Consider the following 57,671-nt stretch of genomic DNA (forward strand, 5'->3'; position numbering starts at 1 on the left):
GTCACGGTGGTCGCGCTAATAGGCGAGCGTGGACGTGAGGTACGTGAATTCATCGAGCGTCACATTGGAGAGGCGCTCGGTCGCACGATCGTTGTCGTTGAGACGTCCGACCGTTCGCCGATGGAGCGCGCGCAATGCGCCCATACGGCGACGGCACTCGCCGAGTATTTTCGTGATCAAGGACTGCGCGTCGTTTTGATGATGGATTCATTGACGCGCTTTAGCCGCGCGATGCGCGAAATCGGGCTTGCCGCGGGCGAACCTCCCACGAGACGCGGCTTTCCTCCCTCGGTATTTGCGCTACTGCCCGGTCTGTTGGAGCGCGCCGGTATGGGCGAGCGCGGCTCGATCACGGCTTTCTATACCGTGCTTGTCGAAGGTGACGGTACAGGCGATCCAATCGCCGAAGAGACGCGCGGTATTCTCGATGGTCATATCATTCTGTCGCGCGCGCTTGCGGCGCGAGAGCATTTTCCCGCCATTGACGTGTTGTCGAGCCGAAGTCGCGTCATGGATGCGGTCGTCTCGGCGCCACATCGCAGGGCGGCATCCCTCTTCCGCGATCTGCTCTCGCGCTACAATGAGGCGGAGTTCCTGATCAAGGTAGGTGAGTACAAGCCGGGTAGCGATCCGCTAACGGACCGGGCAATCGGCTCAATCGAGGAGCTGCGGGCATTCCTGCGCCAGGGCCAACATGAACCGTCCAGTTTTGAGGAGGCCGTCACGTGGATGTCGCGTCTGACCGCCTGAATCTCGTCGAAGCCGCAAAATCGCGGCTCGTGAAGGACATGAGGGAGCGAAGTGCGCTTCGGGAATTGTCCAACATGGAGGGCAAGCGCCGCATCGCCGATGAAAGGGTGAAGCGAGCTTCCGAGACGCTTGCAAGCGCCGAGAAACATCGCGCAAGCGTCGAAGCCGAACTTTATCTGCAGCTGTCATCCATCGAAGCGATGTCCGTCACAGAACTCGATCGTCGCCGCCATCTCGTCATTGAACGGCTCGCAGCCGGCATCGCATCGGCACGTCAGGCGCTTGAGGAGGCCTGCGTCGCTCGAGAGCAGGCCGAGACGGAAGTGGCGGACGCGCGGGCTCTGTGGACCAGGCGTTTGGCAGCGCGCCGTAAATGGGAACAGATTGAATCTGATGTTCACAGTACAACCAATGCTCGTTTGGAGTCCGCCGCCGAAATCGAGGCCGACGACGAGGTTTTGCTTCGCTATCAGTGCGGCTCGTCTGGGCGGGCGGTCGGCGATTCGATCTAATGGCTGATTCACTGATCTCGGCGCGAGCTCGCGGTTCTATACAAATGGGGTCGGCAAATACTCGGGGCGAACCGTTACCATTCGAACCACCGCTAACGCTGACCCACGAGGTCGTCTCGTGGGTCAATGAGGTCGCCGCGCCGCGCGTGGTTCTTCAGAGCCGCCTTGGCGACAATCCCCTGTTCGTGCGCATGAGCCGGCTTGTCTGGCATGCAGAGCCATCGGCCGTCTCGATGCTTGACTGCGTAGTTCGCGTCGGGGACGACATGGCGATCTTGTCTTTGCCGTGTCGGCTTGCCGAGGCACTGATTTCGACGGTGCAGCAAGGCCTTACTCTACCTTCCGACCCAACCCGTTCGCTCCTTCTCGAGCTTGCGCTTGAATCGTGGCTCACGCGACTAGAGGCCTTGTTCGCGCGAGATTTACAACTTGTCCGCATCGACGAAGCACGGACAGAAGGGCCTTATCTAGAATTCGACACTGCCTACGGACCGCTCACTGACAAGGCGCGCCTATTCCTGTTCTCGCCTCTCGATCGTCGGGTTCCCCCTGCATTCGGGATCTTAGCCCAGCTGCTTGGCCAACTGCCGCTGGAAATGCCTAAGCTTTCTCCGGAGTTTCCTGTCACGGTCGCGATAGAAATCGGCTCGCTTCGTGTGAGCATCGCACTCCTTCGTCAAGCACAGGGTGGCGACGCGCTACTGCCGGACATCATTCCCTTCGCTCAGCACATAGTCATCCTCAATGCGGACAAGCTATGGGCTCCGGCTCAGGTGGCCGGTGCCAGACTGGTCCTACAGGGGCCGTTCCGCCTGCCACCCCATCCTCTAGAGTGTGCCCATATGACGCCACGACCTCAAGCGCAGCAGCTGGTTCCGCCATCGGAAGCCGACATCGACAATATTGAGATCACGCTTGTGTTCGAATGCGGTCGCTGGCCTATACCGTTAGGTACGTTGCGAAACGTCAACGAAGGGTATGTGTTCGACCTCGGGCGACCGCTTGATGGTCCGGTCGACATTCTTGCGAACGGTCGATTGATCGGCCGCGGCGACATCGTGCGTGTCGGTGAGGAGCTGGCCGTCAGGTTACGCGACAGGTTGGCGGTCAATGAGTGACATTCAACCAAGCATCGTTGCGCTTCTCGCGGTGACGGTCGGCCTTGGCCTGCTTGCGTTCGCGGTGGTCACAACGACCGCCTTCATCAAGGTTTCCGTTGTTCTCTTCCTGGTCCGTAACGCGCTCGGGACACAGTCGATACCCCCGAACATCGTTCTGTATGGCGCTGCATTGATCCTTACCGTCTTCATTGGCGCTCCAGTATTTGAGCAGACCTACAATCGTCTGACCGAACCGCAACTTCGATATCAAACGTTCGATGATTGGGTGACCGCTGCCAAGGAAGGGAGCGAGCCGCTGCGCGCCCATCTCAAGAAGTCCACCAATGAGGAGCAGCGTTCGTTCTTCCTCTCGTCGACAGAACATGTCTGGTCGGAGGAAATGCGCAGCAACACAACGGCCGATGATTTTGTGATTCTGATACCGTCCTTTCTGATATCGGAACTCAAGCGCGCCTTTGAAATCGGCTTCCTTCTCTATCTTCCATTCATCACGATCGACCTGATCGTAACGACGATCTTGATGGCAATGGGAATGTCGATGGTTTCACCAACGCTGATTTCCGTCCCTTTCAAGCTCTTTCTGTTCGTTACGATCGACGGCTGGTCGCGGCTCATGCACGGATTAGTCTTAAGTTACGCAACGCGGGGAGGTTAAGATGGATGAGGCCAGTATTCTCACTCACCTGAGCCGATCGCTCGTCCTCTTCATGATTTGGGTTCTACCGCCGCTCATTGCGGCTCTCGTCGTCGGATTGGGCATCGGCATCATCCAGGCGGCAACGCAGCTGCAGGATCAAACCTTGCCGCTTACCGTCAAACTCCTTGTTGTTGTCGCCGTGCTTGTTTTGTTTTCTCCGGTGCTGAGCGCGCCACTTATCGAACAAGCCCAGCAGATCTTCGCGGAGTTCCCAACTCTCACGAGGTATTAAAAAGTGGAACGAAAGAGTGAGTGTCCGGCACAGGGCCGCCATCGCCATCGCTCGTGTGAATCACGAGGAGATTGTCCGTCAGCTTATCGAAAGCGAGCCTCAGTAGCATGAGCAGAAGACCGCTACTTCGATCGCAAGCGGCCTTAACGATGTCGCCTTCGAAAGAGTGCTGCTCGAGACCGGAAAGCGAGGCGTCAAGATCGATGAAGGCTACGACGGTTGGCAGACGCTCGAACGATGCGTTCGGCGTGAGAGGTCAATAGAGCCTGGTTTGTCGGCCCTGCAGGGCCTGAGGGCGGCTGGTGCTATCCTTGAAACTGGCCATGTCTCGTCGCGGGGGAAGCCATGGGAGGCAGTTGGGGCCGAAGTGATCTGCCTTTCACATCATGGGCGCGTCATCTTGCAGGGTCTGGAGCGAAACGGACGGATTATCTGCGACCTTCTTGAATTCTAACATCATGGCGCGGCGAGCGTGGCTGGTTCGATTGGCCGAGGCGAACGATCAACAGACTTCAAATGCATAATGTGTCCTTCACCGAGACGCAGATTCTGATCCAGACTGGTACCGAGTTCATTATTGCAGCAGGTCTTGGTGCAGCCCGGGCCCTCGGCATTATGTTGGTGCATCCCGTGTTCACGCGGCCGCACATTAGCGGGATGATCCGCGGAAGCTTGACGATCGCGCTTGGGCTGCCATGCTTGGCTCATATCAGGGACAGCCTGCAGATGCTAGATCCGGGCACTCGTATGGTCGCAGTCGCGCTGCTCGGTCTCAAGGAGATATTCATCGGCCTGCTGTTCGGCATCCTGCTCAGTATACCACTATGGAGCATTCAGGCAGTTGGTGACATCATCGACACCCAGCGCGGTATTTCGAGCCAGGTGGACGATCCTGCGACACACAGCCAAGCCTCGGCGACAGGTCTTTTTCTCGGGACTGCTGCAGTTACGATTTTCGTTCTATCTGGAGGTCTGCAGACGATGGTCAGGTGCCTCTACGGCAGCTATCTGATCTGGCCCGTGGATCGGCTACTACCACCCCTCACCCAGCAAGGGGCAATGGAATTCGTAGCGCTTCTCGATCATATCATGCGTACGACCCTGCTGGTCTCGGGGCCTGTGCTGGCTCTGCTGCTCCTGATTGAGGCATCGCTCATGTTGCTCGGGCGCTTTGCCCCGCAAATCAAGCTGAACGACCTTTCCCCGACCATCAAGAACGCCGCGTTTGGCGTCATCATGGTCAGCTACACCGTCTACCTCATCGAATACATGGGAGCGGAGATCACCCAGTTCAACGGTGTGCTGGAGTGGCTCGAGAAGTTCTTGAAATGAACGATTCGAGCGAGGAGAAGAAGCTTCCACCAACTGCCAAGAAGCTACGTGACGCCCGTAAGAAAGGCCAGCTCGCGCGCAGCGGCGACTTCGTGACCGCGCTCAGCATTTGCGCCGGTTTCGGCTGTCTATGCCTCAGAGCGGGCTCGATCAAAGATGGATGGCATGAAGCGGTGCGGCTCGTCGACAAGGTACAGGCGCAGCCCTTCAACGACGCGGTCGCGCAGGCGCTGATCGGATTGATCGAACTCTGTATGGCAGCCGTCGCCCCAATTATTGGGGCGGCCGCGGCCGCAGCCGTTCTGGCCAGTGTCCTGGCCACTGGTGGACCGACATTTTCTGTCGAGCCGCTCAAACCAAGCCTTGAGAAATTGGATCCCATCAAAGGGTTGAAGCGGCTTTTCTCTCAGCGATCGCTTGTAGAGCTTGGTAAGTCGCTGATCAAGGTGCTCAGCCTGGGCGCAATCCTTCTTCTTACTGTGATCGCAAGCTGGAAGGCGTTGGTATACTTGCCTGTCTGCGGAATGGGATGTTTCGGCTTCGTCTTCCAAGAGCTCAAAGTCCTGATCGAGATTGCGGCCGGGGCTTTTCTGATCGGCGGCTTGGCTGATCTGCTCATTCAGCGCTGGCTATTTTTGCGCGACATGCGCATGACGGAGAGCGAAGCGAAGCGCGAATCCAAGGAACAGCAGGGCAATCCGCAGATCAAGGGCGAACACCGCCGGATCCGTCGCGAGGCGGCAAACGAATCCCCGATCGGCATTCGTCGAGCCACATTGATACTGACGGGACCCGCGACGGTGATCGGGCTGCGCTACGTTCGCGGCGAGACCGGAGTGCCAGTGCTGGTGTGCCGCGCTGAGGGCGAACTTGCTTCGCGGCTGCTTGAAGAGGCGCGGGCCCTGCATCTGACTGTTGTCCAGGACCATGTTTTAGCGCGTGAGTTGATCCAAAAGGCGACGATGGGGAGGGCCGTTCCGATTGCGTGTTTTGAGCGGGTCGCAAAGGCAGTCTTTGCTGCCGGCCTGGTGTAACTTCGCGTAAGGTTGATGCGCTGTATCCTGGTCAAATACACAATTTGATCGAAAAGCGGCGTAGTAATCACAGAAGTGGCTGGTCCCTATCGCGAACCTAGCGACCAGAACATGAGCCGACACTGCATGTCATGCTACGAGTATGGGCTCGTGATCCGCTCATGGGGATTCCGGTGAAGCCCTGTCATGAGTTCCACCTTCCGATCTGCTGCCGCTGTCCGGTGTGGAGATCTCACGAGCGGTAAGGGGGCGCACCGCACGATCACCACGCGTTGGCATGACGGCACTATTCCCCAGCAAGTCGCCAGGATCGTTGATCATGACTCCGAGATTATTCCGGACCGAGCAGCCCAGCGTCGGGTCAAAGGAATTATCGTCAGTTGAGGGGCCGACGATCGAAATCGGCCGGCAAACGGGAGGCCGTGCTTCGTAGATAATTGCCTCGATCCGTACACCGAAATGGGCGGGTAAATCGACGGGTGAGGCAGCCAAGCGAATATTATAAGGGGCAACGCCCATTGCGCGGGCCTCATGCGCCACTTGAGCAATGAGCCGGGGTGAGCCAGTGACGTCGAGATGGAGGGCATCCCGCCGACCGCGACTTGCCTTCGCAATGAAATCCCGCAGGCGATACCTCTCGGCACGACGCAGGCTGCCTAGGGACAAGACGCTGGTCTTCTGCTCCACTTCGATCGCTTGTTCGGGTGGCCCGAAAGAGCTCGGACCACTATTTGTGCATCCGCCTACCGCTACGCCAATAGCCAACAAACAGCACAGCTGACGTAAGATCATTGTCGGTCCTCATTCGATGATGAAGCCCGCACCGCCGGCCGTGCCCGGTGCTGCCATGGGGGGAGGGGTGCGGCCTCGCGGCGAACTTGCCAATGTGTTTGTTAAAGTGCGGCCGGCGTCCGAGGGCGGTCCGATACGGCCGGTGGGAGCGCTTATCTTGCCCGGATTCGAAGCTGGCCGCACGATATAGGGCGTGACAACTATGACCAGCTCCGTCTCCTGCTTCTGAAATGACGATGAGCGAAACAGCGCGCCTAAGATCGGTACATCGCCTAACCAAGGAAAAGCACCAATGTCGGTGTTGAAATTGCGCCTGATGAGCCCTCCAATTGCAAAGCTTTGACCACTGGCAAGCTCGACGACGGTACTGGCACGCCGCGTGGAGAGACCAGGCACAGAGATTCCGTTGACGCTGACCTCACCTTCTTTCGACAATTCGCTCACTTCAGGCTTCACGTGGATATTGATCTGATTGTTGCTGAGAACGGTCGGAACGAACTCCAGGCTGATGCCAAATTGACGGAATTGGACTGAGACCTGCCGATTGTCCTGCATGACCGGAATGGGAAATTCGCCACCTGCCAGGAAACTTGCTGACTCTCCGGACATGGCGGTAAGATTAGGTTCGGCAAGTACCGAAGCGAGGTGTTCGCTGGCGAGCGCGTCAAGAACAGCGCTGATATTCGCGCCGCCGACGCCGAATCCGATATTTGCCGTGCCGCCGCCGCGTGCCGCGGCGGTACTGCTAGGTCCACCGCGGCTAAAGCCAAAAACGAACGTGCCGTTTTGACCTGAGACGGAGAGGTTAACGCCGAGCTCCTTCATGGCGCTGCGCGAGACTTCGGCGATGCGCACGCTCAAATTGACCTGTAATGAGCCGGCAACCTGAACCTTATTCACGACCAGTGCGCCCGCACCGAGAAATTGCTCCGTCACCTTCTTGGCGGCATCAACAACATCGGCGTTTGGTGCCGTCCCACTCAGAATCGCGCCGCGTGGGGTATAGCTGACTTGGATTGGATAGTCCCCGAGTTCGGCCTTGAGCGCGGCACGGAGATCCTCGACGGGTTGCCTGACAACAACACGAAGCTCGGCTAAAGCTTCTCCATTGTCGTTCAAAGCAAACAAGCTGGTTCGCCCCGACTTTTTTCCGAACACGAAGATGGTCGTGTTCGACGGCGCCTGATAGTCGGCAATCGCCGGGTCGGCAACAAAGATGCTCGCCGCCGGCGCAGGAAGATGGATAGTCTTACCTTGAGAGGAGGCAAGATCGAGGGTTCCGTTGAGGCTATCAGCAGTGGCGCGCGCCGCCCTCTGAACGCCATCGCGTTGTGTCTGAGCTGCAGCGCACAATGGAAACAGTAGCGCAGCCGCGCACGAGATGTACGGCACGGCGATCATCCGGCGTCCAGCGTCACGACGAGAGAAGGCCTTCAAGGCTGTCTTTGCTTTCATGTTCGAGCGAGCTACGCCGCTGACGCGGCATTACTCAGCGCAAGGGAGTAACCGACGCCGCGCGCGGTCTTGATGGTTAGCGTCGCACCTGATTCGCTCAAAATGCAGCGCAAGCGGTAGATTCCGACCTCAAGCGCGTTGGTCGAGACATGGTCGTCGAAGGCATATAGGCTGTCTTCCAGTGAGGATCGCGGTACGGTACGGCCAGCGCGACTGAGCAAATGCTCAAGTATACACACTTCTCGGCGCGCAATTCTCAAGATGCGGTCTCCAACCGAGACTTGTCTGGCGACTGGATCGAAATTGAGATTGCCGAACGTAACGAGCGGGGCTGTCATTTGGGTTGCCCGTCGCAAAAGAGCGCGCATGCGAGCGATGAGTTCGTCGGTCGACACGGGCTTTGGCAGGAAATCGTCAGCGCCAGCGTTGAAAACGGCAATCCGCCTGCCGAGCTCATTCAGGCTGCTCATCATCATGGCCGGCGTCGAACATCCCTCGCGCCGCAAATGTTTCAGCCAGCTCAAGCCGTCTCCGTCTGGAAGAACCAACTCCAGCAGGAGAACGTCGTAGCTAGCGCAATCGAGCGCGGCTGCCGCCTCGTCCAGGGTGCGCGTCAGATCGACCGCAAAACCGTGGTTCAATAGCGCTTCCTTCACTCCGCGCGCAAAATCCGTATGGTCGTCGACCAGGAGAATTCGCATTTGATTGCCTTTCGTCCATCACCTCCAAGCTGAGCGCGTCACGATTGACCACGATCTCGGGCGAATCTGAACAACGGCTGCTTCGGCACGAGCGTTGACGAGTGGCGACCACGAGGACTGGCATAGTGAGCCGAGATCAATCTCACCCGATCCATTACCGGCCGATAACTGACCGCGTGCCCGTGACCGCACGCGTCGTCGGCGATGCTCAAAGTGCATCTATTGCCTGCAAGCCTGACGAAATTATTCACTGCATCATGCGCCTTGATGAACCGCTCGCGCTTCTGCGCGCCAGTGGCAGCAGTGCTTCCGGTCATCGATCTGTTGGGAGAAGTGTCCTTGGCGCAAATGCGCGCGGTCGAAACCAATGTAAAGAGAATGTTCGGGGTTGAAGTTGAACAGAGACAAGAAGTTGGCATTTGGAGCTCCCAAGTTGCCTTAGTCCGAAGTCGGCCTTGCTATGCCGTTGACCTTGTGGCCTCTCTAAGTCACGGCAAATGCAAGTATCGCATTTGAAGGCAGGTGACGTGTCGCAGCTGGCCCATGTGTCGGAAGCCGCTAGACGAAACGACCGATGCGCGTTCGAGCTAAAGACAAGTTCTCTCGATAGCCGGCAATCCGGCCTGGCGAACGCGAGCGGTGCAGGCATCCGATCGCCTACAACATCGCCGGTGCTGCAGCCCGTCGAACACGGTTGTTGCGCGACGAGTGCGATCCCAGGTCTGCAACGTCACGCACCTAGTTAGGCGGTGTCGCCGGCCGGATGTCGTCTCTCGCCACGAACAGCGACGGATTGATCGCATCTCAAAATTGGGGCGGGGTTGCGCGCGGCGAGGGCGAGCAGAGGGTTGCGCGTCCTGATCTCGATCGGTACGCGGCGTTCCGGCTGCAACGAACCCACCGACAGTTCCTGCCCTCTGTGCATCGGTGACACCGACAGGGCGTCTTCGGGAGGAGTGCTCGACAAGCGTGGCCGAGCCGGCCGGCGCGACCTTGAGACATTGAGACATTCGCAATTCTTGCTACCTGCCAGAAATGTTGGCGCGACACAGAACGTCGCGACTTGTCAGAAAACTTACAATCTGACGTTACGTGCGGTTCAAGCCCATTCGAGCGGTGATTACGTCAATACCTACGAACTTGTAGGCCTCCTGACGCAGCGATGATCCTCACTCTGAGGCGTACAATCGATCTGCGCGTGGGCAAGTCGAGCGCGCCTTGAATTGGCAGGCATTTTGTCGATCGAGGCGTCGCGCGGCCGACGTATGGCCGCAGCAAGTGGTGCGCATGAAAGGCAATCTTTCTTGAGTGTGTTCGGCGACGCACGCGGTGAATCGATCCGCGTTGCCGCTGCCGCCAGCAGCCAGGTTGCTGTTGAACCGCATGTCACGATCTGAACAAAGGAAGGTCGCGTTCCGGACGCAAGCATGGGTTCGCGAAGATCACATTCGCCGGCAACTGGTCTGAAGGGAGAATCGATTGTCACACGGCGCTCCTGAACGCTGCTGCGAATGGACGCGTGACTATGGGCCCTTCGGGCAAGATTGGAAAAATCGATTGTTTCGATGGAACACATCCAAGTGACGAATGGACAATGAGGCGATACCCCCGAGCTCCCGGGCGCGTCCTCGACAGGCAGCAGGGCAGGCCGGACACAAGCTGACCTTCAACGAGGTTGCGAGCCTGATCATTACGAGCGCTGCGTGGGGAAATAACCTTCTAATGTCGGCAATAAAGGTCCGTAGCGAAGGATCGCATGGGACCGCTGTTCGCTCGAAGAGGTGCGCGTTGGCGAGGCAAGCGCGGCTGAACTAGGGCGTGTGAGCCGTGTCAGCCCGCGGGTCGCGCTACGCGGGCCGGGGACCTGTGATCGACGTGTAGCGGAACGTGCGCAGGCGCATCTGGCGGCGCCGCGATGCGTGCCTTGAGCGTATCGCAGCGTCAGCGCGTCAAGCTGAGCTGCTGACACGTGCTGGGCCACAGTGGGCCGCCGGGATGAAGCGAGCCCATTTGCAGTCGGAGGCCCCCCTTCTTCGGACGGGCCTATTTGAAGTCTCGTGGCTTGGATAGCAGGCGCTGCCTGCTATGCGACAAGAGGCCGGAGCCGGCTCGAATGCGTATCCGCGCCTTGCATGAGGCGCACGCCGTGGGCAATCCAGAATCGCTACTTAGGCTATCTTTTGCGTGACGACAGTCGATATAACGAGCCCATTGGGGTTCCTGTAACGTTCAGCGAGACTTTTGAACAAGTCACCTATCTGGCCTGATCGGACGGTAAATTCTCCATAGTTAGGATCAAAGAGAGTGGTCATTCCATTCGAGGTCGACGTTGTGATTGTGTGTGCGTCGCCGCCGGCGAAACGCAGGCTGAGCAAATAGATCGAACCGTTTTCAGTGACTTCGTTTACGAGCTGCGCGTTGCGCGAGGACGCGCTAAATCTATGTCTCGTCTGTTGTCCTGATGGTTCCAGGCCTGCTTCCCGCAACGTCGTGATTTTCGCTTGAAGATTGTGCGAACCTCGTGCCCTGTCGCTTCGCAATTGTGCCTTGAGGTCTTCATAGCGCTGCTGCCGCGTTGCCGCAGAGGCGTGGTTTTCCGAACCCGGTCGCAGCGCACGCATTCGCGATGACGGACTGCTGTGACGATTGCGGAGCCACTCCGCGGCCAAACCGACGCAGATGCCGTTGACATTCGCCTCAGGCAAATCGGCGGTCCTGTAATCGAACAGAGGGCGGATCGGCCTTGCGGGAGAGGATGGACTGGAACTGGAAGAGAGAGAGGATGTGCTGAGGTCGAAGGAGCTTGGGCTGTGAACGTTTGCATCCGAGGTGTTTGGCCTGCTGCAGCAGAGTCCCATTCTGTCGGACAATTCCCCTGGTGAGGAGGCCTCTCGCAGCGCGAGATCGGCAAGTGTTTCCGCAAAGTTACGGCTGTCCGTCGATTGATTCAACTGGTCCGCTTGATTGGCGCGCGTGGATGAGTCGCTGATCCGATGATACATGGCGATTCTCGTGTCCCTTCAGCGTACGGTTCCTCGTGGTAAGCACGAGGCTGCTTAAGCTGTGCTGAACTAGATAATCAAGCAAGCTGACGACGAACTGACGGGCAGCTGTGCGCTGCTTGGAGCGGAGGAGGAAAGCAATCGTCTGGTTGGGGCCGCCCGGCGGAATTCGGGTCCCGGGAGGAGTAAAGTGGGCTGGGGTCTCGATGCTTAGCTCACTTTTCTGCGAACGGCCCGGACATGACCCGCGGTCGTTCGTGATCATGACGTGCATCGCCATGGCGCTCTCGTTCAGCAGTGTCTGCGGTAAGCGCCTGGGTCTTCGCGTTTCGTAGGGCGCCGGACCAGGAGGACAGACGCAGCCTGATCGACAGACTGGCACAGCCGCCGTTGCTCGCCCAAGAGCCGATATCACCGAGATGCCGATGGTCCAAAATGCAACGGAGCGGGCTGGCGGATGTGATGGGCGAACTGACGACCCTCTCCGAGATGCGATAAACTGCTCTCGGCATAACCCGACATGCGCACGACCTCCGCACGCGAAAGGCGATCGACTATTTAGTCAGTGCTCTCAGTCTTGAACGGATTTTCTTGCTTGGCGGTCCGATAGGCCTCCAGATCGCCGCCCAAAAACAAGCGCTCGGTCTCCCGGGTGGGTGTTCTACCCAGGGAGCACATCAGGTCCACATCCGCATCTATGTTCTCGTGATCGTCGACATTCATCCCGAGCGCAATGCTGCTCAAGATCTGGTCAGGGGTCCAGACCGCCGACTTCGGTATAGTGTAGGTGTGCAGCATCGTCGCGTTATTGGCGATTGCTCGGGCCCACGGATCGCGCGACGCGGACAGTTTGGAGGGGTCCTCAATCAAAGACACAAAAGGAGAGTCAACCTTGCCGCGCATATGCCATCCAGCCTGACGCGCCAGAGTCATAGGATATCGTTCCGGATGATCTCCAACGGAGGAGTGTTCGCGCGCCGCGTCACGCACATACGATATTGCGCTGGTCTCGGCTGCTCTGCGCGGCTTGCAATCGCCATCCGCGTTCTGAAACCGTCTCAGCTCTACATACGACGATCCAACAACGTCGTTGAAGATGCGTTCGCGATCGACGCCGCGGTCTGCAGGCCCAGACGCTGATGACCACGGTGCCGATTGCTGCTCGGCAAGTTCAATCTCGTTCCTGAGTGCCGCGAGCGTCGCCCCAGTCAGCGTTGCGGCAAGCTGGGCGCGCGCGCCTACAAACGATGAAGCCGAGCAGCGTTCACTTGGGCGAGGCCCGTTGGTTGCAGTCGAGGATGGTCCAATCCCGGGATTGGCCGATGAGGAAGCGCCGTCTGACGTTCGGTCGACCGGGCGGAAGCGATCGAGCTGCTGCTCAAAATCCACCTGGTCCTCGGACGGGTGCGCCGGCGAGCCGGCTTGAGCGCTCGCATCGCCGGTCTGTTGCCGCTGCGCCTCAAAATCGCGGGCTTTGGCGACTTCTGGGCCGTGCCGTGAGTCGATATTCATTTGCTCTCTCAAGTTACAGGTCCGTTCAAGAGTTTTTTGGTAGAAGCAGCTTTCGAGAAGCTGACGAGTCAGGAAGTGAATGATTATTTCGCTCGTCGGGCAGGCTCTTCTGGTCGGGCGAGGGGCGCGGGCCCCCCTTTTTTGGGTGCATCTTGTGACGCTCGACGTGCATCGCTCGCAGCCGGAGCGAATCCATCGAAAGCCAGTTTCGATACCACTGTTGGCTTCGAGAACTGATGGCCATATTGCCCGTTGCGTGAATGCTGCGCCTCGCTCGTGACTCGGCCCGTCTCGGATCGCGGGCATTGTCCTTTCCATCGAGCGCGAGGGGCCTTGCAGAGAATGCGTCGTCTCCTGCGCCAAGTTGGTAGCATTCGACACGTGCCGGCTGAAACGGCGGAATCGCCACCGAGATCGGGCTTCCGATGGCGATGCTGAGATCATCCGCAAGTACCACTATCGGAAAGCCGCTCGCCGCGATCAGACGACTAACGGAGAGGCGCGCAGCAACCGGCAATCAAACTGCGAGACGACGGGAAAGGCTTGAACCGCACGTGGCGTGAAGTTGTAGGCTTTAAGCACGACCAAGGGCGACCCACGCAGTCATCTCGACTCCGGGCAGGTGCAAAAGGGATAAGTTGATGAAACGGATTGCTCTCGCGACCTTGCTAGTCGCCGCCGGACTTGAGCAGGCAAGAGGTCAAACCCCAGCCGCCGGCGAAATGGTGTTCACGGCCTGCAAGCCTTGCCACCGGGTCGGCGACAGCGCCAGGAACGCCGTCGGCCCAACGTTGAACGGGCTGATTGGGCGGAAGGCAGGATCGGTCGAGGGCTTCAGCTATTCAGAAGCCATGAAGGGCTCAGGCATCACGTGGGACGAGGCAACGTTTGCCGATTACATCAAGGACCCGAAGGCGAAGGTTCCCGGTACCAAGATGGCGTTCCCTGGACTCAAGGACGCCCAGAAAATCGCGGATCTGATCGCTTATCTCCATACCTTCGATAAATCGCCGGTCAAGCTCGAGCGCTAAGACGGTGCCCCGTGGCAATCGCTCGAGGAGCGCTCCTTCCGGCGAGCAGGCGACTCGGCCCGCCGCTCGTTCAGTCAAGATGTGGGCGATGGAACAGAAGAACGCGCCCTGCGGGCAGGTTTTCGGCCGTGTAGGGCTCACCGTTGATCAAGAAACACGTCATTGGTGCATCCCGGTGCGGCAGGAGGCCAAGGGTTTGGAGCATGTCAATGACGGCGGGTGAGGCCTCTCGGGGGCCGTGGTGCCAGTCGAGGCCGACGAACTCGCCGATATCGGCCAGCTTCGGAAGCCGGCGATGACCCGGTTCAGGCTCGGTAGACGGCGGTCGAAAATCCGGCACCGGCGCAGAATGGGCATCGTCCCGCAATTCGAGCGGTGTAGGGGGATTGAGATCAAGCAGAGATTCAAGACCGCCGTAGATATCAGTCGGAGCCCACAGCTTCGTCGCTGGCGCAGCTTCACCCATCGGCCGAAGGCGAGCGTGGTGGATGAGCTGAACGTCATTCAGCCCTCCTGGCCCTAACGCGGCGGCGTAGCGCTCACCGCCAATGTCGTAGCTCATGATCCGCTGATCAGCGTCCGGCAGGAAGCCCAGGCGACGCAGCCTTTCGAGCATCGTATCCGGGGCGGGCTGGGTTCGGTGGGAAAAGTTCCCGGGGACGGCGAAGGAAACATCAAATGTCTCGCCGACGGGCGGCGACCCCAAGGTGAATAAGCTGAACGTCATGGGGACCCGCGGGCCCCAGTACGGCAGTGTAGTGTTCTCCGCGAATGTCATAGTCCTTCATCCGCTGTACCGCGTCTGGCAAGAGCCCAAAGCGGCCCGATTTGGAGAGCATCGTGTCCGGAGCGGGTTGAGTGCCGTGGGCAAAGTCATTGGGAACGACCAGCGAAGCATCGAAAGTCTCGCCGATCGAGGTGGGCGTCGTCTGCGCAGCCCTGTCGGGCGGCGGCCCGGCTTGCTCCATTGCCCGTCCAAAGAATTCTGACGAGGCGGGATAGCGCAGCTGCGAGCTGGACTGTCTCGCCGCGGCATCGAAGGGCCCGACCCGGTCGACACTTTGTGTGCGCCGGTGAGCGGCTGAATCCATTTGCTGCCAAAGCTCCGGCGCATCGAACCCGCTGGCGCATGTCCAGCCGCCCCGATCAGCGGCATCAAACAGCTCGTCCTGGTCGACGCTTTGCACTGGCGAGTAGGCAGCTGAAGCCAAGGCCTGCCACGGTTCCTGCGTATCGATTCCGTCGGCAAGAGTGAGGCCGTTCTGATCCGCAGCAACACTTCGCACGGGCGAGTGGGCGATCGAACTCATTGTCGGCCAAAGCACCGGTGCATCGAAGGTGGTGACCAGAAGCGAGCTCTCTCGATGCGCGACATCGAAAAGCGGTTCGTGGCCGGCATTTTGTACGGGAAAGTGAGCGGCTGAACCCGTTCCCTGCCCAAGCTCCGGCGCGTTGAATCCGTCAGCCGCCAGCTGGCTCCCCCGATCCGCGACACCCTCCAAAGGCTGCTGCCGATCAAAATCTTGCACGGGTGAGCGGCCGGCCGGCTCTGTTGGCTGACGGGAGCTGCTGCGACAATGGTCCTGCACGATGCTGTCGCGGTAGTGGCGGAGCCTGTTCAAGGCATAGATGAGTTTCTTGTCGCCCGGAAACAAAGTGTCGGCATGGCCGAGCAGCGCGGCGTGACCAAGCTTAGAAATTGATAACGGTCGAAGTGCTGCAGCCAACTTCCGAAGATCGCTAGAATAATTTCCGGCGGTTTTCTCGTCGATCTGTCGGCCAAAGCCTGCTTCAGCGGCCTGCCTGATGAGGCGGTCGTCTTCCTTGGACGGACGGTAATGCGTTCGGATGGGCCGCGCGGGGGCGTCAGGCTCGCGGTACTACTAACCATCGACAATGCGGGGACGATGACCTTGTCCTTTGGCAGCAGCTTCTTGGCATAATCGAGCAGACTTTCTTCATCGAACCCAGCCATTGATTGGCCATACTGCTTCAGCGCCTCAGCCAATTTGCGAAGTCGACGATCGTAGATACTGATTGTGGTAGCGCCCGGCGGTGGTCCCCGCTCGAGGGCGGCGCCAGAGGCTGCTTGAATGAGGCGGTCGTCTTCGTCAGCGATGTCAAAAAGATCTCTGTGTGGATAGACGGCATCGACCTGTCGCACGTCTCCCAAGTGCTGCTCAAACTCCGCTTGCTGCTGTTGCGTGCGCGGCTGCTCCACTGTGGCATTGGACGTAGCCGAGCTTTTATCGCCCGGGTTGATATTGTTAAATCCGTCCATGATCCCGTCCGGTGGTGGCGCGCTGTTGTTCTCTCGCTACTCACGTTAGCTTTCTGAAACCTGACGCGGCTTGGAGAAAGTTAGAATTGGACTGGCGGCCCCGCAGTCAGCTTCTTCGGGTCCAGCCGACATTCCTTGTATCGGGCGGGCACCAAACGACTGGCGGGCCGTGTCAGTCGTCAGCCAAACAAAGGCTGCGATGATCAAAGGGAGCAGAGCGGCTCCGCCGTGATGATCGTAATCATGTAGCTGATCTTGATCGGATCGTCATAGCACGATCAAACGGTACGCCTTCGGAACGTTCTGATTGGTGGACGGCCGCGCCCGAGCCGTTCGGTGACCCACCGCGCCTGCTCATCCATCCGTGCACGCCAGACGTCGCAGGAATCCTCAAGTCAAAGGCTTTGCGCGTGAGACACGCGCTCGGTTGGCATGGACAGAACTTGCCCCCGTCGGCAACATGTTGTGCATCAAAGCGGACGAAGTCCAATTCAGCACGCTCCGTATTTTTGCGCGCGCGCGATCCTTGTTACTGTAAGCGGGATCGTACTATCCTGAACGTTGGCTGCAAATGGTGGGAGGCAATTTGTCGATCAAGAGCCGTTCCGATGAGGTGGCTGAGACGTTTCGTCTCTTGAGAGCGTTTCGCGCGCTCCGAAATCCTGCCGATCGTCGCCGTATCATCGAGATGGTTGAGACCATGTCAGCACGAGACGATGCGCAGGGCATGGTTCGCCCACGGGCCGATGAGGAAAAGTCCTGACTTGGCTCGTCGGATAGGCCCGCAAACTCCTGATCGTCAGACGAACGTGCCCGTGGTTTCAGTGGGCATGAGACCTCAGCGCGCCGGCCGCCCTATGTCATAGGTTCAATGCTGCAAGCCATGGCGCCAACACAACGATCGAGCAGCGATGCCATGACCCCGTGGCCGCTCGCTCGTTGTTTGATGGCGTCGCCGCGGGCCGCATCTCCTGGAGGCTCCGGCACGGCTCGTTTTGTGCCTTTCGGCCCGGAATTAGATTTCGATATCGTGGACGAACCAGCCGGAAGCCTGTCTTTTTGGACGTTCGAATTGTGGGCGACAGCTTGGGGCATCTTGACCTGGCTTTGATCTGTTTGCGCGAGGCTGCGCTACGTATATTTCGAATCAGCTATCGTGACAGACCCTACTTGTCCAGAGAGGGCCGCGGGGTTGCCTCGGTACGCGCGGGCAATATCGGGTACTCGATCTTGGGCCGCTGTCCTGTCAGCGAATTGAGAAATGCGACGATGTCGTTTTCGTCCTGATCGCTGAGCTTGGTGCCGAGCTGAACCTCGCTCATCACGCCAACTGCTTGCTTGAGGCTCCAAACCTGGCCCGAATGGAAGTAAGGGGCTCGCAAGGCGACGTTGCGCAAGGGCGCAGAGCGGAAAACGTACTCGTCACCAGCCATCTTGGTGACCGCGAAGCGGCCTTTGTCGGCGGCTGGAAGCAGTGGCGCGGCCGGCCTTCCGACCACGCCGAACGGGAAGTAATCCTGCCCTCCGACGTTGATTCCATTGTGGCAGGACGAGCATCCCTTTTCCATAAATAGCTTCAGGCCCGCCTTCTGCCGATCATCGAGCGCTTGCTTGTCACCCTCGAGGTACTGATCGAAAGGCGCAGCGGGTGTAATAAGGGTCGCTTCGAAAGCCTCGATCGCTTTTGCGAAATTGTCAAAGGTGACGGGCGTCGCATCGTTAGGAAATGCCCTGCTGAACATGACGACATAGTCGTTCATCGAATTCAACGTGTCGAGCACTCTATCTGGCGTCGCATTCATTTCGACACTTGCCTGGACTGGTCCCTTGGCTTGCGCCTTGAGGTCTGCTGCCCGTCCATCCCAGAACTGCGCCACATTGAATACCGCGTTATAGACGGTAGGCGCCCGGCGTGGACCGCGCTGCCAGCCATGACCGACCGACGTTGGGCCGGCATCCACGCCGCTGGCACCAAGATTGTGGCACGTATTGCAGCTAATGATCCCGCTCGATGAGAGCCGCGGATCGAAGAACAGCACCTTGCCAAGTTCGACCTTTTCATGGGTGACCGGATTGTCCTTCACCGCAGGAACGATCGAGGGAATCGGCTTGAAGATCTGTCTGGCGGCGCTCATCAAATCGTCATTCGCGGCGGCTGCTGACGACACCAGCATCCCGACGCCCAGGATGTATACCTTGCGTACAATGGAAAGCTCTCGTATCGCTAACTTCTTCATGGCGTGCAGCACCGGTTTTTGTTGGATATCGGAAGTGGATCAAGAGCGACACGCATCACTCTCATTCATGCAGGGCAACGCAGCGGGCGTCTGAAGCGGTAGTTTGTCGTGTCTTGCTCGCTTTGGCGTAGTTCATCATGAGATGCAAACGGCATCACCGCGCAGGCCGAGCCGTTTGAAAGCGCAAACGGCGCTTTGTCTTACGAGCTCCTGACCAGAACTGCTGGCTCCAGACGGCAGTCGACTTGCCCTTGCAAGAGCGACGATCGGTCCGGCGGCGTATATTGTCGTTCGCCATCATCGATCGGCGGACGATGGGGCCGCGCGCGTGCAAGTATGTTTGTATCACGCGGCATCGGTCGAAAAATCCTGCTCCGGCTCGGCGGAGCGCCACCATCGATGCCGAGCGTAGACCATATCGGACACCAGGACGTCCGAGAATGACGTGATGGAGGTCCTGCAGAGCGAGCTCTAAGACTTGAGGCTTCGTGCTGTTCACTGTCGATCATCGAATCTTATACACCGTCCGCTGCTCGGAATATTCTACAACCTGACGTGACGTGCGGTTCAAGCCCCATGAGCGCCTGGACGCGCGGCCATGTCTGGCTCGGGCTATCGAGAAGCGGCGGGGCATTTCTGCTTACGACGTGACGTTGGCTCAACGTCCAAACCAGCGCTTGGGCTCAGATGCATGGGAGTATCAAGCGGCGTGTCGCCGGGTTCTGCCTGCGTGAGCAGACTGTTCGATAACGCCAAGACAACGGGAGAGGAGACGTGGTCGTTGTCGGTATCAGCCGGCGCGACTGCTGCCGAAACGATCAACGCGTGCGCGGGTACCAGATCGATTATCATGGCACGTTGCGCGCGCGTGCACCAGGCGCTGCATCAATCCTTGCGCCGGAATGTCCATGTGTTGAGCGGGATAAGCTCGCTGCCCGTCGCGTAGATCGGCGCGTCGGCAGTGGTGGTGACGGCTCATCCGTGAGAGCCATGCGAGCGGAGGGCAGCGTCTCACTGGCCGCGCTGAAGCGTCGAACGAAGCGGACGTGAAGGCAGATGTGGCCGCTCGCAGGTTCGGCAGGCGCAAAGCTTCGAGAGCGTGCGCCATCTGGCAGCCAACCGATCGATGGACCATTCTGACTGCATCGGCAGAGCTCGTTCGTGATGGAGCGGGGTGGGGAGCAAGTGGCTGAGCGTTCAGCGTCGGAGCGAATCGTGGATTGTGCCGCGTTCAGTATAGTACGAGTCTACGCAAGAGGGCTTTGGAGGACGAGGTGTCGGATCGGTACATGCTGCTGAACATGATCGAGACCGTTTGTCCCCTGAAACGGCATGGACGTTGCCGACGAAAATCACCTAACCGCGGAAGGCGCACCTCCTGACCTGGCCTACGCTTGTCAGTCACGAACGCGATAGCAAAAAACGCCGCACGAGCGCGCTGGCTTTAGGTCAATGGTCTTCTGCCGATGCCAAGCTGCTCGATGACGAGCTTGGAAATCTTTGTTGGATCGCGAACGCCCGTTGCGCCGATCTCGATGGTCTTTCTCGCGACGATTTCGGCGATCGGGTCATCACGATCGACCAAGCAAAGCGAATGCAGGGTCAATTCATAGGCCGACGTTAGGCGCTCGACTTCGTCCGGTCCGAGGTTGCGGCCCTGGAGCAATTTATTGATGGCAGTCACGACGGCGCTAACCCCGCGACAAAAGTCACTTTTATCGTTCACATGCACGCTGATTCGAAATTTGCATTGAGTACGATGAAGCCGGATGTCTTTGGTTCGGGCGCATCGTCGCTGATGCAGCGTGCACGATCGAAATTGCGCACCATCGACCAAATGATCGGATCTGCTCAACTGGAACGCTTGTGTTCCTCCTTGGCTGCCAGCATCCGCTCGAAGCGATCAGCTTGTGCTTTCGTGAGATTGACGGCCAAGCCGACCCCGATCACCGCTGGCCCCTTACGTTGCCGATCATAAACCATCCACCCGCTTGACCCTTGACGCACTAAGAACCTGGATGGAGGAGGCGCCTCATCGGTATCCTTGTCCGATCGTTGTTTGCCTGGATATTCCATCGTGGCCTCCCAAACAGTGCAATCCAATTCTTTGTACGTAGCGAACCGATCTGCTATCCGGCTGCGCGAAATGTTCGAGCATAGCAAGTGATGAGCGTGTTGTCGGGATCGCCCTTGCGGGCGGGCAAGTGAGGTCTCTATTCCAGACATCCGATCGGAAGAGGCCGGCGGCCAGCAAAAGCCCGCTCTAGCTCATCAGCCAACTGCATGGCGTTCAGTAGCGCCGGCATAGACCGTGCGCTACGATTGCGGCATCTGTAGGCGATCGGCTGCGCAAGTGTTCGCGGCCGGTAGGCGTGATTTCATGCGGCCGACCGTCACACCGGGCACGTTCATCTGATGCTGGGTAATCACTTAACGGGGGCGTTACCGGTCCTGTCCCGCCCGTGGAGCGGAAGCGAGACTGGGGCCGACTGGAATTGCGCTGTCTGGCCAAAAGTGAGCTGGCTGGTTGAAGTGGGCGTGATCGGAGGCTTGTCCGCCAACGCCGGGATCGACGGCATCAGTAGTTGTCGTCTTGTCTCGAAGTCGCCGCCGAGGGGTGCGGCGAGGCTAATTACGGCAGGGTCAAACGGATTAAGAACGCCTGGGTTAGGCTAGCGCCTGTCCGAAGCGTTCGGCCAAACCAGCCTGATTTCGACGGCTCGAAACTTCCATGCTGGTTTCCAGAGCCTCGGCTACTGGATCGGCGGCGAGCACGTTTGCGGCGCGGGACAAAACGATCTTTGATCGATCCGGCCTTTGCCTCCGAATCATTGACCCTGCAGAGCCCGCGGCAACGCAATGCCGGGTCCGTCATCCAACCAAGAAATCTTTCTGACTCGTCAGCTTCTCGAAAGCCGACGCTCCTAACATGAGCGAGATAGAGGTCCCGAGGCCAGTGCTCCGATCTGCAATCTGCATCAAACGGAGGTAATACGTGGAACCTGCTAGCAACGTCAAACCATCAGCGTCAGAAACCGTCGCGACGGCCGACTCTATGCTGCAAAAGCAGCCGGTAGAGCAAACGGCCTTTGAGCAACATCTCAGTGAAGCACAACAGCGCGAGCCGCCGCAAACCGATCCGGCCCCTTCGCGTCGCGGTGTTGCGCCGGGTGTCGCGGAGCACATCGTGGCGGCGGAGGCGCAATCTCCGCGCCTTGTCGTTGTTTCAAACCGCCTTTCCAAGCCTGGTGGGGCCATGACAGGCGGCCTGGCTGCGGCTTTGCTTCCCGCGGTGGAACGTTCCGGAGCGCTCTGGGTCGGGGCCTCGGGCCCGCTGAAAGCCGGCAACCACGAGCTCGGCGAGGGAGCGCTGGTGAAGCTCGATTTACCCGCCGCAGATTATGACCGCTACTACAACGGTTTTTCGAATTCGACACTGTGGCCGGCACTACATTCGCTGAGAGAGCGAATCTCCTTCTCGGAGGACGACTACAAGAGCTATCGTAAGATGAATGCCTTCATGGCGGATGCCCTGCTTGACTACAAGGAGCGGGACGCATTCTGGGTGCATGACTATCATTGGCTCACGCTCGGCGCCGAGCTGCGTGATCGGCGCGTCGACCGGCCGATCGGCTTCTTTCTGCACACGCCATGGCCGGCGCCCGGTGTGATGCAGCTGGTGCGGCCTCATCGCGAACTGATCGAAGCGATGCTTGCGTACGATTTGGCCGGCTTTCAGACCGACGAGGACCGGCAGAATTTCCTTGCCTGCGTCCGTGCCGAGCTCGGGCTGACCCCCAGCGAAGACGGTGTTGTTATCTCGCCCCGTGGCATCACCAGATGCCAAGTGTTCCCAATTGGCATCGATACGGACAAATTTGCACGATATGCTAAAGACGCAAGTTCGAATCCCGATGTCTCCAAGCTGCTGGACGGTCTCAATCGCGAGAAGCTTGCCGTCGGCGTCGACCGGCTGGATTACACCAAGGGCATCGACAATCGTATCCAGGCTGTCGGTCGCGCCTTGGACAAAAAGCCGAAGAGCATCGCGCTTTTGCAGGTCGCCACCAGCTCTCGAGATGGCATTCCGAGCTACAGAGATTATCAGAACGACGTCAAAGCTGTTGTCGACGATGTCAACGCTCGCCACGGCGCGGACGACTGGATGCCGATCCGCTACGAGACCGAGCCTGTCAGTCAGGCGGTGCTCGCGGGTCTCTACCGCGCCGCACGTGTCGGCGTCGTGACCCCCCTGCGTGACGGGATGAATCTCGTAGCGAAAGAATATGTCGCCGCGCAAGACCCAATAAGTCCCGGCGTGCTGGTTCTGTCGAAATATGCCGGCGCGGCCAAGGAGCTCGATGCGGCACTACTAGTCGATCCCAACGATATCGAGGGTATGGCGGAGACGATTGCGAAGGCCATAGAGATGCCGCCCGAACGCCGCCTCGACTCCTACCGCAAGATGATCAAGAAGCTCCAAGACTATCCGATAGGCGCATGGTGGGCCGACTTCGTTGCGAAGCTCGAGGATAGCCGGATCGGCGTAGCCGCGGGCGACTCCATTCCGTTAGACGCGGGAGCTTCCAGTCGCTCAGAGAGCCGGACCATCCACGACGACCCAGCAGGCCCATCGGGTGCGATAGATCACTCGGAACGGGTGTCATATCCGGACGTCGCCGTTCCGGCTACGGTGCCAGCGGATCATTTCGGACATATCGGCTTCCGCTAGATCAATGACGCCGCGCTGCCCCGGGACGTGTTGATCAGTACATTGGACAGAATCTGGGTCCTGCCGGCCACGGGCGAGCCCAGCGCAGATTCAGCGAGCAGCTTGACGCGGCGTAGTTGAGCAAACGCGCCGACCGAGCATGGAATGCATCGACGAGGCGAGCGTAGATCTCCAAGCTCATCATAACCGTCGGAGGGCCAAGGAAGGACCAAGGCGGCGCTGAAGCAGTCTTTGTTGGCGCGCCACACCGGAACAGAGGCCGACTATGTCGAGCTTCTAGAGCATGATCCGGAGCTGGCCTTCCGAAAAGATCATGCTCAAACAAGAAGCTAAAGCGCGATGACGGTTCGACCTCATCTCATCGCGCTTTAGGGTGGTTAGTCCAACGGCCGGAAGATTGCAGCTCCGAACGCTCCGCATTCGTCGCTGGTTAAGTCGGAGCCATGGGTCGGCCCTTTTCAAGCGATCGCGATTCGAGCTCTCGCAATTGGAATCCAAGTGCGAATGTTGGGAGTACCTTTTTGCCTCCCCATTGCGGTATGCTCAGGCGATGAGCTCAATGTTGAAGATTGTAGCGGCAGTGGGAGCGATCTTCCTGGGAGAGGCCCTTTCGATTATCGCGGAGTTGATCGCCTCAAAGGAGTTCGGAAAAGCTGGCGGGAATCTGACGACGCTGCTTCCGATGTTCCTGCTGATCATGCTGGGCGGTATCTTGCTCGTCTGCGGATATGCTCTCGGCTACATGCATCTCAAGAATATTTGGATCATAGTCGCAGTATCGGTGGGATCGATCCTCGTGGTGGAACCGATTCTCTCGTTCTTACTCTTTCGGGACGTGCCGACGATCGGTTCGCTGGTTGGGCTGGCACTGGGCGCACTTGGCACTCTGGCAGCGATATTTTTATAAGCGCTATCTGTGTCAGGCTAAATTACCGTGGTTCTGTGAAAGCGGTGGGTTATGAACCGCTCAATTCGATCGCAGCGGCGGAAATGTATTCTGACCGATGTGGCCGGCTCCTGGGAGCGCTATTGCCGTGAGATTGGAGCCGGGGTCTCACTTCGTTGTTACCCGACGCGGAAACGTTCCAGCCTGGATATCAAGCTGCCGCGCAAGCTTCGAAATTTATCGGGAAGGACCTGCAAGTCTTCAACCGTAGAGCTCTTGCGAGCCAAGCAAAGGGAGCGCTCGCGTCTGATTGACGTGCCATCAACTGGAGGGGGGCCGTCGTTTGGTCCAATGACGTCCGTCGATGCCAAACGGATCGCCGACAACCATAGAGAGCTCCGCTGGATCGCAAACGCCGGTTGTACCGATCTTGGTGCCCTTCCTTGCAATGATTTCCGGCGCAAGGCGATCGTAGGGTTGGTCGAAGGCCGAGCCTCAGATGGCTCAGCTTTGTTTCGGCCCGCGTTTTGTCCTCAGGCGCCCCACTCACGGTCGGGCCCGAAGGCGCTGCTGTCGCGCCAACGAGAGCTCCAAAACAATATGCCACTGATAGTGGTCAGGGATTTTCCTATCGGCGTCAGGAACCGTTCGAGTTCACTTCGGCATAGCCGCCCTTATCGTCCCATTTGTAAACGACATAGTCGAGCTGCTTGATGTCGCCCTTGACGTCATATTCAAGATTGCCGATTACGGTGTCCCAAGAGCTCGCTTTGATCGTATCCATCACCTTCCTTGGATCTATGGTGCCGGCCTTGGCCACGGCTTGAGTCCACACTTGCACCGCCGCATAAGTGTAGAGCGTGTAGCCTTCGGGATCGATGTTCCTGGCCTTGAATTTCTCGACAATCGCGGCCGCCGTCGGCTTCTTGCGTGGGTCCGGTCCGAAGGTGAAGAGCGTGCCCGCACCGGCGGCGCCGGTGATCGAGGCATATTCCTTGTCGGCCAATGCGTCGCCCGACATCAGCGTCGTGTTTAGCCCCTGATCGCGCATCTGACGAAGGATGAGGCCTGCCTCCTGGTGATAGCCGCCGACATAGACGAGATCGATATTGTCTCGCTTCAGGCGCGAGACGATCGCATTAAAGTCCTTGTCGCCCTTGTTATAGGATTCGTACAGCTTTTCGGTAATGCCAGCCGCGTTAAGGGCCTTCTTAGTCTCGTCGGCAAGTCCCTTGCCATAGGTGGTCTTGTCATTGAGGATAGCGATATTCTTGCCCTTGAAGTTCTTGGCGATGAAGCGGCCGGCAACCAGACCCTGCTGGTCGTCACGCCCGCAGACGCGCGCTACGTTCCAAAGCTTGCGGTCAGTCAAGAGTGGATTGGTCGAAGCCGGCGTGATCTGCAACACGCCGCCGTCGGCATAGGCGTCCGACGCTGGGATCGAGGATGAAGAGCAAAAATGTCCGGCTACGAACGGGATCTTGGCTCCGGCGACCTTTTCCGCCACCGAGCGTGCCTGCTTGGGATCGCAAGCATCGTCCTCGACGTCGAGCACGAGCTTCTTGCCGAGCACGCCGCCAGATGCGTTGATATCGGCGACCGCCATTTCGGCGCCGCTCTTCATTTGCCGGCCGAAGGCCGACTCACCGCCGGTTATGGGTCCCGCAACGGCGATGGTGATGTCTTCCGCGAACACCGCTGTGGAGAACGCGAAGGATGCACCAAGTGCGAGGCCGATGAGGTCGAATAATTTCATGAATGGTCCTCACAAAGTGAAGGCAATGGCGAGTGAGCACGAGTGGAGCAGTGCGCTGGCGGCTGCGGTCGCGCTAGATCACTGTTGATGACGCCGGCTTCATCGTGCATCAAACCCCTCGATCGCGTCCCGGAAAAGAGCAGCAGTCCTGTCTTGTCTCGCTAGGAGGACATCTGCCTCTCTCAAATGACCAAGCTTCTGGTCGCGAAGGCATCTGCAGAAAGCTTGGCCGAAAAGAGAGAACCTCTGCAGGCGTCGGGACAGAAGAACGAACCAGCGCGCATGTGCCAAGCAACGATTGAACGTTAAGCGCGCTCGCCGGTGCCAACTTTACGCGACCCGTCTCATGCTGGCCAGTCAACGCCTCAAAGGTGTCCATGCGAATATTAGCTGAGTTGGCCGTCCAGAAAAGAAATAGGTTTGTACGAAACGTACACGGAGCGCGTCTTTGATTGTTGGCGTCAGTCGCGGCCGACAACCGCAGCAACGGAGTTTCCCTGAAGTCAGGAGTTCTTCACCAGTGCCGTGTTGAGTGGCGTCAGCTTCTTCACCATCACGCTCAAGGTGGGGCTATAGTCTGCTAAATTACCAGATGGGGGCCCGAGAGGGGATTGGGGATTGTCATATACTCATTCAGTAGCTGCGGACTGCGCCAGTTATTTCAAACAGACCATAGCCAGGTTGAAGCGAGACGACCTCATTATTGCAGTCGCACTGCTCGTCTTCTTTGTGGTCAGTATCGTCTCGCTCATGGTCGCCGGAGCGACGTTTCGCAACATGCAATTTTGGCCGTCAGACAATATGTCGCCGGACGCGCTAGTTGGAGTGGGCGCAATGATGCTGTTCATTCCAGCCTTTGCCGTCGCGCGGTTCTCGTTCGGCTACATCGTCGCATTCTTTCTGCTGTCGGCTGTGCTCGGTTACGTCTGGCTCTCCTTCTATTCCGGATTCGACTATCCTCATGCCTTGGCGCGGTGGTCGATGTTTGGAGCGCTCGTCGGTGCCGCGACGCCGCTGCTGTTCGTGAATTTTGAGATTTCACGGCCTGCCGTCACGGAGGATGCATCGCGCCGAATAGCGCTCGCGCTTGCAGCGATCGCGGTCTTGGTGCTCGCTGCGGATGCCTCTTATGGCCTCACGTTCGGCAGCCCGCTTGGCGCCGACCGCAATTCGGTCACCCGCCCGCTTGTGCTGAACTACCTGACGGGTATCGTGATCTCGGGGATATTGCCGTATCTGTTCGCCTGGTTTGCGAGCGGCAGGCAGCCGATTGCGGCGTTCCTGGTGCTTGTCCTAACGGCTGCGTACTATCCCATCGCTGTCAATAAAACCGTATTGCTGCTGCCGCTTTGGCTGCCGATCGTGTTCTTGCTCTACGCGCGGCTCAATCCAAGGCTCGCGACGATCCTGTCGCTGCTAATTCCGATGGTCATAGGTCTCACACAATATGAGCTCGTTCGGCTGTATTCTCCGAACGATCCTTATTACTTGTTTGGGGTCTTCAATCTACGCATGATCAGTGTTCCGGCACTGGCCATAGACCATTATGCGAATTTCTTTCACGATCACGCGCTGACGAACTTTTGCCAAATCTCATTGGTGCGCGCCCTCATGGGCTGCCGATACGGCGAGCTTGGACCCGTCATGGCGCAAGTCTACCGCGCTGGCAACTTCAATGCCTCGTTCCTGGCGACGGAAGGAATTGCGTCGGTTGGGCTTCAATGGACGCCGGTGGCGGCGCTGATTTGCGGTACTATCTTGTCGATCGGTTCGCTTGCGAGCCGCCATCTGTCGCCGCCGTTTATTGCCGCGTCGTCGGCGGCAGCGGCAGAGGTCCTCGTGAACGTCCCACTGTCGACTGCGATGGTCTCAAATGGGCTTGCGTTACTATTCCTGCTTTGGTGGCTGACACCGCCCACCCCACTCGTTCGGGAGCAGCCTCAAAATGGAATCGTGGCAAGTCTTGGCCTGGCCGGAGATTGAGACCACCAAAGGCAGCAGCCCTGCAGTTCTGTCCGTGTCGACGGCAAGCGGCCTACATGGGCCGCTTTGGTTCGAGGCGGGATAGGGCTCGTCAGCTCCTCGCAGCTAAGCTTGGTCGTTGCGTCTTCTTCAGGTGATCTGATGGGATGGGTGTGCGCAATTTCAACATAACGGCTTGGGCGCACGTGCCTCAGCCAGTCGCGCAAGAGGAGCAAGCGAAATGCCCGGAGGCGGCTTTCCAACGGGCGCCCGTTTCTGCCCGATGATCTCTGTCGGTGCTATCCGCATCTGTCCAACTCGGACTGGAGGTTGATCGAGCGTGCGATCGGTGCCGCTTTTGCGAGCGGGGAGGTGGATTCGGCATTCGGTAGGCCAACCATCTGGCCAGATAGCCTTGGCTCTGAGGGTCTGTCGATGTCCGGGGCTCGATGACGCTGAATTGCGCGCTTACGTAAAGGCGGGACACAATCGTGGCACGCATTTGCCCACCGGGTTGAATGACCTTCGTAAGTTCCGTGACCAATCTGCAGATGCGGCGAGCCGCGGCCTCGAAGTTGGCCCCCTGCAGTCGGGCTTCATCCTGGATGTTCGAAATGACTTCATGGGCCCTCCGGCAAAGCGTCAACGATTGCGGAAATAATGAGCCCGCACAATTGACAGTCTCGGTCAGCCTGGGATGAGCGTCAGCCAGGGCGAGGTGGCGAGGCCGCGTCGTTGGCGCTCGTCGACCCTGAACTCTTCACCTTCGATCCGGCCCAGTTCCCTCCAGGCGAGCTTCGGTCCTTGCTAGGTGATGAACCCGCCGCGGCGCCACTCTTCAGCGTCGATCCGGGGACTTCAGTTCCGCCCCAGATGAGCTTCGGTGATTGCTGGAAGATGAACCCGTCACATCGCGCGCCTTCCTTGTCGGTCCAGAGGACTTCAGCTTGCCTCCAGGTGAGCTTCGGTCGTCGTTGGAGGATCACTCCGCCCCGTTCGTCAATTTGGGTTCGGCAGATCAGCCGGGCTTCGACCGCAGTCCGCCGCCGGCTCTATCTCTGTATCTTCCCCAGGGCTGGCCGCACTGGGACCAGTGGGCGCCGGAAGACCTCAAGGAAGGAATGCGCTTGCACAACGTGCCAGCCGCGGCTGACCCAAACAAAAATCTAACTCTTCGGGACGTGAACTACACGGCCACTATCGGACCGGCAGGTCTGGAGCACGAAATTGTTCTCCGTAGGACTTGAGCAGAGTCGCCGCCCATCCTGGTTGGAGCTCAGCGAGGCTTCTCGGCCATCCAGCGAACGTTCATATGGTCCGACCACTGCTGTTCGAGCAAGGCGCAAAGCGCGTTGCGTGCTAACGGACCGCCTTATCTCGGAATGACACTAAGAGAGAACGAGAGAGTAACTTGTACTTCGGCCTTCCCCGTGTCTTTGAGGAGGATGTCCAGAAGTTTCGCCCGGCGGCGGTGATGCCCTCGAAAAGTTTGAAGAAATCGCCGTCTTGGGCATGCGCGCTGTGGAGCGAGGATGGGTGGCTGCAAGCACAGGTGCCGCAGCCGAACGACGCAAAAGCGAGGAACTGCCGTACCCAGCATCGATGTATCGGCTCTGCGTAGCTTTCGAAGCGCGCCGAAAACGAAACGCCCGGTACCTCCTGTGCGACTGCAACCAATGCACAAATTCTAGGCGAGCGATAGCAGCAGGAGTGGCGTTCTAGGCGACCGGCCCGTAGGAGCACGGGACACTCTTCCCCTGGCCTGCCGAGTTGGATAGCATCACAACCTTGAAGAGAGAAGAGCATGGCGAGCAGGCTTGAACGCGTCGAGAGGGTAGAGAGATCCGCAATTCTTCGGCGCCTCCGTCGCGTGCAGGCGTGGCGCAGGGCTCGCCTCCAGCGGCTCTTGGCCGATCCTGATATAGCGAAGAACGACCCGGAGCGACGCAAGTCCATCAAGGCGGCGCAGCACTATACGGCGGTCTCGATGCGCGCCAAAGCCATTCAGATCGGACTGATAGATCGCTAGTGCGGCACGCCCAGCCGCCCGCATGGCACGCCGGGACTGGACGATGTTCAACGGCCTTTCGGCCGTCCAAGATGTCGTATCATCGATTGCGGGATCAGCTATCGGAGTGCTTCCGAGCATTGGGGCGTTGGTGATGTTCTCGCCACAGGATCACGCTTTCGCGCGATCAAGATGTGCTTCTGAAGCAACTTTCGAATGCCCGGTAGTAGCGTTCTTCATCGCTAGTACCCACTTTTCTTGGATCGTGAGTCGTGATTCAAGATATGGATGATACCCAAAGCGAGAGAAGTCCACCTTTCGAGGGAGATCGCAAGGTGCTTGTGGCGTGCTGTCATTCGCCAGTGACGTTCCAGGCCGATTTGGAGTGGGTGCGGATAGTTCTTTTGGCGCCGGCCGAGCGCAGCACGCGGTCGATCGACAAGGAAGTTGGATCCAAACACGGATCGTTAACCTTTGGCGGCATCGCTATGCCGACCATGGCCTTGAAGGGTCTGAAGGACATGCCGCGGTCTGACAAGCAGCCGATCTATACGAAGACGACCGACAAGCGAATTCTGAAGCTGTCGGACAAGCTACCCCAGCAAAGTTTGCGCGCTGGACCGGCGCTCTGCTGGCCGAGGCGCCAGGGGATGTTGACGTCCAATATGTCTGGCGGTTTGTGCGCAGCCACCAGGTTGACTTATCGACTCGCAAGCCCTCATGTGAGAGCAACGACCCGAACTTTACGGCCAAAGCCGCCGATGTTGTCGGCCCTATGTTGCCCCGCCCGCGAACGCCATTGTGCTGTGCGTGGTCGAGAAGCCCTCGATCCAGGCTTTGGAGCGAGCGCAGGGTTATCTGAAGTTGTTCGATGACCGCGCCTTGATCGGCCAGAGCCACGATTACAAGCGTGCATGGCACGACAACATTATTTGCCGCGCTCGAAGTCGCCACCGGAAAGATCATCGCGACCTAGAATACGCGGATGGCCTAACCTAGGCAGCGACCTCATCATCACGGCCAAACTCGATCGCACCTTCGGACCGGACGCGCATGCGCCCGGCACGCTCGACTTCCAAATAGCTGAAAGCGGGCGCGCCAGTCCCGGCCGATTCGGCAATAGTCGATAGCTCGCCTGGACTGCGAAGGTCAGTGGCCGGAATCCGATGGCGAATGAGTTCGAGAGTCCGTCACCATCTCGGGCGTATCGGAGTTGATTCTTACCTTCTTGATCGGTGTATGATCTTGCGGTGCGCGAGCCGTATTCGGATTATCCACGCTGGCTGTCCAATAATCAGCTAGATTGCCGCCCAGAAACAAGACCTCGGTCTCCTCGCTCGGTATTCCCCCTAACCAATCTCGCAGCTCCTCATCTCCGGGAGCATGCCCACGCTCTAGAATATCGTTGATCTTTTTGATCGGCCAGGCGGTGACGCTTGGTACCGTATAAGTGTGCAGCTTCTTAGCGTTTTTTGCAATTGCGTTCGCGCCATTCTCGCTATGGTCCTTTGAAAGGAGCAGTCGCGAGGGGGTCTGGCACAATGACACAAAAGCACTCTCTGTAAGGCCTTTCGTGTGCCATACCGCGAGGCGCGCCATATCAATTTCGTCCTCTCTTTCGTCGTCCGAGCAGATAGCAGCCTTATAAACATGCGGGCTAGCCTGAGCACGCAAACCCGCTAGGGAACGCACATGCGCGATGGCACTCACCTTTTCGTCTAGAATCGGCTCACAATCGATGTTCTCGTTCTGAAAACGGTGCAGCGACAGATATGATGATGCCACCACATCGTCGAAAATGCGCTTGCCGTCGACACTGCCGGCAGAAGATCCGGTGGTTCGTGGCCACTGTGTTGCTCGCTGCGCAGCGAGTTTGATCTCGTTCTTCAGCGCCTTAACGCTCGCTCCGGCCAGCGATGCCGCAAGTTCGGCGCGCCCTCTCACAAAGGATGCGGCCGGGCAGCGCTCGCTTTCCCGGATGGCGCTCGCTCTCCGATTGCCCGTCGTCATGGTCGAGGGTGATCCAATCCGGAAATCCATGGAAGCGGCAGCTGAATCTGATGTTGAGCGCAGTTCACTCAGCTGCTGCTCAAAGTCCGCTTGATCCGGGGACGGGTATGCTAGTGAGCTGGTTTGTAGGCTTAGTCTGCCCGGCTCTTGCTGCGTCCGCTGCTGCTGGGTCAAGCGTTCTATTGTGTTCTGTGGATCGATGTTCATCTGCTCCCCTCGCGCGCGGATCGTTCGGTTTGATCTTGGCAGGTGCGGCTTTCGAGAAGCTGACAAATGAGGAAAGCATGCGGCCGCCAACTTTTCGGGGGGGCTTCCCGGTCGGCTAGCCACGCTGCGGGAGAGCGTCCCACGAACTGCGTACGCCAGGTAATCCGGCGCATTCGCGTGCCTGATGGGTCATGGGATGACGTTGCGGCTGTGTAACTCATCTGCCAAATAGTTTAGCAGCCGCTGGGAGTGTGCTCGCAGCCGTGCTGCCCCATCCTTTTTACGGGCTGGAAGTCGCGCAGAGCCTCGGAACGAAGCCACAGCTAGCAAAGTATCGCGGCAGAGAAGTGACGGAAGCGAAGAATGCTGCGCGCAATCGGCACATAATCTGCCGAGCATCTGCTCCAGCGCTTTGTGTTCCCCAGCTACTTCCAGCAGGAGCGAGCCTAACCGGTGGGCACCGGCCTAGCCCAACCAAGCGGCCGGCATGCCTTCAACGAAGAGGTCCGTCTCAGTTGGCCGCCATCGGGACCGCATCGTCCAGAACGCTTCCCAGTACCCTTTATTTTGGGACGATCTTGCAGGCCCCATGCTGGTATTCCACCAATAGAAGCTGCTCGTGCCGGCTCCGACTTAACCGGTCAGTGTTTCCTTAAATAGGCAATCCGGCAGGCGCGTCGGACTGGCCAACTTGGCTCACTTAAGCGCGTCAGCTTGTCGACAGCTAATCCCGATAGAGCGAGAACCAGAGAGCGACCCTATCTGCTCAGGATTGCGAACCGACTCAAACCGAGAGGGGACATGGACCCGTTTAACAGCATCAACCCATTCGACCGAGACTTTGCTGCTTACAACGCCGCGGTGCCACAACCGCAACAGCAGCAAGCGGAGTTTGAGCCGTACTTGGATGAAGTGCCGCAGCTTGATACCACTGCCGTCGACGGGATTCCCGTTTCTCCAGATCGCTACAATCCTCATCTGTCTGATGAAGACCATAGATTCACCGAGGCGTCGGAACTTGGGGACCATACTGCACGCGGTCCTCATCCCCCGGACGCAGTCACTAGACGCGTTGGGGACGCCGCTTCTCAGCGCAGCGCGTCGCGTGAAGCTTTGAACTGGCCTAAGGAGATGACTGCCGAAGGTCACGATCAGGATCCGCCGCGAGCTATAACGGGCGAATCGTCTCTCAAGCCAGCCGCGCGCGATCACCAAACACCGGATCCCGGAGAAGCCGTTCGTCACTCCAACTGGAGCTACGGTTCCCAGCCGGCTCACAACGAGCTGACCGGGAGCCTCCCCCTTTCAAGTCACGCGGCTCGCGTGGGTGAGGATTACAGCCGGCAGTTGTGTCCTGCGAAGAGGCAGAGGACGCTAGGCCATGCGGAACTGGATGCTATTGAGCGCCAGCTGAGCGAGCCGGGCAATTCAATAGCTCGTGTGCTGATGGAAAGCGCAGGCGCACCGTCGCCTTTCGGGCCAGCGGTCGATTCGCCATTGGTCCTTCCTGAGGAAGGTTACGATCAGGATCAGCTGTGGGCGATGGTGGAAGACGTCGGCCCATCATCGTCTCTCGAGCCAACCGCGCGCCATCAGCAGACCCTGGATTCAGGAGCCGTCGTTCGTCCCTTCAACTTCCGGCAAGGCGACCAGCACGTGTTGGCTGCGCCTGACGGTAGCAGCATTCCGCCGAGCCAGGACAGCCGACCCAACAGTTTCCTGGTTCACACTGACCGCTACACCGCGCTGTTCGTGCCCGCGGCGGCGATGAGGCGAAGCGCCCCACTCAATCCGCCAGGCGCTGCCATTCGTCGCGGATCTCGATTGGAAAGCGTTCCGCAGCCTAGCGCGCGGCCGGCGAATCCGGCCTCGCCAGCGCGGCTTGGACGGTCGACGGAGCAAGCCGCCCCGGCGTCCTCCAGGGCTGAGAGGACGTCCCCCGCGGTCCGCGAGATTTATGCAGCATCATGGGCCGTTCCCGAGGGCTTTTCGCACGGCACCCAACCCGCCCCGCCCACGATGATTTCGAAGCTCGGCCGCTGGGGCCTCCTGCCGGACGCGGCGCAGCCGGAAAAACAATATGACATTCGCGGCGAGCGCTATACCGCCCTCTTGGGTCCGGGAGGGCCCAACGACGTTCGGCTCATCCATTATCCACGAATGTAGACGCCGAGGAACACTCGACACTAGGAGCCCGTCCAGATAGCTCTGATAGCGGGGTTGTTATTGGACGGCAGCTTGCTCCAGCGACTCTGCGACCTTGGCAATGGGGCGGGCGGTGCAAATGAGCGCTGCCCGTCCCGATGAACTTGCGCGCAACATCGCTCAGCGACTCCTCGTTGAGCCGAAAGCCATCGTCCCTTTATTGTTTGGGAAGAGCCAATGGCCAAAGCTGCGAAGAAAACCTAACGCGTTCTTGGCCACGCCTTGACCGACCAGAGCCACGATTACAAGCGGCATGGCACGACAACATTAATCGCCGCGCTCGAAGTCGCCACCGGAAAGATCATCGCGACGCATTCAAAACGCCGGCGCCGCGTCGAATTTCTCGATTTCATGAACAGCCTCACCGCGGCTTTTCCGAACCGGAAGCTTCACGTCATCCTCGACAACCTCAACACCCACAAGAAGAGCGAGGACTGGCAAGGCCCACCCAACGTGCAATTACATTTCACGGCGACAAGAGTGTCCTGGTTCAATCAGGTCGAGGTGTGGTTTTCGATCTTGCAGGGGCAGTCGCTCAGCGACACCTCCTTCGCAAGCCTCAAGCAGCTGCAGGATCACATCGATGCCTACGTCAACGCGTAGAACGACAGATACGAACCCTTCGTCTGGACCAAGAAAAAGGTCCATCAACGCCGTTTCAAAGGACGCCGTATCACTCAGCTCTGATTCCGTGTACTAGACGCGTGATCCCCGCCCCGTCGCGCGCGTATCCCCGATACGTGCTGCGCCTGTCTCGCACACGCGATTAACCACAGCTCAGCGCGCATTAAGCGATCAGCATTGCGCGGTGGCGAACAGAGTGAGACTTCGCTCTCATCCTGATTGATTGTCGCGCCATACAGCATCTCCCGGTCTGGTTTCTCAGGTTTGGGCTGGCGTGACCTTTTCGACTGTCGCGCTGCCGAAAGTTCTTGCCAATTGCAGGAAGTTCGCAAGGAGCTCGTCTCCTCCTTGGGTCAGTATCGATTCCGGATGAAACTGTACGCCATAGGTTGGTTGATGGCGATGGGCCAAAGCCATGATCTCACCTTCAGCTGAACGGGCTGTCACCATGAGATCCTGCGCGCATGGCTCAGTGAGTTCGACGATCAGAGAATGGTAGCGCCCGACGCAAAGCGGAGACTGTAATCCCTTAAACAGCCCCCGGCCGTCATGGGTTATGCACGAGGGCCGGCCATGCATGGGGCGACGCGCGCGCGCCACGCGCCCGCCGAAAGCGCTTCCAACGCACTGGTGCCCGAGGCAGATCCCGAGAATTGGGACGCGACCGGAGAGCTCGCGGACCACGGCGGTGGATATCCCAGCCTCCATAGGCGTGCGGGGACCGGGCGAGATGACGACTGCCTGTGGCTTGAGGCCGAGGACGTCGCCGACGGTGACCGCGTCATTTCGGATCACTTGCGCCTCTTCCCCGAGCTTACGGACATGGCGGGCAATATTGAAGACGAAGGAGTCGTAGTTATCGATGATGACGATCAAAATGCACCAAATGTTGAGACGCGAAAGCGTCAACGATTCGCTGTGCCTTTGCGAGCGCCTCTTCATATTCGGCCTCCCGACCAGGCATCGCCATTATCCCGCGGCGTGCATGCAGCGCGGCCAGGTCATTGTCGATCATCATACTGCGGATCGCAATGTTCCTACCCATGAGCCCATTCAACCCGTGAAGCCGATCATGCCGCAATATACGTCTCGCGCCGCTCGTTCGATATCCGCAATGATTCCCATCAATCGCATCGTTGACGCTCCAGTTCGCGGAACTGTCCGGAAGCGAAGCTCAGAGCACTCTGCGTCTTGGTCTGCTGCAGTGCGGCGCCTGACCATCGAGCCGAAGTGGTTCGCCGACGCACAGGATTCGAGGTGGCACAGCGCAAGGAACTTCCATCAACCGCCGCCAGTGTAACGGCGGATAGATCGTTGCGCAGCGGGTCAACGATCGGCCACTGTCCTTTTCGGACGGAAGCGGGATTTTAGCACGGCGTCGGTTTGCCTTGGAGTTCCAGAATGTGCGATCGTGCCCTTGACGGAGCGCGCTTCCATGCGTCGTCCGTCGAGTCTCAGGAATCGTTCCGGCGATGCAATTGTCAGCTTGCCCTGGCCCAGCAGCGCTGCAAAGCGCGCTGGATTCGACGACCGCAGCCCGCAGTAGAAGGCAAGCTGATCCAATGAGGTCGACAGCTGTGCGCAAAGAGTGCTGCCCAGCGTTCACCTGGAAGACGTCGCCTGCCAGAATCGAGGTCGACGACGTGTTGGAACGCTGCAATTAGTTTTGCCGGCTGAAAGTTCGAATGCCACGGGTCGGTTGAGCTGGAGCCCCAATTCTGCGGCGAGCTCGGGCTAGCGGGGCGAGCTGCCGTCGGCGCGACTACGCCAACGCTGGCTCCGCCGTGCAGCGTCCTGTTCGGGCCGTCCGGCGGAAACAATCCTGCGCAATCATGATGGCCTCGAAGCTGACGACCAGCCCATAGATGCGCAGGATTGATTGAGACAAGCGCTGACGGGCGATTGCCGGGATCGGCAAGTCGTTCTGACGTCCTGTTCAGATGACAGGCAAAAAAGCCTGCAGGCATCTCTGGAACAGAAGCAAATCGGTCAATGCTCTTACGGATACTTGGCGAGCAAAGAACTCTCCATGAATCGTCCTCGATAGCATCTCCGTTGCAACCGCCCTCCGTCCGCAACCATGTAGGTTCAGAACGGCTTGCAGGCCGGATATGAGTAGCCGCCGAGCAGCTCATGCCTTGCTGCGCTATCGAGAAACGCAAGATCAGGCGATTGCTCGAGACGTCGCATTGCTGCGGCAGGCTCGATTCACCGCAGTTGCCGTCAATGACCAACGAGTGGAGCGCTGCGAGAGGTCTCCCATTGGGTGGTCTTGCGCGACGGTGACCATCGTCCGCGACTTGCAAGCCATCGAGACCGGTTTCAAACTATTCCCGCCGGTGGACCCGGCTGACTGCCAGCGGACCGATGCGTGCAGTCACTTAGCTCATGTCGGCGTCGAAGCCGGGCGCGCATTGGTCGATACATCGTAGTCCGCGGCAAACCGCAGCTCACGGAGTGGTCGCACCCGCCTGATTGATTCCTGGTACAGATGATGCGCTTTGTAGGCCGCGAGTTCCGTCTCGTTGTCGAACTCACCGTAAACCACGACATCGATATCGTTGCCGAGGGCATCGCTCTTGCGGTTACGTGCAACCTCAAGCCGGCGCGCATGTGGGATTGTAGTGAGAAGCGATAGGCCTTCGATGATTTGCTCGATATGGGCCCTATCCTTCGCGGAGAACAAGACGATGTGACGAATCATGGAAGCCCTAAAGGAGGAGTGATGCCGCAAGGAGGCCGCATAACTATCTTGAGAGCCGGGCCGCCGCAATGGCCGCAGCCATAGGGACCGCGCTAGACCGCTCAAGGGCTTGGCGCTAGCGATGTTGCCCGCAGTCTGCCTTGGTACTTGCAACGACCTTATTTCGTCAGGAGGCCGGAAGGGCAAGGCGCTCAATCGTTTGAATGTGACGCGCGAGCAGGCGGCAGGCTTGATCGATATTGCGCGCTCGCAGCGCTTGCAGAATTAGGCGGTGATCCTGACTGGGCCGCGGTCGCCAGCCGCTCGTGCGGGCCATCGCGAACACCAATCGAGAATTTGCAAGCTGCAGTCCGTCGAGACTGGCGAGCAGGCGGGGCATCGCGCAGGGCGCGACGAGGGCCTGATGAAAGGCGCGGTTGGTAGCCTCAAATTCCTGAATGGTCTGCGCATTTTCCCCCTCGATCAGAGCGAGCTCGATGCGTGCCAAATGGTGAGACGTGAGCTTTGGGGCCGCATTGCGCAACGCGACCACTTCGAGCGCGGCGCGCATCTCAGCGATTTCCCTCACTGAATTGGTGTCGAGTGGCGCAACCCGGACCCCGCGACGAGGCTGAGCTACGACAAGGTACTGCGCCTCCAATTGTCGAAAGGCCTCGCGCACCGGAACGTGGCTTGAGTTGAATTCCCGCGCGATGTGATCCTGCCGGAGCGGGGCGTCTGGCTGCAGCGCGCCGTTGATGATGCGCTCGCCGATTGCTTGCGCAATGCGGCCAGTCATGGTTGCGTTCTCTCCGTTCATCATAGATTATCTATCATAAAAACGAATGCATTCGCATCTGGCCTAGGTTAGCATCCCGTAATCAATCACATCATAGATAATATCGGTTATTATCTATGATCCGTCGAAGGTGGGAAAATCAAGATGGACGCGGCTGTGGAGGGCGAGCGGAACGATGGCGCGAGCCGCGCATCGATCCGAAGTGATTGGGAACTAGCGGAGGCCGCAGCGCTCCATGACCTGCCGTTTTCCGACCTGATGTTTCAGGCGCAGTGCGTCCATCGCGAGAACTTCGATCCAAACCACATCGAAACGGCAAGCCTGCTCAGCATCAAGACCGGCGGCTGTCCGGAGGACTGCGGCTACTGCTCGCAGAGCGCACATTACGAAACGGGCCTGAAAGCCACGCGCCTGATGGATCGCGCAAATGTGGTTGCCGCCGCGCAGCGCGCCAAGGCTGCTGGCGCCGCCCGCTTCTGCATGGCCGCAGCCTGGCGCAGTCCGAAAGGCCGCGATCTCGATACTGTCTGCGACATGGTGAGTGCGGTTAAAGATCTTGGCATGGAAACCTGTGCCACACTTGGTATGCTGACATTCAAGCAAGCGACACAACTCGCCAACGCCGGGCTCGACTTCTACAATCATAACGTCGACACTTCAGCCGAATTCTACGGCAAGATCATCTCGACCCGCGCCCTGCAGGACCGCATCGACACGCTTGGACATGCCCGCAGGGCCGGTCTCAAGCTGTGCAGCGGCGGCATTGTCGGGATGGGCGAGTGCACCGCGGACCGACTGGGCATGCTCGTCATGCTCGCCAATCTCGAAAAGCACCCGGAAAGCGTGCCGATCAATCTGTGGAACGAAGTCAAGGGCGTGCCAGTGAACGACACCGCGGAGCGTCCCGATCCGATCGCATTTGCGCGGCTGGTTGCAACCGCCAGGATCATGATGCCAAAGAGCGTGGTGCGGCTCTCCGCCGGACGACAATACATGACCGACGAGGCCCAGGCGCTGTGTTTTTTGGCTGGCGCGAATTCGATCTTCATTGGTGACGTACTTCTGACCACCAAAAACCCGCAAGCCGATTGCGATGCAAACTTGCTCGGTCGGCTCGGCATCAAGTCCTCAGCCAAGTGAAACAGAGCAGTGAGCGCATTGCGCGCAAACTCCAGCAAAGGTGAGCCATGCAAGTCACGTTGATGAAAGGCAAAATCCATCGCGCCTCGGTCACGCAGGCCGATCTGCACTATGAGGGCTCGATATCGATCGATCGCGCGCTATTGGATGCGGCGGGATTTTTGGTCAACGAGCGCGTCGAAATCTACAACATCGAAACCGGAGCACGGTTCGCCACCTACGTCATTGAGGCGCCGGAAGGATCGGGCACCATAGGTCTGAACGGTGCAGCCGCGCGGCTGGCGATGACTGGCGACAAGGTGATCATCGTTGCATATGCCTCTTTCGAGAAGGCGGAAGCCAAGGAGTTCAAGCCTCGCGTTGTGCTGGTTGATCGAGAAAATCGTATTCTGCGGGGCTGAAATGAACGAGGCCAATGTTGGGACCGCTTGGTCTTCGTCTGCCAATTGAGACGTATATGGCCAGCTGACGACGTTAGGAAGTCAACGATGAACTCGATCCACGCCGCGAAGGTGACCGACTATGTCGCGGCCCTGCGCGCCTTAAAAGAAGACGATCGGTTGCGCGGCCTCAAACCGCGCGCGGGCATCGATTTTGCGTCGAACGATTATCTTGCGCTCGCGAGCGCGCCGAGCATGAAAAAGGCCGTCCTGGCTGCTCTCGAGACCGGCACGCCGATCGGAGCCGGCGGGTCGCGGCTGCTGCGCGGCAATTGCGAGGAGCACGAAAGACTTGAGGCCGAAGCAGCGCAGTTCTTCGGCGCAGAGACTGCGCTGTTCTTTGGCGGCGGTTACGTTGCAAATTTTGCCGTCTTGACGACGTTGCCGCAACGAGGCGATTTGCTCGTTCTCGATTCCCTTGTGCACGCGAGTATTCATGAGGGCGCGCGGGCAGCGCGGGCCGATTTCCGCATAAGCGCTCACAACGACCCTGAATCGGTCGAAAACGCGATACGCGATTGGCGTGCGAAAGGCGGAACAGGCCGCGTATGGATTGTGGTCGAAAGCCTCTACAGCATGGACGGCGATTTCGCTCCGCTGGAAGACCTGGTCGCGCTCGCAGACCGGTACGACGCATTCCTGATGGTGGACGAGGCTCATGCGACGGGCGTCTACGGCGAGCAGGGACGAGGGCTCACCGCGCCTTACGGGACGCTCGAAAATCTCCTGGTCGTCCACACCTGCGGCAAGGCGCTCGGTGCTGCCGGAGCGCTTGTTACCGCCTCCGGTGTGCTGCGCGACTTCATGGTCAATCGCTGCCGTCCGTTCATTTTCGCCACCGCGCCCTCACCGCTGATGGCCGTCGCCGTACGCGAGGCACTCTTGATCCTGCAGGAGGAGCCCGAGCGTCAGCAACGCCTGGCCGAGCTGGTCGCGTTCACTCATCGACAGTTGGCTGTGCGCGGTTGGGAAAGTTCATCGATCTCGCAGATCGTGCCATACATCGTTGGCAACAACGCAGGTGCAATGAATCTTGCCTCTGCGCTACAGGCTCGCGGCTTCGACGTCCGCGCAATCCGGCCACCAACCGTGCCGGCAGGAACAGCCCGTTTACGCATTTCGCTGACACTCAATGCGGGGCAGGATGACGTGCGTTCAATGCTCGATGCTCTATTCGAGGAGACGAGAGATGACGCGTTATCAGGTCGGGGTCATGGTGACAGGTGAAGGATCGGACAAACGGCTTCTTGTGTCGGCATCTTTTGGTCGCGAGCTATCAAGAGGCCGATGCTGGCCGAGCCCGATGATGAGATCGAGATCGAACTTTCCGGGCCGCCGGACAATCGGGCACCCGGTCGAATCTTGGCCGAATTTTATGGTCTTCGAATGCCTGCCTCGCTCAATTATCCTGGCAATTTTGCGGGCGTTCGCGAACGACACGGACGTTGCTCGATGTGGCCGGACACCGAAGACCGGCGCTCGTGTGTTAGACAAGTTACCGACGCTGGCGCTGTCCGCACCATTCGCTTTGAACGGCCGAGCCGGATGTGTCAGTGAATAGTCTCCAGGTTGATGATGCAGCTCTTTTCGACGGCGCTGGACGAAATGAACTCGACCACCCAACACGTCACCGCCGTTCAAAGCGTACCGTTCTGCGTCAATTAGGAGACATCCTGCAGCGCGCATGCGCATTCGTCCGATCCGGACAATGTTTGCCTGCCGACGGCAATCTCAACCTGTCACAACGCTTGAAATTCAACTCATGAGAGCGGCCGCGATGCGCCGTGCCTTGACCTTCTATGCGTTTAACCCGTCTGTTGGCATTCGAGCAAGATCCTCTGGTTCAAGGATGGAGCGAAGGCGATGGGCCCCTTGCATGACGATTGCGCGGCCACTGTTGAAATGAGGCGATCCGGAACGCCGTTATAAGCGCGCCGAGCGCCGTTTGCTCGGTTCTGCGCTGGCGCTGATCACCCTGGACCGGCCCCCGATCCTCCACGAGGCAGTGACAGCTCCTGCAAAGTGGCATCCGTTCGCGAATTTCACGGGCGCTGAATGCCCGGAGGACGACGTGAGTACAATGCTCGACCGCTCGGGTCGAGGAGACAGGAGGTGATCGCCGATGAGGCAGCAGCAAATCGTGGTGACTGGCACAGATACCGGGATTGGAAAGACGGTCTTCTGCGCGGGCCTCGCCAATCTTCTTGATGCGACCTATTGGAAGCCAATTCAGGCTGGTCTTGAAGGAGAGACCGATGCCGAGGTCGTCGCGCGGCTTGGCGGCCTTGCGTCCGATCGCATCGTGACGGAGCTCTACCGCCTGCGCACGCCCGCTTCACCGCACCTTTCTGCGGAGATCGACGAAGTTCGCATCAACACGGACACGCTCGATGTGCCGGACGCCGGAGGGCGGCCGCTCGTGATCGAGGGCGCCGGCGGGCTGATGGTACCGCTGAGTAGCGGTACACTTTACATTGACATTTTCGAGCGATGGCGGCTTCCAGTCGTGATCTGCGCGAGCACCGCGTTAGGAACGATTAATCACTCGTTGCTCTCCATCGAGGCTCTGCGAAAGCGTCAAATCGACATTCTCGGAATAGCCTTCATTGGCGAGAAGAACTCGGAAGCTGTGAGGGCGATTTGCGAAATTGGCCGGGTGCGTTGGTTAGGACGCTTGCCCTGGATCGCTCCCCTGTCGCCAGACACACTGCAGGCTGCGTTCAACGCCTCATTCCGTCGAGATGATTTCGCGCCATGATGCCAAGGAAGCGGTCGCCGATCTGGCATCCATTCACGCAACACGCGCTTCAGGACGAGATGACAAGGATCGTACGTGGTGATGGGGCTTATCTCCACACCGCGGACGGGCGCCGCATCATTGATGCAATCTCCTCCTGGTGGGTTGTAACCCATGGCCATTGCCATCCGCATATCGTCGGCGCGATCCAGGAGCAGGCCGGCAAGCTCAACCAAATTATCTTTGCCGGGTATACTCATGATCCGGCCGAGGAGGTTGCAGCGCTGCTGCTAAAGGTCACGCCGCCCGGTCTTGACCATGTCTTCTTCTCCGACAGTGGCTCAGCCAGCGTGGAAGTCGCGTTAAAGATGGCGCTCGGCTACTGGCACAATATAGGCAAACAGCGAACACGCATCGTCGTGATGCAGCATTCCTATCACGGCGATACGGTTGGGGCGATGTCGGTAGGGAGCCGCGGCGTATTCAACGCGCCCTACGAGCCTGTGCTGTTCGACGTCACTTCGGTTCCGTTCCCGGTAAGAGGCCGTGAACAGGCAACGCTCGACGCGCTCGAGTCCGCATGTCGAAATGAGATGCCCGCAGCGTTCATTGTCGAGCCTCTCATATTGGGGGCAGGCGGGATGCTGATGTACCCCGCCTGGGTGCTCAAAGAGATGAAGCGGATCTGCGAGGCATCAGGGGTTCTGTTCATTGCTGACGAGGTCATGACGGGCTGGGGCCGCACCGGCTCGCTGTTCGCCTGCCAGCAGGCGAACATCACGCCTGATATCGTCTGCTATTCAAAGGGCATTACTGGTGGTGCGCTTCCACTCGCGGTCACACTCTGCCGCGGCGATATTTTTGATGCGCATTATTCGAAAGACCGTACGCGTACGTTCTTTCACTCGAGCTCATATACCGCAAATCCTCTGGCCTGTGCTGCCGCTAAGGCCAATCTGGATCTATGGCAAGATAGGGAAGCGCGCCGGCGGGTGGCGGCGCTGGCGACGATGCAAGAGGAGGCAATCGAGCCATTCCGCCTCGACCCGCGCTTTGAAGGCATCCGTCGTACGGGCACCATTACCGCACTCGATCTCAAAACCGGCGACGCTGGCTATCTCGCCGACATCGGTCCAAAGCTTCAGGCTTTCTTCAAGGGGCGAAACCTGCTGTTGCGGCCGCTCGGCAATACGATCTACGTGATGCCGCCATACTGCATCACAAAGACGGACCTCGACGAGATATACGCGGCCATCAGGGATGCTGCCGATGCGCTGGCTTGCGCCAATCGATCCCGGGCAACAGATAGCTCAACTGCGCCGGAGAGATCGTTACCGATTCAGCGGCGACCGATGGCCAGATGAACTTTCCTGTCTCGAGGCTTTTGGTAACCAGGTATGCTCCCCGGTCATGGTGCGTCGGCTCCGGGAGTTGCACCCGGAGCCGCTCTCCGAACCGTAGTGACGCTCTCACGTCATACGGCTCTCAACAAGTAACGAAGCAGAACTCAACATCGTCCAATGAGCGAACAGCTTCGGCCTACGGCAGCGGATTAATCTGAGCGAGGTGGAGGCTCGAAGCATGCCAGCTGGCTGAACATGGTGGAGATTGAGGTCGGCGTGCTGCGCAGCCAATGCCTCGACAGGCGCATTGGGGATCGCCGACAGCTCATATCCTCGTTCTATGTTGGTTTGTCTTCCGTCGTTAGTGCTGCACACATGACGGATCGGTCAAACAAAAAAATAAGTCGCAGATGCCGTCCAACGGGTTGTCCGCGCATTGAGGATATGACGTATCGGCTACCTGCACCTTGGTGGTGACCGGTTGGGCGGAAACCTCAGCAACAAAGGTCGGCACCGCCGCCGTTCCAAGCGCGAGGGCGCTCGCAGTCACAATGACGAATTTTTTCATTCTAGAGTCGCTTCCCTAGGTTGGCCCCAGCCGTCCACCACGTCTATATGACCGCAGCGCAAGTGGTAAAATTGATTCTCTTGATTGGGTCCATCTACGGAATGGATAAGTCCGGATATCTCGGCAGGACCTCGCCTTAGGTCAATCGGAGTCAGCCGCCCACGTCATAATCGAGGTCACACGCTCGGTCGCGTCGTCCTTCGCGAGACCGTCGCATGCAATCGCGATATCGGCTTTCGTCGGTCGAACCGTGATCGGCATGGCACTGCTGCTGCTGGAAGCGGCAGCGGGCATCTGGCAATACGTCCGAGCAGACCGTGGCGTCGTCCGCCGCGTGCGTCGCGAATGATCAGGCCGGATCAACCCGGTCACCACGTCTGGCGATCGTACCAATCGCTCACCTCTTTGCGGGCCTGATCCTTTGCGTAGCCATAACGCTCCTGCAGGAGCCCTTCGAGTTGGTCCTGCCTGCCTGCAATCATATCGAGATCGTCGTCCGTCAGCTTGCCCCACTGCTCCTTGACCTTGCCTTTCACCTGTTTCCAATTTCCCTCGACTCGATTCCAGTCCATCGCAGCTCTCCTTGAACGGCCAAAACCGACCAACCGACTTATGAGCGCTTCGTTCCGCGCCGACGTCGCACCGGGAATTCGCACGTCTGGGCTCGCGAACCGCGAAAATAGGAACGTGGCTGCTCCGCACGGGTTGGAGCAGCACAAGCTTACGTCCAACCCGCGGAGCAACCTTATGTCGTAGCAAGCTCTCAGCGCCCCCTTCCTCGACATCTACGAGGCCGAAAGCAGATAAGATATAAGCGGCGCTGCCGGGCTTGGCGTGACGCACTTACAAAGCTTGCCATCACCGCGCTCAAAGCCTGGGCTGCATAACTGGGCTGCATAAGAAGGCACCCGATGAAGCGAACCGTTTTGGCAATGGCCGTCGTCGGCCTGCTGACCTCGACTGCGCTGGCGCAGTCGGTCGGTGAAAGGGCCGGCGTCAACTCCGTCCTCGGTGTTGCGCCGAAGACCGAGGATTTCATCAAGCGAGGAGTTCATCAAGGAAGCCGCTATGAGCGACATTCTGGAGATCGAGGCAGCGAAGGTCGCCCAGCAGAAGGGCAATCCAACGGAGAAGAAGTTCGCCGAACAAATGATCACCGATCACACCAAGATGAGCCGGGAGCTGAAACAGCTCGTCAATGGTGAGATGAAATCCGCGTTGCCGACAGGCCTGGATGACAGCTCGGAAAAGAAGCTGGATCGGCCGCGCAACGCAAAGCCGGACGACTTCGCCAGCGAATACGATCCGGCGCGGGTTAGTGCGCACAAGGACGCGGTCTCCCTGTTTGAGCGCTATTCCAAGGGCGGTGACGATCCGAAATTGAAAGACTGGGCCGGCAAGACTCTGCCAGCGCCATCTGGAGTTGGCACAGGACATGGACAAGAGCCGGAAGTGACGGTGTCATTTCTGGCCCTCGCGACTATGGTCTGAAGTCGTTTCGCGCATACGACCTGCGACCTGAGCGATCGGACGCAAAGACGAATGACGACGACGTAAGCGGCGATCGTTCGAGGACCGCGGTCCGGATTGCAGACCGATGTTCGATGGGAACGCGATTCACCGGGTTTGCGGAACAGTGCGACGACCTGTTCCGCCCATGCCACAGCATCTGCCGCGGGCCGCGACGGGAGCGCGCGGCATTCAGATTGGGGGGGCTTCCATTCTTGCTTGCTGCTGACCGTTTCGTCTGAAGCCATGGCGGCAGAGAGACGAGGCTGTTGCTACAGCCGAAATGCAAACGCATTTCACGAAGCCTACATTCGCGACGACCTGGACGCCGTGGTAGCGAAATTGCCGAGAACGCGGTGAGAGTGACAGCCAGCCGCATATTTAGGTCCGAGACGCCATATGCCGAAGCTTCAGCGATGCTCTCAAGCTCGGACTGCACGCCTATTCGGCTCAAGAAGTAATCTGGTGCTCCGAGGGCATCTACGTCACAAGTGCCCTGAGGCTCATACCGGCGTCGCGTGCCGGCAAACCTTGGTATAGCATTTGCAACCCCTTCGATATCGCTCGTTAACCTCCGTAGAATTGAGCCGCTGCCCGTCTTGTTGTTTGTACGTTTGACGTCGAAGTTCGATCATTCGAAGACAGTCGGTGGTCGGCTTCGGCAGACTTGATACGTTTGCTTGGAAGTTGTTGCCTGCCATTGAGGCGTGAGGACGAGTCTAATGGAAACGCGTGAGCCCATCGCCCTGTCTGATGTGCATCGGCACATTGTTTCGTTCCTGCAGAAGACGGATCCGGTGATCCTGGACATCGGTTGTTACGACGGAGCCGACTCGTTACGCTTTCTTCGGCTTTGCCCGGAAGCTCAGCTCTATTGCTTCGAGCCGGATCCTCGGGCGATTGCCCGCTTCAAGATGAACATGGGTCTCCATCTTGCGAAGGTGCCTCTGTTCGAGATCGCGATCAGCGATCATAACGGCAGGGTCGACTTTCATCCAAGCAACGGCGATGGCGAAGCGAAGGATTGGGCTCTCTCCGGCTCGATACGACGACCAAAGAATCACCTTGCCGAGTATGATTGGGTCCGGTTCGACAGCCCGATCTCGGTTGAAACGCGAAGACTGGATGACTGGTGCGCCGAGGCCAATCTGAGCAAGGTTGACTTGATCTGGATGGATGTGCAGGGAGCCGAGGCAGATGTCTTCGCCGGTGGCAGGCAGACGCTGAGCAATACGCGCTTTATCTATACCGAATACAGCGACAAGGAGCTTTACGAAGGACAGCTGACCCTTCAAGCCATGCTAAAGCTTCTCCCTTCATTCGAAGTGGTCGCCCAATATCCTCGCGCGGTGGAGGGTGATGTGTTGCTTAGGAACAAGAGCCTTTAGAGCAGCCGATTCCGCTTCCTTCATGCTGCGGGCCTTGGTCGCCACATTGACAACCATGGTTGGAGCCTGACTGGCCGTCGAATTTGCGTCGGCCTCTTGAATGCGAGCCCAGCGATGGCATTTACCGAGCTTTTCATCAAACGTCCGGTGTTGTCCATCGTCGTCAGCCTCCTGATCCTGCTGACCGGCTTTCGCGCGGCCACTGTTTTGCCGATTCGGCAGTATCCCAAGCTGTCGAACACAGTCGTCAACATCACGACGTCCTATCCGGGCGCTGCCGCCGACATGATCCAGGGGTTCATCACCACGCCCCTGGAGCAGGCGGTCGCTTCCGCCGAGGGCGTCGACTATATTACGTCCTCCTCGGTGCTCGGCACCTCGACGATCCAGGTCTATATCAAGCTCAATTTTGATCCTAACGAGGCGCTCACCGAGGTGCTCTCCAAGGTCAACTCGGTCAGATATTTGATCCCGAAAGAATCGAACGATCCGGTCGTCACCAAGTCGGGCGGTCAGGCCACGGCTGTCATGTATGTCGGCTTCTCCAGCGAGGAACTGACGGCCAGCGCGATCACCGACTATCTCTCTCGGGTGGTGCAACCGATTATGTCGACGGTAGACGGCGTCGCAGCGGCAGACATCCTGGGTGGCCAGAGTTTTGCGATGCGGCTATGGCTCGATCCTGCAAAAATGGCGGGGCGCGGGGTGTCGCCGGCCGACGTTTCGGCTGCAATGTCCGCCAACAACTTCCAGGCCGCGGCCGGCCAGGTCAAGGGCCACTTCAATCTCTTCGATGTCACGGCCAACACTGACCTGCGCAGTGTCGACGACTTCAAGCGCATGGTCGTCAAGGCCAAGGACGGCGGCTTTGTGCGCATGGAGGACATCGCGTCAGTCGAACTTGCCGCGCAGAGCGCTGACGCCAGCGTTGCCATGAATGGCGAACACGCGATTTTCATCGGCGTTCGGGCAAGCCCGCAGGGCAATCCACTGAACATCGTGCGAGGCGTTCGCGCGCTGTTTCCAGAGATCGAGCGCAACTTGCCGCCATCGCTGAAGATGAAGGTCGCCTACGACTCCACCAAGTTCATTCAATCATCGATCGATGAGGTGGAGAAGACGCTCATCGAGGCCGTCGTGATCGTGGTGGTGGTGATCTTCCTGTTCCTGGCCTCGCTGCGGAGCGTCATCATTCCGGTGGTCACCATTCCGCTGTCGCTCATAGGCGTGTGCAGCATGATGCTCGCGCTGGGATTTTCATTCAATCTTTTAACCCTGCTCGCGATGGTGCTTGCGATCGGTCTTGTGGTCGATGACGCGATCGTTGTGGTGGAGAACATTTATCGCCATCTGGAAGACGGCGCTCCGCCCATAGAGGCCGCTACGAAGGGGGCGCGCGAGATTGTCGGCCCCATCGTGTCCATGACGATTACGCTCGCCGCCGTATACGCGCCCATCGGCTTTCTTGGCGGCCTTACCGGTGCGCTGTTCCGCGAATTTGCGTTCACGCTGGCGGGCTCGGTGATCGTGTCCGGCGTGATTGCGCTCACGCTGTCGCCGATGATGTGCTCGGTCTTTCTCACGAGCGCAGAGGAGGGGCGATTTGCAAGGGTTGTGAACCGCACGTTCGGGGCCATGACGCGCTGGTACGGCCGCAAGCTCGACCGCTCGCTCGATTATTCGCCAATTACCGGGCTGTTTGCGCTGACCATGCTGGGCCTGGTCGGCTTTCTCTATCTGCATACGTCCAAGGAACTCGCGCCCGAGGAGGATCAGGGCATCGTCTTCGCACTGACCAAGGCGCCAAAATATGCCAATATCGATTACCTCGACTATTATGGCGCCAAGCTCGACACGGCGTTTAAGAAGTTTCCCGAGACCGACTTGCGCTTCATGCTCAACGGTATCAATGGGTCGCAGGCCGGCTTGGCCGGCATGTTGCTCAAGCCTTGGGACGAGCGCAAGCGATCATCGATCGCGCTCAAGTCGCAAGTCCAGGCCGAGCTGTCCAAAATCGAAGGTGTCAACGCATTTGCCTTTAGCTTGCCGCCGCTTCCGGGCGGTTCCGACGGCTTACCGGTGCAGATGGTGATCAACTCGACGCTCGGTTTCCAGTCCGTCTATGAGCAGATGTCGAAGCTGAAGGACGCCGCGCGCAGGAGCGGCCTGTTCGCGGTGAGCGACTCTGACCTCGAGTTCAACCAGCCGGTGGTCCGAATCAAAGTCGATCGATCCAAGGCCAATGATCTTGGCATTACCATGCAGAGTATCGGGAGCGCGCTTGCGACCTTGCTCGGTGGAAACTACGTCAATCGCTTCAACCTGCAGGGCCGCTCCTACCAGGTAATCCCGCAGGTGCCGCGCGAGAGCCGCCTGACGCCGGAAGCGCTCGGCAGTTATTATGTGAAGGCTGCAACGGGTTCGATGGTGCCGCTGTCAACCCTGGTTTCCATCGAGACTGGGACCGATCCGAATGCACTCACCCACTACAATCAGCTGAACTCCGCAACCTTCCAGGCCGTCCCGATGCCCGGCGTCACGATCGGCCAGGCCGTGGACTTCTTGGACGGGGAGGCAAAGAAGTTGCCGGCAGGCTTCAGCCACGACTTCCTTGCTGACGCCCGCCAATATGTCCAGGAGGGTAGCCAACTTCCGATCACTTTTGCATTTGCACTCATCATCATCTTCTTGGTGCTGGCGGCGCAGTTCGAAAGCCTGCGCGATCCCCTTATCATCCTGATCAGCGTGCCGATGGCAATCGTCGGCGCCTTGATCCCGCTATTCTTTGGCGCGGCGACGATGAACATCTACACCCAGGTCGGGCTGTTGACACTGGTCGGGTTGATTTCCAAGCACGGCATCCTGATGGTGCAGTTCGCCAATGAGCTGCAGCTCACGGAGAGGTTAGATCGCCGCTCGGCCATCGAGATGGCGGCGCGCGTCCGACTCCGTCCAATCCTGATGACCACGGCGGCGATGGTGACCGGCCTCGTACCTTTGTTGACCGCAACAGGGGCTGGCGCCGCGAGCCGCTTTTCGATCGGACTCGTGCTGGTCGCGGGCTTATCGATCGGTACGCTGTTCACGCTTTTCGTGCTGCCGGCGGTCTATGTCGCGCTCGCGTCCGACCACCGCGCCGACGCGGCTGACGACCATGCCAAGGACGCCCCCGAGCTTGGCCTCACTGAAGCAGCTGAAGCCCACTTGGCCAAGCCATGATGTTGGCAATTAACCCAGGGTCCGTCCGCTCGATTTCTCCTCGATGTCGGGGACAAATTGAGCGGACCGCGGTGATTTGATCGCACACGATTGCTGCAATTTGTGTTGCGGACGGACAAGAACGATCGTCCGCGACTGACGTGCTCGCTCTCGATCTATCGTTCGGCGGAGGTGCAGGACTACATCACCAAGAGGACGGCCGCGTCAGCGCGCCGGCATGACGAGCGGCGGAAGCCTCCAACGGCTTGGCGGTCCTGCGCGTCGAGATGTGCTGCTCCTGGTGCCGAATTGGGCTGGAATGAGGTGCTCGGCGAAGAATGCGCCTGCGATCCGCCGCTCGGACAGGCGGGATACTGTCCCTTCGCGCGGCCGGATAGAGACAATGGTCGTCGGTCTTAGACCCGGTGAATTGCCGTCGATCCACGGCCACGCAGCTTGCAAGATTGACGTCGCCGGAAAGAGAAAAGAAATGCATCTCCCTGATGAAATGAAGCGGCGTTGCCGTTTCTCCATTAGGTCTTGAAGGAGAATTGTCTACGTCAGACCGACGGCGCTCGGTCGCGAGCTAAAAGTTCTGCAGCTCCAAAATGTCAGACATAAATCGAGAGTCGTCCAACCTTGTGATCCACCGGCACACTATTCGCGCGCGGCAAGTTCAACGATCGTCGCCGTGTCGAGGATTCGACCGGCGAGGTCCTTGATCAGGACCTCGTTGCCGGCTTCGGCGAGTTCGTGGGCCTTGGCTAGAGCTTGCTTTGCTGAAGAAACAACAACTCGAATGGCACCGTTGCCGTTTTTCGAATACACTTGATATGCTACGTCGCTCATCGTCCACTCGCTGACGATGGCTTCTAATGCCTTTCCAGATCAGCGCCTAGTGCAAACGAGCCACAACTCGCAAACCTCCGAAACAAACGCAGAGGGTACGCCTGTCTGCAATTGGTCTCAGGTCCGTCTCCTGGCCGCCCGATAACCAACCGCAAACGCTTAAACGACGGATCATCCGCTTGGTCGCGATATGTGTTGTACGTCGCGCCTGCCTTCTCGATCTGGCAGGCGCATGAGAAGCTTTCCAGGTGCGAAACTGCTTGAGCAGGCACCGTTGCTCAAGCATTCGGTAATGTCTGCGCAAGAAGCTGCTCCGCCGTCTACCGCATCGCCTAAGACAGGTTGATACGGTAAGTCTGCCCCGAGCGTGCGGAGCTCCGTGACATGCACTCCGAAAAGAGGGCGAACAGGGCCGCTTGCGACTGCGTCCTGGCCTTACGTCACCTCCAGCGTGCGGCCATCCTCCCGTCTTGACGCTGATAGGCTTCAGCCGCTCACTGAGCGGATCGATTTGAAAAGTCAATATGATCTCTACTGCCGGATCTGGCAGGGGTGGGCCATCTGCACTTTGGGATACTCTCAAGCCCGTTCGCAGCCAAATGCCACAGTGGTTCGAAGCTTTGAATCGCGACTTGTCGATCGGCAAGCTCCCGAGAGAGCAGAATCTGCGGAGATGATGATGAGAAAGCGATCAGAGCACTATGGAGCTGATGATGAGTGCAATATCCCGCTGAGCAATCTGGATGTAAGCGAAGCCAGGCGGTTTCGAGACGACAGTATATGGGGATGCTTCGAGCGGTTGCGACGGGAAGACCCGGTCCACTACTGTCAGGACAGCCCGTACGGTCCATATTGGTCCCTTACGAAATACCGAGATATCGTAGCCGTCGATACGAACCACAGAGCATTCTCGTCGGAGCGAGGTGTCACTATTGTCGACGTGCCTGATGAACATTGGGCCTCGAGTTTCATCAAGATGGGGCCGCCCAAACACGCCGAGCAGCGCTATACCGTAAGTCCGATATTCGCACCGGAAAACCTGACAAAGCTCGAAAGCTTGATCCGCTCCCGGGTCAGGACGGTCCTGGACGGCTTGCCGCGCAATGACACCTTCAACTGGGTGGACATGGTCTCCATTGAATTGACGACGCAGATGCTCGCTACGCTGTTCGACTTTCCATTTGAAGATCGGCGGCTCTTGACCTATTGGTCGGACGTCGCGGTGGCTACCCCGAAACCAGGCCACGCGATCGACAGCTGGGACAAGCGAAGCACGATTCTATCCGAGTGTCTGAGCTATTTCACCCGACTTTGGAATGAGCGCATTGATGCCGAGCCGCGCCTCGACCTGATTTCTTTGATGGCACACTCGCCGGCTACACGCCATATGGAGCCGAGTGAGTTTCTCGGGAATTTGGTTCTATTGATCGTAGGGGGGAATGACACCACGCGCAATTCGATGACCGGTGGCCTCCTGTTCATGTATCAGAATCCCTCCGAACTGCGAAAGCTACGTGACAATCCCAAGCTGGTGTCGAGCGCTGTGTCCGAGATTATTCGATACCAGACGCCCATCGCCCATATGCGCCGCAACGCTGCGACCGATTGCATCGTAGGTGGGAAAAAAATCAGAAAGGGCGACAAGGTCATCATGTGGTACATCTCTGGCAATCGCGACGAAGAGGTCATCGAGAACGCCAGCAGTTTCGTCATCGACCGCAAGAACGTACGGCAGCATCTCTCGTTCGGATTTGGCATCCATCGCTGCCTTGGTCGACATCTTGCAGAACTGCAGTTGAAAGTCCTTTGGGAAGAGATGTTGAATGCGCGGTTGGAGTTCCAGGTTGTGGGCGAACCCGAGCGTATTGCGTCTAACTTTGTGCACGGCTATTCGACACTCCCTGCGCAAATTGCAGCCTAGTCTGTGATGCTCGGGCTTGAGAGCCGGCACTCAGCACGGCATTCAATCCGGTGTCCTATCCAGGCTCGCCGCCGCACAATGCATTTGATCGGTACTGCATCTTGAGAGCGGGGGCCATCAGACAGGCGCGACGATGACGCTCCGACGCAATTGCAGCGTCGATGGATCGGTATGCTGCGGAGCGTCGTCAGGGAAGGTGCGAGCGAGGAAGAGATCGTCGAGCACAAACAAATTGCAGTCAAAGATTGCTCCGCAGTCGAGCTTCGTCATGAGCGGCCTGAATGAGGGCGTAACGGTTTGAAGACGTCATCTGCCTTGAGATACTGAACCTTAAGGCCTTGGGATGGTCAGGTAGGCGAAGAGCTTGGCGACTTGGGATTAACATATTGGCCGTGTGTCCAGATGATTTGACCCCCAATCGGCCAGGTAGTCGGCTCCAGCGGACAGGTAGTGGCTCACGGCCGATCTGAGACAGACGGACTATTGGTGTGCTGCCCGGTACCTTAGAATTTTCGCTGGATGCGCATCTGGATGCGTCTAACGGCGACCCTGGCGAAAGTTGAGCCTGCGTTGCAAATCCCGCATCGGTCTGTCGTTCGTTGCAAGTTGCCATTCTGCAGTTCGTTCCGCGCTATCGTACGTTTTAGTGCGCAATGTCGTGTTCGCAACACGCCTAGCGGCTGACTTTTGGCCAGAAGGGACGCGTCGCGCCTTGCGTCTTGCGTCACGTTGGTCGCACGTCGCACCCGTACCGGCCGTCAGGCCAGTGGCCCGGCTTTTGCTCCGCTGCGTGCCAACGACGTGCGGTCCCCCCTTTGTCGGGAATTGTCCGCTACGGAAGGCGTTATGCAACGAAGGGCGATGCCATGAAAAACTGGAATCCCGTGACGATCGAGGGGCTAGGCGCCGCCTCCGGCGCTCCTAATTTGACGACGGGCACAGCGTTGGCGGGCGAATACAGAACCGGTGCCAGGCGGAATGGTGATCTTCGTTATGTTTCAGCCGACGGGAGCGCCCTTGCCGAGACCACGCTCATCTCAGACCGACCCGAAAGCTTCACGCTTCAGAACGGTTTACAAGTCGTGGTGATACCGGATCACCGCACGCCCGTTGTGACCCAGATGATCTGGTACAAGGTCGGCTCCGCCGACGAGCCGCCGGGCAAATCGGGGATCGCGCATTTCCTCGAACACCTGATGTTCAAGGGCACGGCCAAACATCCACCGGGTGAATTCTCCCAGGCCGTGCTGCGGGCCGGCGGCCACCAGAATGCCTTCACCGGGGTCGACTATACCAGCTATTACCAGCAGGTGCCGCGCGAGCAGCTCGGCAAGATGATGGACTTTGAAGCCGACCGCATGACCGGCCTCAGTCTCAAAGAGCAGAACGTGCTGTCTGAGCGCGACGTCGTGCTTGAAGAGTTCAATATGAGCGTCGCCAACGATCCCGGTGCGCGGCTCACCCAGCAGATGACGGCGGCGCTCTACCTCAACCATCCCTACCGGCGACCTGTGATCGGCTGGCGGCAGGAGATCGAAAAGCTGGATCGCGAGGACGCGCTCGCATTTTACAAGCGGTTCTATGCACCGAACAACGCGATCCTGATCATCGCCGGCGACGTCGAGGCCGACGAGATCCGCCCGATGGTGCAGAACAAGTTTGGCGATATCCCCGCGCAGCCATCGATCCCCGCGCACCGCCGGCGACCGCAGGAGCCGACGCCGGCCGCGCCGCGCACCGTGACGCTGGCCGATCCCCGCGTCGAGCAGCGAGTGTTGTACCGCTATTATCTCGTGCCGTCGGCTCGGACCGCGACGCCCGGCGAGAGTCCCGCCCTTGATGTGCTCGCGCAACTGATGGGCGGCGGCGTCAACTCCTATCTCTATCGCGCGCTGGTCATCGACAAGAAGCTCGCGGTCAGCACCGGAGCGAGCTACGAGCGTATCTCGCTCGATCCCTCCCAATTCGAGATTTCTGCCATACCGAAACCTGGCGTCGAGTTCGACCAGATCGAGTCAGCCATCGAGGGGGTGATCGCCGGCATTGCGCATAATTCCGCGCGCGCAGAGGACCTCGAGCGGGTCAAAACACAGCTGATCGCGCAAGCAATCTATGCCCAGGACGATCACGAAATGCTAGCGGACTGGTATGGCCGCGGGCTCACGACGGGACTGAGCATCGACGATATCCGAGGCTGGTCTGACGGCATCTATGCCGTCGACGCTGGGCGGGTGCGCGAGGCCGCGCGGAAATGGCTCGACAAGAAGCGCTCAGTGACCGGCTATCTCATCAAAGAGTCAACGTGAAAGCACGGGGAGAAGCAATCATGGCCTATCTCTTCACACGGCGTGCGGTCCTTCTCGGCGGAGCCTCGCTCTCAATCGCGATGCCCACGTCGGCATCTGCGCGTTCCACAGCTAAGGCGCTTGCCGCAACCGAGATTCAGCGCTTGGTCTCACCTTCCGGTATAGAAGCCTGGTTCGTGCAGGACGCGAGCGTCCCGTTGATCGCGATGGAATTTGCCGTGAGCGGCGGCGCGACCCAGGACCCCACCGACAAACCGGGGGTCGGGCACATGGTTGCGAGCCTGCTCAATGAAGGCTCCGGTGATCTTGATTCCAAAACCTTTCACGAGCGGCTCGACCGTCGCGCCATTGAGCTGAGCTTTGGACCGACCCACGACCACTTCTGCGGTTCGTTGCGCACGCTCGAGGAGAACAAGGAGGAGGCCTTCGACCTGTTGCGGATGGCGTTAACCTCGCCCCGTTTCGACGCGGCCGATCTCGAACGGGTTCGTGCCAGCACGCTTGCGGTCCTTCGGTATGACTCGACCAATCCCTCATCGATCGCCGATCGCAAGTTCCTCGAAGTCGCCTTTCACGATCACCCCTATGCTCGCCCGACCGGAGGCACGATCCAGAGCATGCCGAAGATCGGGGTCGCGGATCTCAAGGGCTATGTTCGACGCGTGATCGCAAAAGACACGCTCAAGATTGCGGTGGTCGGCAACGTCGATCCACAGGTTCTCTCCAAACTGCTCGACAGGACCTTCGGCAGCCTGCCAGCCAAGGGGGAGTCGACGCCGGTCCCCGACGTGGTCGCAGCCAAGCCGCCGCAGCGCGTTTTCATCCCGCTCGATGTGCCGCAGACGGTTGTGACTTTCGGCGGCCCCGGCATCCGCCGCAGCGAGCCCGATTTCATGGCCGCTTATGTCGTCAACCACATCCTCGGCGGCGCCGGCCCGACGTCGCGGCTGTTCCTCGAAGTCCGCGAGAACCGTGGGCTGGCCTATTCGGTCGGTGAGCAACTGGTCTGGATGGATCGTTCGGCCATGTTTGTCGGCCACAGCGGCACCCGCACCGATCGCGCCGGTGAGACAGTCGAAGAGATCGAGAAGCAGGTCCGTCGCATCGCCGAGGAAGGCCCGACCCAACAAGAACTCGATAATGCAAAGTCTTACCTGAAGGGCTCGCAGATGCTGGCTCTCAACACATCATCAAAGCTTGCAGGAACGTTGCTGCAGCATCAGCTCGACAAGCTGCCGATTGACTATATCGAAAAGCACAACGCCGTCGTCGAGTCCGTGGCGTTGGGGGACGCCAAGAGGGCCGCGCGCCGGCTGTGGGGCCAGGGTCTGCTCACCGTTGTCGTCGGCCGCTCCCCAAGCTGAGCACCAGCGCCGGCGGCACGTATGTCGGCATGCTCTCGGCAATGGACCTGCTCTCATCACTAGTCGACTTTCCAACCCGAACACCGATGAGGAAAGGCTCGCTCCAGGTGGCCTCGATGAGCGCGAGCGTGCACGGCAGGGACGGGCCATACCGCGAGCGAAGGGGCGCGTCGAGGTCGATCCGGTTGACGCGGCCATCCTCCATGCCGATAGTCGGGCATCATCGCGATGAGGATCGGGGAAAAAGCTCCGGCCGTGGCGCGCGACAGTTTCGACGTCCGGCGCGAGGACAAGCTGGTCGGTCACGTCCGCCGACAAACTGAGGCCGTCCAGGATATCGAATCCGC

Annotated in this window: 43 protein-coding genes and 4 pseudogenes (1 of these 47 cut by a window edge); 25 read left to right on the top strand and 22 right to left on the bottom strand. The window is 58.9% G+C overall.

Annotation, left to right across the window (positions count from 1 at the left end; translation table 11 throughout):
• From sctN to P6U30_RS09775, 7 genes are all read left to right on the top strand, one after another.
• On the top strand, window positions 1–750 hold the 3' portion of the coding sequence (sctN, locus tag P6U30_RS09745; RefSeq protein ID WP_407152471.1) for a type III secretion system ATPase SctN. It extends 600 nt beyond the left edge of the window; 750 of the gene's 1,350 nt are visible here — the last part of the coding sequence; its start codon lies off the left edge, out of view; its stop codon occupies window positions 748–750.
• Window positions 726–1,262 carry a hypothetical protein gene (locus tag P6U30_RS09750; protein ID WP_407151060.1) on the top strand — a complete coding sequence of 179 codons (537 nt, stop codon included), beginning with the start codon at window positions 726–728 and terminating at the stop codon, window positions 1,260–1,262. Before sctN ends, P6U30_RS09750 begins: the two co-directional genes overlap by 25 nt.
• A gap of 44 nt (window positions 1,263–1,306) precedes the next feature.
• Window positions 1,307–2,380 carry a type III secretion system cytoplasmic ring protein SctQ gene (gene sctQ / locus P6U30_RS09755; RefSeq protein ID WP_280978226.1) on the top strand — a complete coding sequence of 358 codons (1,074 nt, stop codon included), beginning with the start codon at window positions 1,307–1,309 and terminating at the stop codon, window positions 2,378–2,380.
• Window positions 2,373–3,038 (top strand): type III secretion system export apparatus subunit SctR, encoded by a 666-nt coding sequence (gene sctR, locus P6U30_RS09760; RefSeq protein ID WP_407151061.1) that lies wholly within the window; start codon window positions 2,373–2,375, stop codon window positions 3,036–3,038. Before sctQ ends, sctR begins: the two co-directional genes overlap by 8 nt.
• A gap of 1 nt (window position 3,039) precedes the next feature.
• Complete coding sequence (locus tag P6U30_RS09765) at window positions 3,040–3,312, top strand: EscS/YscS/HrcS family type III secretion system export apparatus protein (RefSeq protein ID WP_280973403.1); 273 nt, start codon at window positions 3,040–3,042, stop codon at window positions 3,310–3,312.
• A 516-nt stretch (window positions 3,313–3,828) separates the two neighbouring features.
• Window positions 3,829–4,644, top strand: coding sequence for a type III secretion system export apparatus subunit SctT (gene sctT / locus P6U30_RS09770; RefSeq protein ID WP_407151062.1), 816 nt, complete (start codon window positions 3,829–3,831; stop codon window positions 4,642–4,644).
• Entirely contained in the window at window positions 4,641–5,678 is a 1,038-nt protein-coding gene (locus P6U30_RS09775; RefSeq protein WP_407151063.1) for an EscU/YscU/HrcU family type III secretion system export apparatus switch protein, read from the top strand. Before sctT ends, P6U30_RS09775 begins: the two co-directional genes overlap by 4 nt.
• Window positions 5,679–5,837: 159 nt before the next feature.
• On the opposite strand, the gene P6U30_RS09780 is transcribed toward P6U30_RS09775, so the two are convergent.
• The 5 genes from P6U30_RS09780 to P6U30_RS09800 all read right to left on the bottom strand — a co-directional run bounded on the left by P6U30_RS09780 (window position 5,838) and on the right by P6U30_RS09800 (window position 13,140).
• Window positions 5,838–6,470, bottom strand: a complete 633-nt coding sequence (locus P6U30_RS09780) for a CpaD family pilus assembly lipoprotein (RefSeq protein WP_280973399.1) — start codon at window positions 6,468–6,470, stop codon at window positions 5,838–5,840.
• A gap of 9 nt (window positions 6,471–6,479) precedes the next feature.
• On the bottom strand, window positions 6,480–7,871 hold the full coding sequence (locus P6U30_RS09785; protein WP_280978225.1) for a type II and III secretion system protein family protein: 1,392 nt from the start codon (window positions 7,869–7,871) through the stop codon (window positions 6,480–6,482).
• A gap of 65 nt (window positions 7,872–7,936) precedes the next feature.
• Window positions 7,937–8,626: a response regulator transcription factor gene (locus P6U30_RS09790; protein ID WP_280973398.1), complete on the bottom strand. Its 690-nt coding sequence runs from the start codon at window positions 8,624–8,626 to the stop codon at window positions 7,937–7,939.
• Between the two features lie 2,168 nt (window positions 8,627–10,794).
• On the bottom strand, window positions 10,795–11,628 hold the full coding sequence (locus P6U30_RS09795; protein WP_280973397.1) for a YopT-type cysteine protease domain-containing protein: 834 nt from the start codon (window positions 11,626–11,628) through the stop codon (window positions 10,795–10,797).
• 558 nt (window positions 11,629–12,186) lie between these two features.
• Complete coding sequence (locus tag P6U30_RS09800; RefSeq protein WP_407169069.1) at window positions 12,187–13,140, bottom strand: hypothetical protein; 954 nt, start codon at window positions 13,138–13,140, stop codon at window positions 12,187–12,189.
• A gap of 641 nt (window positions 13,141–13,781) precedes the next feature.
• Here P6U30_RS09800 and P6U30_RS09805 point away from each other — a divergent pair.
• Window positions 13,782–14,171, top strand: coding sequence for a cytochrome c family protein (locus P6U30_RS09805; protein WP_280973395.1), 390 nt, complete (start codon window positions 13,782–13,784; stop codon window positions 14,169–14,171).
• A gap of 70 nt (window positions 14,172–14,241) precedes the next feature.
• Here P6U30_RS09805 and P6U30_RS09810 read toward each other — a convergent pair whose 3' ends face one another.
• The 6 genes from P6U30_RS09810 to P6U30_RS09835 form a co-directional block, all read right to left on the bottom strand.
• Window positions 14,242–14,898 (bottom strand): hypothetical protein, encoded by a 657-nt coding sequence (locus P6U30_RS09810; RefSeq protein WP_407169070.1) that lies wholly within the window; start codon window positions 14,896–14,898, stop codon window positions 14,242–14,244.
• Complete coding sequence (locus P6U30_RS09815) at window positions 14,846–15,898, bottom strand: hypothetical protein (protein ID WP_407169071.1); 1,053 nt, start codon at window positions 15,896–15,898, stop codon at window positions 14,846–14,848. Before P6U30_RS09815 ends, P6U30_RS09810 begins: the two co-directional genes overlap by 53 nt.
• Window positions 15,790–16,452, bottom strand: a complete 663-nt coding sequence (locus P6U30_RS09820) for a hypothetical protein (RefSeq protein ID WP_407151065.1) — start codon at window positions 16,450–16,452, stop codon at window positions 15,790–15,792. Before P6U30_RS09820 ends, P6U30_RS09815 begins: the two co-directional genes overlap by 109 nt.
• A gap of 1,166 nt (window positions 16,453–17,618) precedes the next feature.
• A complete protein-coding gene (locus P6U30_RS09825) occupies window positions 17,619–18,689 on the bottom strand; it encodes a cytochrome-c peroxidase (protein WP_407169072.1) in 1,071 nt (356 codons plus the stop codon).
• Between the two features lie 1,444 nt (window positions 18,690–20,133).
• Window positions 20,134–20,373, bottom strand: a complete 240-nt coding sequence (locus P6U30_RS09830) for a hypothetical protein (protein WP_280973384.1) — start codon at window positions 20,371–20,373, stop codon at window positions 20,134–20,136.
• Between the two features lie 167 nt (window positions 20,374–20,540).
• Entirely contained in the window at window positions 20,541–20,765 is a 225-nt protein-coding gene (locus P6U30_RS09835; protein ID WP_280980755.1) for a hypothetical protein, read from the bottom strand.
• A 1,180-nt stretch (window positions 20,766–21,945) separates the two neighbouring features.
• Here P6U30_RS09835 and P6U30_RS09840 point away from each other — a divergent pair.
• Both P6U30_RS09840 and P6U30_RS09845 read left to right on the top strand, forming a co-directional pair.
• Window positions 21,946–23,421, top strand: coding sequence for a trehalose-6-phosphate synthase (locus P6U30_RS09840; protein WP_407152472.1), 1,476 nt, complete (start codon window positions 21,946–21,948; stop codon window positions 23,419–23,421).
• Between the two features lie 559 nt (window positions 23,422–23,980).
• The gene (locus P6U30_RS09845; protein WP_280973382.1) at window positions 23,981–24,328 is read left to right on the top strand and encodes a hypothetical protein; all 348 of its coding nucleotides are present in this window, start codon (window positions 23,981–23,983) and stop codon (window positions 24,326–24,328) included.
• A 616-nt stretch (window positions 24,329–24,944) separates the two neighbouring features.
• Here P6U30_RS09845 and P6U30_RS09850 read toward each other — a convergent pair.
• Window positions 24,945–26,063: a branched-chain amino acid ABC transporter substrate-binding protein gene (locus P6U30_RS09850; RefSeq protein ID WP_407151066.1), complete on the bottom strand. Its 1,119-nt coding sequence runs from the start codon at window positions 26,061–26,063 to the stop codon at window positions 24,945–24,947.
• Between the two features lie 618 nt (window positions 26,064–26,681).
• On the opposite strand from P6U30_RS09850, the gene P6U30_RS09855 reads away from it, so the two are divergent.
• Entirely contained in the window at window positions 26,682–28,046 is a 1,365-nt protein-coding gene (locus tag P6U30_RS09855) for a hypothetical protein (RefSeq protein WP_407151067.1), read from the top strand.
• Between the two features lie 2,275 nt (window positions 28,047–30,321).
• Window positions 30,322–31,006, top strand: a pseudogene (locus P6U30_RS09860) (IS630 family transposase); the annotation flags it as partial.
• A 176-nt stretch (window positions 31,007–31,182) separates the two neighbouring features.
• Here the strand turns inward: P6U30_RS09860 and P6U30_RS09865 are convergent.
• Window positions 31,183–32,250 carry a hypothetical protein gene (locus P6U30_RS09865; RefSeq protein ID WP_407169073.1) on the bottom strand — a complete coding sequence of 356 codons (1,068 nt, stop codon included), beginning with the start codon at window positions 32,248–32,250 and terminating at the stop codon, window positions 31,183–31,185.
• Between the two features lie 801 nt (window positions 32,251–33,051).
• Here P6U30_RS09865 and P6U30_RS09870 point away from each other — a divergent pair.
• Complete coding sequence (locus P6U30_RS09870) at window positions 33,052–34,416, top strand: hypothetical protein (protein WP_407169074.1); 1,365 nt, start codon at window positions 33,052–33,054, stop codon at window positions 34,414–34,416.
• A 252-nt stretch (window positions 34,417–34,668) separates the two neighbouring features.
• A pseudogene (locus P6U30_RS09875) lies at window positions 34,669–35,142 on the top strand (IS630 family transposase); the annotation flags it as partial.
• Window positions 35,143–35,337: 195 nt separating this feature from the next.
• On the opposite strand, the gene P6U30_RS09880 reads toward P6U30_RS09875, so the two are convergent.
• The 4 genes from P6U30_RS09880 to P6U30_RS09895 all read right to left on the bottom strand — a co-directional run bounded on the left by P6U30_RS09880 (window position 35,338) and on the right by P6U30_RS09895 (window position 38,582).
• A complete protein-coding gene (locus tag P6U30_RS09880; protein ID WP_280984935.1) occupies window positions 35,338–35,955 on the bottom strand; it encodes an aminodeoxychorismate/anthranilate synthase component II in 618 nt (205 codons plus the stop codon).
• Window positions 35,956–36,405: 450 nt separating this feature from the next.
• On the bottom strand, window positions 36,406–36,642 hold the full coding sequence (locus tag P6U30_RS09885) for a chorismate-binding protein (RefSeq protein ID WP_348637525.1): 237 nt from the start codon (window positions 36,640–36,642) through the stop codon (window positions 36,406–36,408).
• 823 nt (window positions 36,643–37,465) lie between these two features.
• Complete coding sequence (locus P6U30_RS09890; protein ID WP_280973376.1) at window positions 37,466–37,783, bottom strand: Dabb family protein; 318 nt, start codon at window positions 37,781–37,783, stop codon at window positions 37,466–37,468.
• 166 nt (window positions 37,784–37,949) lie between these two features.
• Window positions 37,950–38,582, bottom strand: coding sequence for a GntR family transcriptional regulator (locus tag P6U30_RS09895; RefSeq protein WP_407151069.1), 633 nt, complete (start codon window positions 38,580–38,582; stop codon window positions 37,950–37,952).
• Between the two features lie 123 nt (window positions 38,583–38,705).
• Between P6U30_RS09895 and bioB the strand changes: the two genes are divergently transcribed.
• From bioB to P6U30_RS09920, 5 genes are all read left to right on the top strand, one after another.
• A complete protein-coding gene (gene bioB / locus P6U30_RS09900; protein ID WP_407169075.1) occupies window positions 38,706–39,701 on the top strand; it encodes a biotin synthase BioB in 996 nt (331 codons plus the stop codon).
• Between the two features lie 47 nt (window positions 39,702–39,748).
• The gene (gene panD / locus P6U30_RS09905; protein WP_280980750.1) at window positions 39,749–40,102 is read left to right on the top strand and encodes an aspartate 1-decarboxylase; all 354 of its coding nucleotides are present in this window, start codon (window positions 39,749–39,751) and stop codon (window positions 40,100–40,102) included.
• Window positions 40,103–40,189: 87 nt separating this feature from the next.
• A complete protein-coding gene (locus tag P6U30_RS09910; RefSeq protein ID WP_407151071.1) occupies window positions 40,190–41,368 on the top strand; it encodes an 8-amino-7-oxononanoate synthase in 1,179 nt (392 codons plus the stop codon).
• 895 nt (window positions 41,369–42,263) lie between these two features.
• A complete protein-coding gene (gene bioD, locus P6U30_RS09915) occupies window positions 42,264–42,899 on the top strand; it encodes a dethiobiotin synthase (RefSeq protein ID WP_280973369.1) in 636 nt (211 codons plus the stop codon).
• Window positions 42,896–44,242 carry an adenosylmethionine--8-amino-7-oxononanoate transaminase gene (locus P6U30_RS09920; RefSeq protein WP_280973368.1) on the top strand — a complete coding sequence of 449 codons (1,347 nt, stop codon included), beginning with the start codon at window positions 42,896–42,898 and terminating at the stop codon, window positions 44,240–44,242. The genes bioD and P6U30_RS09920 overlap by 4 nt, the downstream gene beginning before the upstream one ends.
• Here P6U30_RS09920 and P6U30_RS09925 read toward each other — a convergent pair.
• The 3 genes and pseudogenes from P6U30_RS09925 to P6U30_RS09935 all read right to left on the bottom strand — a co-directional run.
• A pseudogene (locus P6U30_RS09925) lies at window positions 44,214–44,351 on the bottom strand (hypothetical protein); the annotation flags it as partial. The gene P6U30_RS09920 and the pseudogene P6U30_RS09925 sit on opposite strands and share 29 nt — an antisense overlap.
• A gap of 231 nt (window positions 44,352–44,582) precedes the next feature.
• Window positions 44,583–44,789, bottom strand: coding sequence for a hypothetical protein (locus P6U30_RS09930; protein ID WP_280973367.1), 207 nt, complete (start codon window positions 44,787–44,789; stop codon window positions 44,583–44,585).
• A gap of 368 nt (window positions 44,790–45,157) precedes the next feature.
• On the bottom strand, window positions 45,158–45,361 hold the full coding sequence (locus tag P6U30_RS09935) for a CsbD family protein (protein WP_280973365.1): 204 nt from the start codon (window positions 45,359–45,361) through the stop codon (window positions 45,158–45,160).
• A gap of 339 nt (window positions 45,362–45,700) precedes the next feature.
• On the opposite strand from P6U30_RS09935, the pseudogene P6U30_RS09940 reads away from it, so the two are divergent.
• The 3 genes and pseudogenes from P6U30_RS09940 to P6U30_RS09950 all read left to right on the top strand — a co-directional run bounded on the left by P6U30_RS09940 (window position 45,701) and on the right by P6U30_RS09950 (window position 50,905).
• Window positions 45,701–46,245, top strand: a pseudogene (locus tag P6U30_RS09940) (DUF4142 domain-containing protein).
• A gap of 775 nt (window positions 46,246–47,020) precedes the next feature.
• Entirely contained in the window at window positions 47,021–47,686 is a 666-nt protein-coding gene (locus P6U30_RS09945; RefSeq protein ID WP_280973364.1) for an FkbM family methyltransferase, read from the top strand.
• A 114-nt stretch (window positions 47,687–47,800) separates the two neighbouring features.
• Entirely contained in the window at window positions 47,801–50,905 is a 3,105-nt protein-coding gene (locus P6U30_RS09950) for a multidrug efflux RND transporter permease subunit (protein WP_407169076.1), read from the top strand.
• 636 nt (window positions 50,906–51,541) lie between these two features.
• Here P6U30_RS09950 and P6U30_RS09955 read toward each other — a convergent pair.
• A complete protein-coding gene (locus P6U30_RS09955; protein WP_280973362.1) occupies window positions 51,542–51,733 on the bottom strand; it encodes a hypothetical protein in 192 nt (63 codons plus the stop codon).
• 679 nt (window positions 51,734–52,412) lie between these two features.
• Here P6U30_RS09955 and P6U30_RS09960 point away from each other — a divergent pair.
• Window positions 52,413–53,654, top strand: coding sequence for a cytochrome P450 (locus P6U30_RS09960; protein WP_407151075.1), 1,242 nt, complete (start codon window positions 52,413–52,415; stop codon window positions 53,652–53,654).
• A gap of 117 nt (window positions 53,655–53,771) precedes the next feature.
• On the opposite strand, the gene P6U30_RS09965 is transcribed toward P6U30_RS09960, so the two are convergent.
• Window positions 53,772–53,924 (bottom strand): hypothetical protein, encoded by a 153-nt coding sequence (locus P6U30_RS09965; RefSeq protein ID WP_280973360.1) that lies wholly within the window; start codon window positions 53,922–53,924, stop codon window positions 53,772–53,774.
• 764 nt (window positions 53,925–54,688) lie between these two features.
• Between P6U30_RS09965 and P6U30_RS09970 the strand changes: the two genes are divergently transcribed.
• Window positions 54,689–55,960, top strand: a complete 1,272-nt coding sequence (locus P6U30_RS09970; RefSeq protein ID WP_280978222.1) for a pitrilysin family protein — start codon at window positions 54,689–54,691, stop codon at window positions 55,958–55,960.
• An 80-nt stretch (window positions 55,961–56,040) separates the two neighbouring features.
• Complete coding sequence (locus P6U30_RS09975; protein WP_280978221.1) at window positions 56,041–57,324, top strand: pitrilysin family protein; 1,284 nt, start codon at window positions 56,041–56,043, stop codon at window positions 57,322–57,324.
• Window positions 57,325–57,671 lie beyond the last annotated feature (347 nt).

Source organism: Bradyrhizobium sp. ORS 111 (assembly GCF_045571485.1).
Classification (GTDB): domain Bacteria; phylum Pseudomonadota; class Alphaproteobacteria; order Rhizobiales; family Xanthobacteraceae; genus Bradyrhizobium.

Bases quoted from the DNA above. Each gene is read 5' to 3' on its own strand.
- sctQ (WP_280978226.1), top strand. From the start codon at position 1,307: ATGGGGTCGGCAAATACTCGGGGCGAACCGTTACCATTCGAACCACCG.
- sctR (WP_407151061.1), top strand. From the start codon at position 2,373: ATGAGTGACATTCAACCAAGCATCGTTGCGCTTCTCGCGGTGACGGTC.
- P6U30_RS09765 (WP_280973403.1), top strand. From the start codon at position 3,040: ATGGATGAGGCCAGTATTCTCACTCACCTGAGCCGATCGCTCGTCCTC.
- sctT (WP_407151062.1), top strand. From the start codon at position 3,829: ATGCATAATGTGTCCTTCACCGAGACGCAGATTCTGATCCAGACTGGT.
- P6U30_RS09775 (WP_407151063.1), top strand. From the start codon at position 4,641: ATGAACGATTCGAGCGAGGAGAAGAAGCTTCCACCAACTGCCAAGAAG.
- P6U30_RS09780 (WP_280973399.1), bottom strand. From the start codon at position 6,470: ATGATCTTACGTCAGCTGTGCTGTTTGTTGGCTATTGGCGTAGCGGTA.
- P6U30_RS09785 (WP_280978225.1), bottom strand. From the start codon at position 7,871: ATGATCGCCGTGCCGTACATCTCGTGCGCGGCTGCGCTACTGTTTCCA.
- P6U30_RS09790 (WP_280973398.1), bottom strand. From the start codon at position 8,626: ATGCGAATTCTCCTGGTCGACGACCATACGGATTTTGCGCGCGGAGTG.
- P6U30_RS09795 (WP_280973397.1), bottom strand. From the start codon at position 11,628: ATGTATCATCGGATCAGCGACTCATCCACGCGCGCCAATCAAGCGGAC.
- P6U30_RS09800 (WP_407169069.1), bottom strand. From the start codon at position 13,140: ATGAATATCGACTCACGGCACGGCCCAGAAGTCGCCAAAGCCCGCGAT.
- P6U30_RS09805 (WP_280973395.1), top strand. From the start codon at position 13,782: ATGAAACGGATTGCTCTCGCGACCTTGCTAGTCGCCGCCGGACTTGAG.
- P6U30_RS09810 (WP_407169070.1), bottom strand. From the start codon at position 14,898: ATGACGTTCAGCTTATTCACCTTGGGGTCGCCGCCCGTCGGCGAGACA.
- P6U30_RS09820 (WP_407151065.1), bottom strand. From the start codon at position 16,452: ATGGACGGATTTAACAATATCAACCCGGGCGATAAAAGCTCGGCTACG.
- P6U30_RS09825 (WP_407169072.1), bottom strand. From the start codon at position 18,689: ATGAAGAAGTTAGCGATACGAGAGCTTTCCATTGTACGCAAGGTATAC.
- P6U30_RS09835 (WP_280980755.1), bottom strand. From the start codon at position 20,765: ATGGAATATCCAGGCAAACAACGATCGGACAAGGATACCGATGAGGCG.
- P6U30_RS09840 (WP_407152472.1), top strand. From the start codon at position 21,946: ATGACAGGCGGCCTGGCTGCGGCTTTGCTTCCCGCGGTGGAACGTTCC.
- P6U30_RS09845 (WP_280973382.1), top strand. From the start codon at position 23,981: ATGTTGAAGATTGTAGCGGCAGTGGGAGCGATCTTCCTGGGAGAGGCC.
- P6U30_RS09850 (WP_407151066.1), bottom strand. From the start codon at position 26,063: ATGAAATTATTCGACCTCATCGGCCTCGCACTTGGTGCATCCTTCGCG.
- P6U30_RS09865 (WP_407169073.1), bottom strand. From the start codon at position 32,250: ATGAACATCGATCCACAGAACACAATAGAACGCTTGACCCAGCAGCAG.
- P6U30_RS09870 (WP_407169074.1), top strand. From the start codon at position 33,052: ATGGACCCGTTTAACAGCATCAACCCATTCGACCGAGACTTTGCTGCT.
- P6U30_RS09890 (WP_280973376.1), bottom strand. From the start codon at position 37,783: ATGATTCGTCACATCGTCTTGTTCTCCGCGAAGGATAGGGCCCATATC.
- P6U30_RS09895 (WP_407151069.1), bottom strand. From the start codon at position 38,582: ATGAACGGAGAGAACGCAACCATGACTGGCCGCATTGCGCAAGCAATC.
- bioB (WP_407169075.1), top strand. From the start codon at position 38,706: ATGGACGCGGCTGTGGAGGGCGAGCGGAACGATGGCGCGAGCCGCGCA.
- panD (WP_280980750.1), top strand. From the start codon at position 39,749: ATGCAAGTCACGTTGATGAAAGGCAAAATCCATCGCGCCTCGGTCACG.
- P6U30_RS09910 (WP_407151071.1), top strand. From the start codon at position 40,190: ATGAACTCGATCCACGCCGCGAAGGTGACCGACTATGTCGCGGCCCTG.
- bioD (WP_280973369.1), top strand. From the start codon at position 42,264: ATGAGGCAGCAGCAAATCGTGGTGACTGGCACAGATACCGGGATTGGA.
- P6U30_RS09920 (WP_280973368.1), top strand. From the start codon at position 42,896: ATGATGCCAAGGAAGCGGTCGCCGATCTGGCATCCATTCACGCAACAC.
- P6U30_RS09930 (WP_280973367.1), bottom strand. From the start codon at position 44,789: ATGAAAAAATTCGTCATTGTGACTGCGAGCGCCCTCGCGCTTGGAACG.
- P6U30_RS09935 (WP_280973365.1), bottom strand. From the start codon at position 45,361: ATGGACTGGAATCGAGTCGAGGGAAATTGGAAACAGGTGAAAGGCAAG.
- P6U30_RS09945 (WP_280973364.1), top strand. From the start codon at position 47,021: ATGGAAACGCGTGAGCCCATCGCCCTGTCTGATGTGCATCGGCACATT.
- P6U30_RS09950 (WP_407169076.1), top strand. From the start codon at position 47,801: ATGGCATTTACCGAGCTTTTCATCAAACGTCCGGTGTTGTCCATCGTC.
- P6U30_RS09955 (WP_280973362.1), bottom strand. From the start codon at position 51,733: ATGAGCGACGTAGCATATCAAGTGTATTCGAAAAACGGCAACGGTGCC.
- P6U30_RS09960 (WP_407151075.1), top strand. From the start codon at position 52,413: ATGAGAAAGCGATCAGAGCACTATGGAGCTGATGATGAGTGCAATATC.
- P6U30_RS09965 (WP_280973360.1), bottom strand. From the start codon at position 53,924: ATGACGAAGCTCGACTGCGGAGCAATCTTTGACTGCAATTTGTTTGTG.
- P6U30_RS09975 (WP_280978221.1), top strand. From the start codon at position 56,041: ATGCCCACGTCGGCATCTGCGCGTTCCACAGCTAAGGCGCTTGCCGCA.